Source organism: Parachlamydiales bacterium (assembly GCA_041671045.1).
Taxonomy (GTDB): domain Bacteria; phylum Chlamydiota; class Chlamydiia; order Chlamydiales; family JABDDJ01; genus JABDDJ01.
In genome coordinates this window covers 1-57,671 of record JBAZCF010000013.1, presented here as the reverse complement: position 1 = coordinate 57,671, position 57,671 = coordinate 1, and the positions used below count along the sequence as shown (strand labels likewise).

The 57,671-nt window shown below is 42.6% G+C and carries 52 protein-coding genes, 1 tRNA gene and 2 riboswitches; of the genes, 26 read left to right on the top strand and 27 right to left on the bottom strand.

The annotated features are described in order from the left end of the window. Positions 1 to 138: 138 nt before the first annotated feature. Positions 139 to 369 (top strand): hypothetical protein, encoded by a 231-nt coding sequence (locus WC222_11930; protein MFA6917099.1) that lies wholly within the window; start codon positions 139 to 141, stop codon positions 367 to 369. A 110-nt stretch (positions 370 to 479) separates the two neighbouring features. Here the strand turns inward: WC222_11930 and WC222_11925 are convergent, their stop codons facing one another. The 5 genes from WC222_11925 to WC222_11905 all read right to left on the bottom strand — a co-directional run bounded on the left by WC222_11925 (position 480) and on the right by WC222_11905 (position 5,098). Next, positions 480 to 1,475 (bottom strand): hypothetical protein, encoded by a 996-nt coding sequence (locus WC222_11925; GenBank protein MFA6917098.1) that lies wholly within the window; start codon positions 1,473 to 1,475, stop codon positions 480 to 482. A gap of 903 nt (positions 1,476 to 2,378) precedes the next feature. Beyond that, entirely contained in the window at positions 2,379 to 3,479 is a 1,101-nt protein-coding gene (locus tag WC222_11920; GenBank protein MFA6917097.1) for a hypothetical protein, read from the bottom strand. Between the two features lie 387 nt (positions 3,480 to 3,866). Then, positions 3,867 to 3,940: transfer RNA gene (locus WC222_11915), tRNA-Ile, on the bottom strand. A gap of 36 nt (positions 3,941 to 3,976) precedes the next feature. Beyond that, positions 3,977 to 4,714, bottom strand: a complete 738-nt coding sequence (locus tag WC222_11910) for a thiamine phosphate synthase (GenBank protein MFA6917096.1) — start codon at positions 4,712 to 4,714, stop codon at positions 3,977 to 3,979. 62 nt (positions 4,715 to 4,776) lie between these two features. After that, a riboswitch (TPP riboswitch) is annotated at positions 4,777 to 4,880 on the bottom strand. Positions 4,881 to 4,930: 50 nt separating this feature from the next. After that, complete coding sequence (locus tag WC222_11905; protein MFA6917095.1) at positions 4,931 to 5,098, bottom strand: hypothetical protein; 168 nt, start codon at positions 5,096 to 5,098, stop codon at positions 4,931 to 4,933. Positions 5,099 to 5,240: 142 nt separating this feature from the next. Between WC222_11905 and WC222_11900 the strand changes: the two genes are divergently transcribed. The 6 genes from WC222_11900 to WC222_11875 all read left to right on the top strand — a co-directional run bounded on the left by WC222_11900 (position 5,241) and on the right by WC222_11875 (position 11,047). Then, on the top strand, positions 5,241 to 7,955 hold the full coding sequence (locus WC222_11900; GenBank protein MFA6917094.1) for a glucosidase: 2,715 nt from the start codon (positions 5,241 to 5,243) through the stop codon (positions 7,953 to 7,955). A gap of 59 nt (positions 7,956 to 8,014) precedes the next feature. Then, positions 8,015 to 8,692, top strand: a complete 678-nt coding sequence (locus tag WC222_11895) for a hypothetical protein (protein MFA6917093.1) — start codon at positions 8,015 to 8,017, stop codon at positions 8,690 to 8,692. Positions 8,693 to 8,867: 175 nt separating this feature from the next. Beyond that, positions 8,868 to 9,332, top strand: a complete 465-nt coding sequence (locus WC222_11890) for a GyrI-like domain-containing protein (protein ID MFA6917092.1) — start codon at positions 8,868 to 8,870, stop codon at positions 9,330 to 9,332. Between the two features lie 12 nt (positions 9,333 to 9,344). Continuing rightward, a complete protein-coding gene (locus WC222_11885) occupies positions 9,345 to 9,902 on the top strand; it encodes a dihydrofolate reductase family protein (GenBank protein ID MFA6917091.1) in 558 nt (185 codons plus the stop codon). Positions 9,903 to 10,082: 180 nt separating this feature from the next. Next, on the top strand, positions 10,083 to 10,304 hold the full coding sequence (locus WC222_11880) for a hypothetical protein (GenBank protein ID MFA6917090.1): 222 nt from the start codon (positions 10,083 to 10,085) through the stop codon (positions 10,302 to 10,304). Next, the gene (locus WC222_11875) at positions 10,301 to 11,047 is read left to right on the top strand and encodes a zeta toxin family protein (protein ID MFA6917089.1); all 747 of its coding nucleotides are present in this window, start codon (positions 10,301 to 10,303) and stop codon (positions 11,045 to 11,047) included. Before WC222_11880 ends, WC222_11875 begins: the two co-directional genes overlap by 4 nt. Here the strand turns inward: WC222_11875 and WC222_11870 are convergent. Then, a complete protein-coding gene (locus WC222_11870; GenBank protein ID MFA6917088.1) occupies positions 11,044 to 11,670 on the bottom strand; it encodes an exopolysaccharide biosynthesis protein in 627 nt (208 codons plus the stop codon). The genes WC222_11875 and WC222_11870 overlap by 4 nt on opposite strands. A 110-nt stretch (positions 11,671 to 11,780) precedes the next feature. On the opposite strand from WC222_11870, the gene WC222_11865 reads away from it, so the two are divergent. Then, complete coding sequence (locus tag WC222_11865; GenBank protein ID MFA6917087.1) at positions 11,781 to 12,842, top strand: cytochrome c peroxidase; 1,062 nt, start codon at positions 11,781 to 11,783, stop codon at positions 12,840 to 12,842. Positions 12,843 to 12,844: 2 nt separating this feature from the next. Here WC222_11865 and WC222_11860 read toward each other — a convergent pair whose 3' ends face one another. Further along, entirely contained in the window at positions 12,845 to 13,792 is a 948-nt protein-coding gene (locus WC222_11860) for an antibiotic biosynthesis monooxygenase (protein ID MFA6917086.1), read from the bottom strand. A gap of 18 nt (positions 13,793 to 13,810) precedes the next feature. Beyond that, entirely contained in the window at positions 13,811 to 14,317 is a 507-nt protein-coding gene (locus WC222_11855) for a nucleoside deaminase (protein ID MFA6917085.1), read from the bottom strand. Between the two features lie 207 nt (positions 14,318 to 14,524). On the opposite strand from WC222_11855, the gene WC222_11850 reads away from it, so the two are divergent. From WC222_11850 to WC222_11830, 5 genes are read left to right on the top strand one after another with little or no spacing between them, the layout of a single operon-like run. Further along, positions 14,525 to 15,529 (top strand): alpha/beta hydrolase, encoded by a 1,005-nt coding sequence (locus WC222_11850; GenBank protein MFA6917084.1) that lies wholly within the window; start codon positions 14,525 to 14,527, stop codon positions 15,527 to 15,529. A 5-nt stretch (positions 15,530 to 15,534) separates the two neighbouring features. Further along, entirely contained in the window at positions 15,535 to 16,614 is a 1,080-nt protein-coding gene (locus WC222_11845; GenBank protein ID MFA6917083.1) for an SMP-30/gluconolactonase/LRE family protein, read from the top strand. 1 nt (position 16,615) lies between these two features. Next, positions 16,616 to 17,791, top strand: a complete 1,176-nt coding sequence (locus tag WC222_11840; GenBank protein MFA6917082.1) for an MFS transporter — start codon at positions 16,616 to 16,618, stop codon at positions 17,789 to 17,791. After that, complete coding sequence (locus WC222_11835) at positions 17,788 to 18,555, top strand: glucose 1-dehydrogenase (GenBank protein MFA6917081.1); 768 nt, start codon at positions 17,788 to 17,790, stop codon at positions 18,553 to 18,555. The genes WC222_11840 and WC222_11835 overlap by 4 nt, the downstream gene beginning before the upstream one ends. Positions 18,556 to 18,557: 2 nt before the next feature. Further along, on the top strand, positions 18,558 to 20,105 hold the full coding sequence (locus tag WC222_11830) for a GMC family oxidoreductase (protein MFA6917080.1): 1,548 nt from the start codon (positions 18,558 to 18,560) through the stop codon (positions 20,103 to 20,105). Between the two features lie 169 nt (positions 20,106 to 20,274). On the opposite strand, the gene WC222_11825 is transcribed toward WC222_11830, so the two are convergent. Together WC222_11825 and WC222_11820 are read right to left on the bottom strand one after the other, a co-directional pair. Then, complete coding sequence (locus WC222_11825; GenBank protein MFA6917079.1) at positions 20,275 to 21,672, bottom strand: DUF1254 domain-containing protein; 1,398 nt, start codon at positions 21,670 to 21,672, stop codon at positions 20,275 to 20,277. 628 nt (positions 21,673 to 22,300) lie between these two features. Next, the gene (locus tag WC222_11820) at positions 22,301 to 22,432 is read right to left on the bottom strand and encodes a hypothetical protein (protein ID MFA6917078.1); all 132 of its coding nucleotides are present in this window, start codon (positions 22,430 to 22,432) and stop codon (positions 22,301 to 22,303) included. A 442-nt stretch (positions 22,433 to 22,874) separates the two neighbouring features. On the opposite strand from WC222_11820, the gene WC222_11815 reads away from it, so the two are divergent. Both WC222_11815 and WC222_11810 read left to right on the top strand, forming a co-directional pair. After that, positions 22,875 to 24,320 carry an ATP-binding protein gene (locus WC222_11815; GenBank protein ID MFA6917077.1) on the top strand — a complete coding sequence of 482 codons (1,446 nt, stop codon included), beginning with the start codon at positions 22,875 to 22,877 and terminating at the stop codon, positions 24,318 to 24,320. Further along, entirely contained in the window at positions 24,307 to 24,708 is a 402-nt protein-coding gene (locus WC222_11810; GenBank protein MFA6917076.1) for a response regulator, read from the top strand. Before WC222_11815 ends, WC222_11810 begins: the two co-directional genes overlap by 14 nt. Here WC222_11810 and WC222_11805 read toward each other — a convergent pair. From WC222_11805 to proB, 5 genes are all read right to left on the bottom strand, one after another. Further along, positions 24,705 to 26,636, bottom strand: coding sequence for an aconitate hydratase (locus tag WC222_11805; GenBank protein MFA6917075.1), 1,932 nt, complete (start codon positions 26,634 to 26,636; stop codon positions 24,705 to 24,707). The genes WC222_11810 and WC222_11805 overlap by 4 nt on opposite strands. A gap of 61 nt (positions 26,637 to 26,697) precedes the next feature. Beyond that, on the bottom strand, positions 26,698 to 27,681 hold the full coding sequence (locus tag WC222_11800) for a DMT family transporter (protein ID MFA6917074.1): 984 nt from the start codon (positions 27,679 to 27,681) through the stop codon (positions 26,698 to 26,700). 97 nt (positions 27,682 to 27,778) lie between these two features. Continuing rightward, positions 27,779 to 28,561 (bottom strand): pyrroline-5-carboxylate reductase, encoded by a 783-nt coding sequence (proC, locus tag WC222_11795; protein ID MFA6917073.1) that lies wholly within the window; start codon positions 28,559 to 28,561, stop codon positions 27,779 to 27,781. Position 28,562: 1 nt separating this feature from the next. Beyond that, a complete protein-coding gene (locus WC222_11790; protein MFA6917072.1) occupies positions 28,563 to 29,834 on the bottom strand; it encodes a glutamate-5-semialdehyde dehydrogenase in 1,272 nt (423 codons plus the stop codon). Then, a complete protein-coding gene (gene proB / locus WC222_11785) occupies positions 29,834 to 30,955 on the bottom strand; it encodes a glutamate 5-kinase (protein ID MFA6917071.1) in 1,122 nt (373 codons plus the stop codon). The genes WC222_11790 and proB overlap by 1 nt, the downstream gene beginning before the upstream one ends. 230 nt (positions 30,956 to 31,185) lie before the next feature. On the opposite strand from proB, the gene WC222_11780 reads away from it, so the two are divergent. Then, a complete protein-coding gene (locus WC222_11780) occupies positions 31,186 to 31,890 on the top strand; it encodes a hypothetical protein (GenBank protein ID MFA6917070.1) in 705 nt (234 codons plus the stop codon). Between the two features lie 15 nt (positions 31,891 to 31,905). Here WC222_11780 and WC222_11775 read toward each other — a convergent pair whose 3' ends face one another. From WC222_11775 to WC222_11745, 7 genes are all read right to left on the bottom strand, one after another. Beyond that, on the bottom strand, positions 31,906 to 32,433 hold the full coding sequence (locus tag WC222_11775; GenBank protein MFA6917069.1) for a hypothetical protein: 528 nt from the start codon (positions 32,431 to 32,433) through the stop codon (positions 31,906 to 31,908). 86 nt (positions 32,434 to 32,519) lie between these two features. Further along, positions 32,520 to 33,734 (bottom strand): hypothetical protein, encoded by a 1,215-nt coding sequence (locus WC222_11770; protein ID MFA6917068.1) that lies wholly within the window; start codon positions 33,732 to 33,734, stop codon positions 32,520 to 32,522. Positions 33,735 to 33,993: 259 nt separating this feature from the next. After that, positions 33,994 to 34,149: a DUF3309 family protein gene (locus WC222_11765; protein MFA6917067.1), complete on the bottom strand. Its 156-nt coding sequence runs from the start codon at positions 34,147 to 34,149 to the stop codon at positions 33,994 to 33,996. Positions 34,150 to 34,176: 27 nt separating this feature from the next. Continuing rightward, the gene (locus WC222_11760; GenBank protein MFA6917066.1) at positions 34,177 to 34,332 is read right to left on the bottom strand and encodes a DUF3309 family protein; all 156 of its coding nucleotides are present in this window, start codon (positions 34,330 to 34,332) and stop codon (positions 34,177 to 34,179) included. Positions 34,333 to 34,410: 78 nt separating this feature from the next. Continuing rightward, positions 34,411 to 34,647 (bottom strand): hypothetical protein, encoded by a 237-nt coding sequence (locus WC222_11755; GenBank protein ID MFA6917065.1) that lies wholly within the window; start codon positions 34,645 to 34,647, stop codon positions 34,411 to 34,413. A gap of 10 nt (positions 34,648 to 34,657) precedes the next feature. After that, a complete protein-coding gene (locus WC222_11750) occupies positions 34,658 to 36,898 on the bottom strand; it encodes a hypothetical protein (GenBank protein MFA6917064.1) in 2,241 nt (746 codons plus the stop codon). Between the two features lie 15 nt (positions 36,899 to 36,913). After that, the gene (locus WC222_11745; protein MFA6917063.1) at positions 36,914 to 37,345 is read right to left on the bottom strand and encodes a type III secretion system chaperone; all 432 of its coding nucleotides are present in this window, start codon (positions 37,343 to 37,345) and stop codon (positions 36,914 to 36,916) included. A gap of 156 nt (positions 37,346 to 37,501) precedes the next feature. Between WC222_11745 and WC222_11740 the strand changes: the two genes are divergently transcribed. Further along, the gene (locus WC222_11740; GenBank protein ID MFA6917062.1) at positions 37,502 to 39,409 is read left to right on the top strand and encodes an acyl-CoA dehydrogenase family protein; all 1,908 of its coding nucleotides are present in this window, start codon (positions 37,502 to 37,504) and stop codon (positions 39,407 to 39,409) included. A 70-nt stretch (positions 39,410 to 39,479) separates the two neighbouring features. On the opposite strand, the gene WC222_11735 is transcribed toward WC222_11740, so the two are convergent. The 3 genes from WC222_11735 to WC222_11725 are packed head-to-tail and all read right to left on the bottom strand — an operon-like array spanning position 39,480 to position 44,679. Continuing rightward, positions 39,480 to 41,642 carry a 3-hydroxyacyl-CoA dehydrogenase NAD-binding domain-containing protein gene (locus tag WC222_11735; protein ID MFA6917061.1) on the bottom strand — a complete coding sequence of 721 codons (2,163 nt, stop codon included), beginning with the start codon at positions 41,640 to 41,642 and terminating at the stop codon, positions 39,480 to 39,482. Then, complete coding sequence (locus WC222_11730; protein MFA6917060.1) at positions 41,642 to 42,922, bottom strand: thiolase family protein; 1,281 nt, start codon at positions 42,920 to 42,922, stop codon at positions 41,642 to 41,644. The genes WC222_11735 and WC222_11730 overlap by 1 nt, the downstream gene beginning before the upstream one ends. Continuing rightward, positions 42,919 to 44,679 (bottom strand): long-chain fatty acid--CoA ligase, encoded by a 1,761-nt coding sequence (locus tag WC222_11725; protein ID MFA6917059.1) that lies wholly within the window; start codon positions 44,677 to 44,679, stop codon positions 42,919 to 42,921. Before WC222_11725 ends, WC222_11730 begins: the two co-directional genes overlap by 4 nt. 108 nt (positions 44,680 to 44,787) lie before the next feature. On the opposite strand from WC222_11725, the gene WC222_11720 reads away from it, so the two are divergent. The 4 genes from WC222_11720 (at position 44,788) to WC222_11705 (ending at position 50,449) form a co-directional block, all read left to right on the top strand. Further along, positions 44,788 to 45,453, top strand: a complete 666-nt coding sequence (locus WC222_11720) for a hemolysin III family protein (GenBank protein MFA6917058.1) — start codon at positions 44,788 to 44,790, stop codon at positions 45,451 to 45,453. Then, positions 45,417 to 46,724 (top strand): MBL fold metallo-hydrolase, encoded by a 1,308-nt coding sequence (locus tag WC222_11715; protein MFA6917057.1) that lies wholly within the window; start codon positions 45,417 to 45,419, stop codon positions 46,722 to 46,724. The genes WC222_11720 and WC222_11715 overlap by 37 nt, the downstream gene beginning before the upstream one ends. 67 nt (positions 46,725 to 46,791) lie before the next feature. Beyond that, a riboswitch (cobalamin riboswitch) is annotated at positions 46,792 to 46,983 on the top strand. A 158-nt stretch (positions 46,984 to 47,141) separates the two neighbouring features. Continuing rightward, the gene (locus WC222_11710) at positions 47,142 to 48,122 is read left to right on the top strand and encodes a ribonucleotide-diphosphate reductase subunit beta (GenBank protein MFA6917056.1); all 981 of its coding nucleotides are present in this window, start codon (positions 47,142 to 47,144) and stop codon (positions 48,120 to 48,122) included. Positions 48,123 to 48,124: 2 nt separating this feature from the next. Continuing rightward, positions 48,125 to 50,449 carry a ribonucleoside-diphosphate reductase subunit alpha gene (locus tag WC222_11705; protein ID MFA6917055.1) on the top strand — a complete coding sequence of 775 codons (2,325 nt, stop codon included), beginning with the start codon at positions 48,125 to 48,127 and terminating at the stop codon, positions 50,447 to 50,449. A 351-nt stretch (positions 50,450 to 50,800) separates the two neighbouring features. Here the strand turns inward: WC222_11705 and WC222_11700 are convergent, their stop codons facing one another. Continuing rightward, complete coding sequence (locus tag WC222_11700) at positions 50,801 to 52,168, bottom strand: FAD/NAD(P)-binding protein (protein MFA6917054.1); 1,368 nt, start codon at positions 52,166 to 52,168, stop codon at positions 50,801 to 50,803. Between the two features lie 91 nt (positions 52,169 to 52,259). On the opposite strand from WC222_11700, the gene bioB reads away from it, so the two are divergent. From bioB to WC222_11675, 5 genes are read left to right on the top strand one after another with little or no spacing between them, the layout of a single operon-like run. Then, positions 52,260 to 53,246 (top strand): biotin synthase BioB, encoded by a 987-nt coding sequence (gene bioB, locus WC222_11695; GenBank protein MFA6917053.1) that lies wholly within the window; start codon positions 52,260 to 52,262, stop codon positions 53,244 to 53,246. Beyond that, a complete protein-coding gene (locus WC222_11690; GenBank protein ID MFA6917052.1) occupies positions 53,231 to 54,346 on the top strand; it encodes a pyridoxal phosphate-dependent aminotransferase family protein in 1,116 nt (371 codons plus the stop codon). The genes bioB and WC222_11690 overlap by 16 nt, the downstream gene beginning before the upstream one ends. Then, on the top strand, positions 54,343 to 54,951 hold the full coding sequence (gene bioD / locus WC222_11685; GenBank protein MFA6917051.1) for a dethiobiotin synthase: 609 nt from the start codon (positions 54,343 to 54,345) through the stop codon (positions 54,949 to 54,951). Before WC222_11690 ends, bioD begins: the two co-directional genes overlap by 4 nt. Next, complete coding sequence (gene bioA, locus WC222_11680; protein ID MFA6917050.1) at positions 54,933 to 56,225, top strand: adenosylmethionine--8-amino-7-oxononanoate transaminase; 1,293 nt, start codon at positions 54,933 to 54,935, stop codon at positions 56,223 to 56,225. The genes bioD and bioA overlap by 19 nt, the downstream gene beginning before the upstream one ends. Further along, positions 56,219 to 56,851, top strand: a complete 633-nt coding sequence (locus WC222_11675; protein MFA6917049.1) for a hypothetical protein — start codon at positions 56,219 to 56,221, stop codon at positions 56,849 to 56,851. Before bioA ends, WC222_11675 begins: the two co-directional genes overlap by 7 nt. A 36-nt stretch (positions 56,852 to 56,887) precedes the next feature. On the opposite strand, the gene WC222_11670 is transcribed toward WC222_11675, so the two are convergent. After that, the gene (locus WC222_11670) at positions 56,888 to 57,544 is read right to left on the bottom strand and encodes a DUF2490 domain-containing protein (GenBank protein MFA6917048.1); all 657 of its coding nucleotides are present in this window, start codon (positions 57,542 to 57,544) and stop codon (positions 56,888 to 56,890) included. Positions 57,545 to 57,671 lie beyond the last annotated feature (127 nt).

Here is a 57,671-nt window from a genome sequence, read left to right as displayed (position 1 = left end):
GTCAGGCCTATTGCGCAACAAGGCCGTTTAAACTCATCATTAATGAAAAAACTCGATAACACTGAGTTAGAATTATTTAAATACAATACAAATCACACACTTACATATTTGACTGGAAAAAGACAATAAAGGAGAAAAATGTTTGAGTTACTTCCACCACTAGGAAAAGAGCTATCTTTTGTTCTTTTTCTCATTGCTGCTTTTGCCTTTTCTTGGCTCGCAAGAGCTACAATCTTTAATGAGCTTGACTACTATGAAATAAAGTATACACCAAGAACAAAAAAAAGGACTCTATGGCTAATATATTTCAATCTAATTGCTGTCAGCTTTTGGCTACTTGTGTTGCAGCGTTTACTTTCACGTGTGTAACAATTGCATCGCCTCCACTAATGGCTGCTCAGAATGGTGGTCTCCATCTAAGTGCCTCGAAACTTATACTCTAGTTATTATTTTTGGTGAATGCGGGTATATTTAATATATTAGAAATCTTTGATAGTGAACAAGTACTGAAATACAAATCGAGGAAATCTATATTTCCATTCCCAGTTGGACTTCTCCAATCCAGGTAATATATCACTTTCATTTTGACTAAACCCTTCTAAAAATAAAATAAGAGGATCTTTTTTCTTATATAATTTCCAAAAGGAAATAAGTTCATTTCTATAAAGCATTCGAAGGGTTTGCGCTTCTTTTGAATTTGAATTACCTACAAAAGCAACAGGAAAACACTCACATTCAGAAGGTAGATCTGAGCAAATTCTGTCACAAACTTCAGGCTTAACTATATGAACCATAAAAGGATTTTGAATGTAATATTCGAAAATCTGTGAAGATTTTTTACCATAGCCAAGTAAGATTCCGAGAAGTACTTGGTTATCTTTTATGAGAGCATTTAGGGGTCTATTTTCTTCTAATTCTGTGACAAGCCATTTATATGAAAATTGTTTTCCGATCACTGATTTAAAAATGCGCTTATGCTTTCCAATACATTTTTTTAAAGCTCTTTTATTAATAATAAATATAGAAATAGAACCGGATTTATTTAGTGAAGATGATAAAATAAAATTTGAATGTCTAAACTTATGCTCATATTTTTTAAATATTTCCCAATCTTTTAATAATTGTAACTCTTCATAAGTTATATCAGATGATAAGGGTCGAATAGCTGATAAACTGCACGATTTATTGTTAAAAAATAATGGATGAGCAGCATGCTTACACATAAGCTGGTAATCAGCAAACTCTCTCATTCGATGAATATCTTCTATCGGAATTTGACTTATTAAGTGGCTGAGATTCTCTCCATAGAGAGACGATATTAAACACAAACTCAAGAAAATAAAATTTAATATTTGCATGATGAATATTGGAGATGGAAGAAAAAGCGGGGCAACTTGGACTTGAACCAAGGACCAGCGGGTTATGAGTCCGTGCGTAATCCACTCATTACAATCATTAGCAACAGCTAACAGCATCTAATATAGCAGTCAGATGGATTTCATTCTATCGCTTTCGCTGGCCATCAGTTGCCTTTTTTGCGGTCGAGTGGTCCGTCCGTGGTCCTTTATGTAAATATATTTGAAAGACAAACGCTGGTGGTATACAGTTGGCCCAATTAATAAGAAAATACTATCAAAGTTGTGCTTGGAAATGCTTTCAAGCTTATCAGCAATAAAAAACTTGATGAGTCTGAGTTTGAATTGTCAAACGACACTATTCAAATCACGCCTAATTATTTGAAAGGAGAAAGGAATAATAAAAATGATTTATACAATCTTGATAGAATGGGGTAAGGAGCTTTCTTTATTTCTTTTCATTGCAGCAGCCTTTCTTTTTTCTTTTCTAGCTAGAATCACCATATTTAGAGAACTAGATTACTATGAAATAAAGTACACACCAAAAACAAAACAAAGGACGCTATGGCTAATATTTTTTAATCTACTCACTGTCTCACTCTGGCTACATATCTTACAACGGCTGTTTTCGCGACTGTAACTATATACCCACCTACTCTTATGGCTGCTCCAGGCGGAGGTCTTAATCTCAATGACTATGCTGGACCCCAAAAATTGGACAGAATTTTAAGGTGAACTTTGCGCGTTTTTGACCTACAATATTAACAGTTGGAGGTCTTTATGGAAAAAAAACTTAAGAAGCGTGATGCAGGCCTGACTCCAAGATTTCTTTGCGGAATCGATGAGTTTTTTTTGGCTATCGAAAAGCTATGTTTTGTATAGCTGATGAAAGCCCTTCATATCCTTTGTTGCAGTCAAAATGAATGTAATTAGACATTAAAATATGTCAACAAGTCACGCTGCCCCCTTATAGAAAGACTTTGTTAGTTTAATTAATGTTGTTATTATTTAAGGATGAAATATTTAAGGTTGCATCGATACAAAGGGCGAGGACGCAAAAAAATCCAGATATCTGAGTACATATGACTCTTCATCATCAATGTATGCTTCCAGATCTGGTTTTATGTTATTCTCATAAGGAACTAATTTAAATCCGTGGTATTTAAAAATAACTTTTGTCAAATTTTCAGATATAGCTGAAGTACCCCTAGCAAAAAGACCTGACACAGCTAAAATTTTGTGCAATTTTGCTATTAATGTAATTAGTTCCTTATTATCTTGGCTCTTTTCCCATTTTAAGGCTTGCAAAAAGAGAGATTTGGCATAACCTAAAATGACAGCATTTTCATTTGTAGATGCTTGTAGAATTCCAATTTTTCCATTAATAATGGAAACTATGCAAAGAGGTAGCCAGTTATCATTAATTTTTTGAGCATGTAACTTTAAATGTATTTTTTGATCGATTTTCTCGTTAAAAATTTGCGCAAGACGATCTAAACAAGTACTCATAGTATAATATGTAACAATAGTTTCTTCAATTCTAATAGCTCCAGCTTCAAATTCAGAATCATTGGCGTAATTGAGACAAAGTTCAATTTTATAATTTGGTTTGTTTACAAACAAAAGACTATTACCACTTTTAATTTCACTACACCTAAGTTCATTTGCAAAATTATTTAATATTTTATTTGCATAAAATGTGTACCTCTGAAGTAGTGGAGTACTATTTCTAAAATAACTAAATTTTGGAATGAGACCAAAACTTTCGGCATCAAATGTTCCCTGTTTTTTTGCTAAAGCTTGCCGTTCGGATGCTAAAAACTTTAATGTCTCTATAAATAAATCTGTATCGTCTATTTCTTTGCTTTTTATTAAATCAACTGCAGAATAGATTGTGCGCAAAGATTCCTCTGCATATAAAAGGATGTCCCCATAAGCACGATTGTAAGATAATTCTTCACCATTTGGAGGTAGAAAAGATTCAATTTCACTATTCATTATTTTATTTGAATAAAGATCTAAATCTCCCTCAAAAATAACATTATTAAAATTACTGCTAATCATAATTAAATCATTTATCTTAGATAGATTTTTAATAGTAATTATTCTATCTATTTTCTTCAAGAGTTGACTTCTTCTGTTTCAAAAGTTTTAATAACAATCGCTATTGAACCAAATTTATTTAATGATGATGATAAAATAAAATTTGGATTTCGAAACTTACCCTCGTATTTTTTAAATACTTCCAATCATTTAATAAAAGTGAATCTTCATAAGTTATGCCGGATGAATAAGCTGGTACTGCAGATAAACTGCAGGATTTATTATTAAAAAATAAGGGATGCGCAGCCTGATTCATGATGAATTGTCGATCAGCAAATTCTCTCATTCGTAAACATCTTCAATCGGGATTTGGCTTAGTAAATGGCTGAGATTCTCGTCGAAAATTGACGTGACGAAAAGCAGATTCAAAAAAAGGAAATATAATGGTCGCATGATGATGGAAAAAAGTGGGGCAACTTGGACTTGAACCAAGGACCAGCGGGTTATGAGTCCGCTGCTCTAACCAACTGAGCTATTGCCCCTCGTGGCAGGTGATTACTCTAGATAATATCATTTGATTATCTACGACGCAAGGGAAATTCGTGGGGCGGTTCCTTTCTAAGTAAGGGGGTGTCTAGAAGGGTGCGGATGGATTGTGCTTCAGCACAGGGATTGGAACCTCGCCAAAGTGAACCGACCATTGCGATGCCATCCCCAGGACGAAGATAGGAGAGGAGCGACGGAATGGTTTCATGGGTCAGCCCTCCAATAAGTACAAGGGGGTGTCGCGAAATTTGGCACACTTTCTTGAAATCCATCCCTAGACAATTCTCTACTCCCGGCTTGGTTTGTTCTGAAGGGAAAACCTGCACCCCAATGTAGTTGACAGGTTGTTTATTGGCGAGGATGACCTGCTCTAAGTTATTGACGGTAAGGCCAATGATCGCCTTCTTCCCTAACAGTTTTCTCGCTTCAGCTACAGGGAAGTCATTTTGCCCTAAATGTACCCCTGCCTTGACGGCATGTGCAACCTCGACATAGTTGTTTACAATAAGGCGCGCCCTCCCATGTAAAAGGGCTTTAAGGCGGTAAGCTGTCTTTAAGCAGGCCTGCAAGTTTTTGGTGGTATCGCGCATCTGCACGTATCTGGCACCTCCCTGTACCGATGCAACAGCACGCACGACAAAATCTTCTTCATCCTGTGCATCCTCGCGATGGGTCACTAAATGCAAATCTATTTTGCTTTGATGCAGTGAAGCTCGCAAAAGGGGGGTGGTATGCAGTGTTGAGCATAATGCTCTTGAAATGGGGATCATCAGGGGGTCCTCTCCTTATTGTTGGGAAAAAACCACCAGGCGAAATGGAAAAATAAAATAACATCATAATATCGTCACTCTTCCTACGCTGGCATAATCCAGATCAGGTTTAAGGGTATTTCTCAGCTTACATCCTGAATGGAGATAAGCACCCCTGGTGGTCATTGATGGTTGGAGAATACGAAAGGGGAGGAAATTATTGCCAGGACTTTGTGTTTAAAACTTTCTTGAGTTGAAGATCAGCATTACCCCTGCAATGAAAATTGCAATGGCTGTAACTAATACTGCAATGGAGGAGTGCCTCGCTGCTTGTGCAGGAACTGTTGCATACATATAAAGATAACTTAATCCGATCACCGCCAATACTATGCCGATGAGTCTCATATTCTTAAGTAACATGGGGTCTCAATAGTTTGATACCTCTGAATTTAATGCTTTCTATCGGAAATTTGCAACTGCTTTGGTGAGTTGTAAATTTTTATTTATACTTATTGTATTGTCTTTTTTTTAGTTTTTAGGAGCCGTAATGAGCGCAAATTCTTCGACCAATGTTGAGAAATCCCGGTTGATTGAAGCGAAAAATGAATCTCTACTTTGGAAGCTCTGGGGGCCCTATTTGAGTGAAAGGCAATGGGGCACTGTCCGAGAGGATTATAGTGAAGATGGCAACGCATGGGCGTACTTTTCGCATGACCAAGCCCGTTCCAGAGCATACCGTTGGGGTGAAGACGGTATTGCGGGTATCTCGGACGATAAACAGAATTTATGTTTTGCTCTAGCGCTTTGGAATGGTCAGGATTCTATTCTAAAGGAACGTCATTTTGGACTGACAAACCAGGAAGGCAACCACGGTGAAGATGTTAAGGAATACTATTACTACTTAGACAGCACTCCCACGCATTCTTACATGAAGTACCTCTATAAATATCCTCAGAATGCCTATCCCTATTCTCAATTGGTCACTGAAAACAGTAAACGGAGTCGAACTGAAAAGGAATTTGAACTAATCGATACGGGTATTTTCAACGAGAACAAATATTTCGATGTCTATATCGAATATGCTAAAGAGGGTCCTGAAGATATCTTAGTTAAGATAAACGCTTTTAATAGAGGAAAGGAGCCTGCTTCTCTACATCTTCTACCGACTTTATGGTTTAGAAATACGTGGACTTACGGCAAGGACGTGACGAAGCCTACTCTTAAAAGGTTCGAAGGGAAGGGATCCACTGTCATAGCTTCTATGGAGAAATTGGGGGACTATTTTCTGTATTGCGAGGGGGACGCTCCTCTTCTTTTTACTGAAAATGAAACAAATAATGAAAGGCTTTTTGGTACAGCTAACAACTCATCCTTTGTAAAGGATGGAATCAACGACTACGTCATTCATGGTAATAAAGGGGCTGTCAATGCGGAGGAAATAGGATCAAAAGTTTCTCCACACTATCTGCTCTCCATTCAAGGCGGCGGCTCAGCTTCCGTTAAGCTGCGTTTAAGGAAAGGAGAGGGGCAGATTGATGCACTGCTTGGTGCGGACTTTGATAGGATCTTTGAAGTTAGATTGAAAGAGGCGGATGAGTTCTACAATGCAATGTCTATAGGAATGGATAGCGATAAAAAGCGTGTCCTACGCCAAGCTATGGCAGGGATGCTTTGGAGCAAACAATACTATCTGTTTGAGGTGGACAAATGGTTGAGAGAAAGGCAAGCAGACCCTTTTAGCTTGCCCAGCAAGGAATCACGCAATAAAGAGTGGTTTCATATGATCAATGACCACATTATCTCCATGCCGGACAAATGGGAATACCCTTGGTATGCTGCCTGGGACCTTGCTTTCCATTCCATCGCGCTTTCTCAAGTGGATATCGACTTTGCTAAAGAGCAACTGAGCTTGATGCTGAAGGAAATATATTTGCACCCGAATGGCCAAATCCCTGCCTACGAGTGGAATTTTAGTGATGTGAACCCTCCCGTCCATGCATGGGCAACGCTTTTCCTGATGCGCTCCGAAATGGGAATGACGGGCAAAGTGGATTATGATTTCCTCAAACGGGCCTTTAACAAGCTCATGTTGAATTTCAACTGGTGGGTTAATCGGAAGGACCGCTTTGGAAAAAATGTATTCGAAGGTGGCTTTCTGGGCTTGGATAATATAGGCGTCTTCGACCGCAGTTCATCTTTGCCCACAGGTGGTAATTTGGAGCAAGCGGATGGTACTGCGTGGATGGCTTTATTTAGTCAGAATATGCTTGAGCTAAGTATCGAATTGACAGCAGTGGATCCTGCCTATGAAGACCTTGCTATCAAATACGAAGAACACTTTCTGTGGATTGCATCGGCACTAAACCGTATGGGCCAGGAGGGAATGTGGGATGAAGAAGATGGATTTTACTATGATCTGTTGCGACAACCGGACGGTACAAGCACACGCCTCAAGGTTCGCTCTATCGTAGGGCTGCTCCCTTTATGTGCGACGACAGTGATTGAGAAATGGCAAATCGAAAGGGTATCCCGCCTTAAAACGAAGTTCCGTAAGCGTCTTCTGCAAATGCCTGAGTTGCTGAAAACGGTTCAGCATTCATCAAGCGATCGTACAGGCTATGCTGATCGGTCCATCATTGCTTTGGTCAATGAAGAACGCTTAAAACGTATTTTAGCGACCTTGCTGGATGAAAAAGAGTTTCTAAGCGAGTATGGGATTCGGGCCCTCTCGAAATATCACCAAGAACATCCCTATGTTTTTAATACAGAAGGAACAGAATATCGTGTTGAATATCTGCCTGGAGAATCTGATTCGGGGATGTTCGGGGGGAATTCTAATTGGAGAGGCCCCTTATGGATTCCTATCAACGTCCTAATCATCCGGGCGCTGATGCAGTTTTACTTATATTATGGGGATACCTTGAAAGTGGAGTGCCCCACAGGTTCAGGTAAGATGATGAACCTATTTGAAGTAGGACACGAACTAGTAAATCGTTTAATTAAGATCTTCTTACGTGATGAGGAGGGTAAACGAGCTGTGTTTGGTTCTACTGAGACTTTTCAGAAGGACGAATTTTGGAGGGACAACTTGCTTTTCTATGAGTATTTCAATGGGGATACGGGTGCAGGTCTTGGTGCCAGCCATCAGACGGGTTGGACGGGCTTAATAGGTAAGTTAATTGTTTACATGGGAAATCTTGACCCGATTCAGTTTCTTGAAAGGGGAAAAAATGAGGCATTTAAAGTAAATATATCTAAATAATATAAAAAATCAATAAACTAACAATCTACAGTTTTTTATTAATATAATTATAAGTATTTATGTCGATAAGCTCGTTAAATTTAAATTTTACTAATAAGCATTTAGAATTAATAGTTATTAATTCTAAAGAGCTAAGAATTCCTATTTGTGAAGTATCTAAAAAGTTATTTGTGCCTAAGGAAGAATTAAAAGAAATTTGGGAAGGGGTAAAAGAAGAATTTGCCTTTATGAGAAATACCTCTAAATCTACTTGGACTAAAGATGAGAATAGGGTTTTGCTTAAATTGGATTGCGAAAAAATGATAAGCAATGAAATTTTGTCAATGTTTCCTGGAAGATGCTGTTCGGATATAAGAAAACATAAGAAAAATTTAATTAAGCGCAGAACACAGTACTTAGCTCAACTTTTAGAGTTAGGTACTGAAGCGAAGAGACTAGAGAAAGAAAAAGTGAGGTCACTGAATAAAAAGCGTAAATTGGTATCTCAAAAAGATTCTGAATTAGAAAACATTTCGAATAACTCGCAATCTGTAATGATTCCCCCCCTTGTAGTGATTCCTCCCTCTGTATTGAGCAAGATGCCTTTTCGTCCTATCCTTCCTAAACCTATCTCTCAGGATTTTATCAATGTGACCCCGCGTACTTTCAGGGTTAGCAATCCTTCCTCGGATGCTGAAATAGAGAGGAAGGGTGAGGATGCGGTTTTATTGCTAAGTTCTTTAAAAAAAACTGTATAGCTCTTTAGTAGTCATCATCTTTGGCTATTAACGTAGATATAATTTTACACGAGGAAACATTCAATTAATTGTTGATGTTTACATTGATTTAACTATTTACATTTGTTTGATTCTCTGTAAAATATGAAATAATGCGATTGTTCTCCTCATTAATTCAAGTTCCAAGAGATTTTATATGACAGATTCTTCCATCGTGAAAGTACAGAAAAAATATATTATGGGAATCGAATGCCGGACTTCTAATATGCCGGGTGCCGCTTCTAAGGATATACCTCAGCTTTGGGGAAGGTTCTATACTGAAAATATCATGAGCCAAATCCCTAAGATCTCCGACGATGTATACGCTCTTTATTGTGAATATGAAGGGGATTATACTGCCCCCTACACATGCATGATCGGCTGCATGGTTTCTTCCATGGATAACATACCCGCAGGTTTGGTCGCTAAAGTGATTCCAGCCTCAGACTATGCTAAATATGAAGCAAAGGGGGAATTTCCCCAGAGTGTGTTAAACACATGGGTAAGCATTTGGAATGGCAGTTTAAAACGCACTTACGTTGTTGATTTTGAGGTGTACGATAGTAGGTTTGCTACTGAAAGTAATAAGCCGGTGGATATTTATGTAGGTATAAAAGGATAGGGGGTTATTGTTATGGATAAAAAGAATTTAAAACCTAAAATCTCAGTGTTCTTAGCTACGAGTTTAGATGGTTACATTGCAACGGAAGAAGGCAATTTAGATTGGCTGGATGTTGTCTACATGAATGATGAGGACTTTGGTTTCAGAAATTTCCTGCTCAATATTGATGTGATCGTCATGGGTAGAAAAACCTATGAAGTTGTAAATGGCTTTTCGAATTGGCCCTACAAAGGGAAAAGGGTCATTGTATTGAGCAAGACCTTGAAGGCTGTAAGGAAAGATGCTGAACTTTATGACGGCGATATTCTTGAACTGGTAGAGATACTTGGAAAAGAAGGCGCAAAGCATGTTTGGGTAGACGGGGGAGAGACTATTGCTGAATTCCTGCGCTTATCTCTTATTGAGAGAATGACAGTTTCTACTATTCCGGTGATATTAGGTAAGGGGATACCACTTTTCCATAAGATGGAAACAGGTTGTAATTGCCGTTTACTTTCTACACATGCATACGAGAGTGGATTGGTTCAAAATTGCTATCAGTTGTTGAAAACGGAAATCTACGTTCAATAAGGTCCTCTAAATGTGTGAATGAGCGAAGCGAAGAGCGCATGGAAGGTATTCCCTAGAATCGAGCTAAAAGAGGCGGCAGAGATTGTTACTGACATGTGGCTTAAGACTCAAAAATAGGCTTGAATTTCTCTTACAAATGTATTATCTAAGGTAAGTCATAACTAGGTACGGCTTATGGATATGAATGAAGAGATGATATGTTTTTTGGAGGAGAGCATCCCTGAAATAGCAGATGCAGCGGTGACAAGGGCGTATTGGCATGCATTAGCATCCGGTGGCAGCGTCCTAGAAAGACGAGACGGTAATCTGGTTGAGATTTTCCCTGACGGCCGCCGTCAGGTGGTAAGAAAGTTACAACCTACTATGGATGTGACAATAGGGCAGAAGGTGGAGATTTTATGACGAATAGCCATCTGCGTTTGCGTATGTTTGCCGGGCCGCACGGATCCGGTAAAAGCACGATCACTTCCGTCATCCCTACAAAACTGCTGGGCATCTATGTCAATCCTGACGAGATTGAGAAGAAAGTCCATAAGCAGCAATTTCTAGATTTAAAGCATTATGGCATTTGTTCCACTTCACAGGACTTATTAGAATTTTTCTCCCAATCTTCGCTTTTAGAAAGAGAAGGACTTCTTGCTCAAGCGCGCTATCTTTTTCTTAAAGACAATAAACTTTACTATCACGGAGTAGAGGTGAACGCCTTTTATGCTTCTGTGACAGCAGATTATATTCGTCACAAGTTGATCGAAGCGGAGCGTACTTTCACTATAGAGACAGTGATGGCATCCCCTGAGAAGATCAAAGTTCTCAAGAAGGCTCAAGAAAGCGGATACAAAACGTATTTATACTATATTGCTACAGAAGACCCAGAAATTAATATTTCCAGAGTACGCTATCGTGAAAAGATGGGCGGCCTCTTTGTTCCTGTAGATAAGATTGTAGAGAGATACGCTCTATCTTTAGACTTGCTTTACGATGCTGTTAAATATGTTCACCGTGCATATATCTTTGATAACTCAGGACACCAACACATCTGTTTGGCTAAAGTTAGAGAAGGTAAGGAAATGGAGATGATGGTGGACAAAGTCCCTGCGTGGTTTAAAAAAGCGTTGTGGGATAAGATCCCGCACCATCATTCTTAGGAAAGTATCCTTTCCAGATGGCCTTTGCTGTACCAGAATATCCCAAAAAATAGACCGATCCCTAAAAATGATAGCATATAAGCGATGAAGATGAATATTCCGTCTTCTTCTAATAGTCCTAAGCCAAAAAAAAGAATGGGTATTGCCACGACCATATTGGTGAAGGGGAGGGGAATGGGAATCGCAAGCAGTAAGGAAAGGATTAATATTACTATCCCGTGCATGCGATGCAGTAAGGGATTGCGCGCAAGGAATGTAAAGCGTGGCTTTAGGATTTTCTTGCAGTAGATTACAGCGTGGATAGTTTTTTCTACTGCGGTTTCCAAATTTTTACTTTTGACCGTTTTGTTTAGCATCCATTTAGGCCACCAGGGATGCTTTCCGAAGGCAAGGCGCAATCCGATGAAGGCAAGAAGTGCGCCAAAAAAGAGTGAGAAGCCGGGAATTTGGATGGGCAAGCAGAAGGGGAAGCTGATCAAGATGAGCAAAGCTGCATAGCCTTTACCGGAAAGTATGGCAAACATTTGCTGCAAACGAATTTCTTTCGTTTCTTTCGTCAAGGTAAGAAGCGTTTGCAAGGATTGCAGGAAAGTAGGGTGTGGAGTTTTGACTTTTTCATTCATTCTTGTCTTTTTATCAAGAGCGGATGGAAATGTATACAACAAATTTGAAAAATTATAAGGGTTTTGCCAATATGCCGATTTAATTCATTGCGTCTTATTTGGAGAAAACCATGCTCAGGGCTTTTGTCTTCTTTCTGACAATTAGCAGTACTTTTCTTATAGCTGCAGAAGACCCTCTAAAAAGCCATCCTCCTGCAGTTAAAGCTAAATTAGAGGTCGATTTCAAAGTGCCGCTAGGACTGGAACCCATTCCTTGGCCTGAGGACAATCCTTATTCTAAAGAGAAGGCTGAACTGGGCTTGCTTTTGTATTTTGATAAAAGGCTGTCTGCAGATAACACAGTATCCTGCTCGACCTGTCACAATATCCCTTGTGCATATAGCGATTGCAAAGTAATTGCGATAGGAATTGATGAAAGGAAAGGGACGCGCCATTCACCGACGATTATCAATGCAGGCTATTCAAAGCTATTATTTTGGGATGGTCGTGCGAATAGTTTGGAAGAACAGTGCAAAGGACCTATAGCCAATCCTAATGAGATGGCAGATTCGAAAGATGCCCATGTGGCCCATGATCAATGTGAGAACCGCATTAGTAAGATCGAAGGGTATAAGCCCTTATTTAAGAAGGCATTTGGCGATGACAAGATCACAATTGATCGTATTGCCCAAGCTATTGCGACCTTTGAGCGGACGGTAGTTTCCGGGAATTCCCCCTATGACCGCTACAAGGCGGGCGATAAGACAGCGATGACGGAAGAACAGATCAAGGGATATCAAGTTTTCAAGACAGTAAGATGTGAAGCGTGCCATGCAGGGTTTAATTTCACTGACGATTCTTTTCAAAACATAGGCATAGGTATGGATAAGCCTAATCCGGATTTGGGAAGGTATTCTATTACTCATAAGAATAGTATGTGGGGATCTTTTAAAGTGCCAACCTTGCGGGAATCTGCGCATAGCGGACCATATATGCATGATGGCTGCCTGCAAACGATTGAAGATGTGATTGATTATTATGATAAAGGCGGCATTCCCAATAAAAATCTGCATCCTTTGATGAAACCTCTGCATCTGAGTGCGGAAGATAAGAAGGCGTTAATTAGCTTTATTAAGGCTTTGGATGGAGAAGGTTGGCAGCATTTTGATGAGCCTAATGAGTACCCACAGTAAACTTAGACAAAGCTCCAGAAGATGTATATTTCTATTAGATAGAGCAAAAACACTAATAGGGTACCGCTGATGTTGATAGCTAGACGGTTATTTTTTTTGGGTAAAAGCCACCACCCTAGTGAGTATATTGCAATGGGCATCATAGGCCAGGTGATCAGGGCTACGCTAATAGAGTTCCCAATGAATGTGCCTAGGGAGACATTTAAGCTATGCAGATGGGGATTAAGGTATCTGAACTCCATCATGACGATCGGAAAGAGCACTAGCAGGACGAGCATCGTTTGTTTCCAGGCGGGGGGAATTTCGCCTTCCTCTTTGGCGATGGATGCAAACCAGCCTGCATAGGGTGAGATAACCCTGTGACTTTCAATGTTTGCTATTAGAGATTTGGATTCTTTTAGGACGCTTTGTCTTTCGTCTGAAGAAAGCCAGCCATCAAGATTCTCCGGCGTATCAAATTGTAGAAAAGTAATCCAATTATCGCTTTGTCCTTTAATAGGTGACTGGACGTACACGCCGCGGAAGCCGGGGAAGTTTGCTTCAGCTTGATGGATCTTCGCGAGCCATTGGCGGAAGTCTGCTTCTTTTTCAGGGGCGACTTTAGTGACAAATACTTCTGTCACACCATTGTGCAGAGTTGCTTCGCCTGAGGGCGTCTCTATGATGGTATTATCTACAAGATAGCCTTTCAACTCTTGTAGAAGTTCATGATGGATGTCTGAATTTTTCCAGTTATTGGCGTTTGCTTCGTTGAGAAAGCGTTGTACTAGGACCCAGAAATTTTGTCCTGAACCTACAGGAGAGAGGATTTCCAGGCTGATGAAGCCCGGAAATCCTGCAATAGCGCTGTTTATTTTCCCTTGCCATTCCACAAAAGCAGACTTTGCTTCCGGTTTTATAATCACACGTAGCGATAGGATGTTTGATCTGTCTTTAGTACTGTATGGCATCGGGTCCAACTTAGGCTATTAGTAACATGCGCGGTCTGGCATTTCGGAAAATTCTTTCCAAACTTCTACAGCTTGAGGACGTAATACTTCGATAAATTTAATTTTGCGGTCTTTGGGGTCTTTGCGGATTTCATCCAGAATGCCTACGTCAGCGAAGTCACCGTATTTTAGGGAGTCTGCAATGGTTGCGCCGTAGTAGATCTTATTGATGTGGGCCCAGTAAGCTGCAGCAAGGCACATAGGACAGCACTCAGCACTGGTATAGAGGTCGCAGCCTTCTAGGTGGGGTGTACCTAGTTTTTTTCCTGCTTCTCTCAGAGCTTGGATTTCAGCATGCCAAGTAGGATCATTGTTTTTAACGACTTGATTATAGCCTTCGGCAATGATTTTGCCGTCTTTTACAATGACAGCGCCAAAAACGCCGCCGGTTTTCTTAACTAATGAAGCTTCACGGCTAAGCTCGATCGCTCTTTTCATGAATTTTTCATGGTCTTGCTGATTGTTGTTTCCATTATTGTTGGGCATATGAGAACTCCAGTAATTTGTTAGGGATCTAACTTCAATCCATAATAGGAAAATATTTAATTGCCTATGAAAATTCTTATATATTTAGGAGTATGAAATCACTTTATCTTAGAGAAGAGAGAAGAGATTAGAACCTGATCCTGTATTGTAAATAAATAAATTTAAACATATCTCTCATAAGAAATATTATTTTCAAAGGGGGAGGCCATGAAAAGTAAATACGAGCAAAAAACACAGAAGTTTATTGAAGAAGTCGAAGCTAAAGGTGGCAAACCTATCTATACACTATCCCCGTTGGAAGCACGAAAGGTTTTGGAAGATCTGCAAGCAAAAGGTGAGAAACTGCCGGTCAAGATTGAGGATAAAGAGTGGACAGTGGGGAAAACCAAAGTTTCCGTTCGAATTATCAGGCCGGAAAATTCTACGGATGTGTTACCCGTCATACTTTACTATCATGGCGGGGGATGGATCTTAGGGAGTAAGAATACCCATGATCGTTTGGTAAGGGAAATAGCCGTAGGTACGAAGGCAGCTGTTGTGTTTGTTAATTATACTCCTTCGCCTGAGGCTAAATATCCTGTTCCATTGGAAGAGGGATATGCTGCATTAATTTATGTTGCTGAACATGCCCGAGAATTAAATGTCGATGCTGCTCGGATTGCAATCATTGGCGATAGCGCCGGTGGGAATATGGCAGCTGCGGTAACACTTTTGGCGAAAGAAAGAAAGGGGCCTAAAATTGTGCAGCAAATCCTTTTCTATCCGGTGACGGATTCTGATTTAAATACAGAGAGCTATAAAGAGTTTGCCGAAGGTCCTTGGCTGACGAAAGCTGCTATGGAGTGGTTTTGGAATGCTTATGCGCCTGATGCAAGCTCACGCAACGATCATTTAGTTTCTCCTTTGCGATCAACGATCGAGCAGCTGAAAGGACTGCCAAAAGCATTGGTCATTACGGATGAGAATGATGTTTTGCGTTCCGAAGGAGAGGCCTATGCACATAAGTTGATGGAAGCAGGTGTTGAGGTTGAGGCTGTGCGCTATTTAGGGACGATACATGACTTTGTGATGTTAAGTCCTTTAGCAAATACTCCGGCGACAAGAAGTGCTATAGCCTTGGCGATAGCAACTTTAAACAAAGCTTTCAAAAAAGAAACAGAGACGCTTGGCATTAGAGAGAAATTAAGTACTGAAGAATTTGCGAGACGCTAAAACAGATGATGCCATTTTTATACCGGTTATTTTTTCTAGGGTTGCTTTTCGGAGGTAGTTGTGAGGCTTCCTTCGAGAACGCACCCCCTTATCCCGTGGCAGAAGCGCCGCAGTTGCCGTTAGAGGTATATGATATTGCCTTTGCGGATATCTTGGGAGTAAAACCCCAGTTAGTACATTTGGCAAAGGGATTTGGATTTACTGAAGGTCCTGTATACCTATCTAAGCGTAATAGCGAAGGGGGATATCTATTATTCACAGATCAATTGAACGACAATATTCTGATTCTACGTTGGAATGGTTTGCAGCCCTACAATCAGATTACACCTTTGTCTTGGGATGCTCCTGTTATATTCAGGCATCCGACCAATATTGCTGATGGACAGACTGCTGATTTGGAAGGGCGGCTGTTGACAGCGGAAACAACAGGCAGAAGAATTTCTGTGACAGACCATGATGGAGTTGTCAAAACATTGGCAGGCTTTTATCAGGGTAAACCGTTGAATTCGCCTAATGATGTTGTTGTTAAGTCAGATGGATCGGTGTGGTTTACAGACCCTTCATATGGATGTTTACAGTTTCCACAGGAGTGCTATTTACCTAATAATGTCTACAGATGGGATCCGGGGACTAAGGAATTGTCAGCTGTCATTGAAGATTTAAAGATGCCGAATGGAATAGCATTCTCGCCTGACGAAAAGATTCTGTATGTCATTGATAGTGCGGCTATCCAGGCACCTAGTACGTACTATGAGAATCTACCGCATGCGATTTATGCTTTTGAAGTCTTGGAGGGCGGGAAGACAGTAGGTAACAGAAAATTATTCGCTACAGTGTCGCCCGGTTTTCCAGATGGAATGCGTTTAGATAGCCACGGTAATATCTATGTGGGGGCATTAGACGGTGTGCAGGTCTATAATCCTGAAGGAAAGCTGATAGGGAAGATCCGTATGCCTAAAGAAACGGCGAATTTAACATTTGGCGGCAAGGACAACAATATTTTGTTTATCTGTTCTTCCGATTCCGTATGGGCTATTAAGCTGAATACTGTGGGAGCTAAGCCTGTTCCCCAAGTAGGCGGTTAGGATGGCCAAGAGCGAAGTTGCTTCGATATACACTGCAGGTTTGCTGCAGGGAGTGGCGATGGTTGCTTTTCCGGCCACAGCCACTATTTTTACTAGTGCGAGCGGGTACGGCATGACTAGTACGGAATATGGCAGCATCTTCCTTCCGGATATTATCATAGCCATTTTATCAGCAGTCATGGGTGGACGCTTGGCACATTCATGCAGCCTGAAAAGCATCTATTTATGGGGCTTGCTGGCTAATATGTTGTCCATGGGCATTTTCTTGTTGAGTGCATTGATGCTTCCGCATCAGGAGTGGGCTTTTGGGTTACTTTTTGTGGCGACAGGACTTTTAGGATTGGGATTTGGTTTGACAGTACCGGTATTAAATACCTTTATGGCGATCTATTCTCCAAAAAAAGTGGACTCGGCCCTATTGATTTTGAATGCGTTATTAGGATTAGGGACTGCCTTGGCGCCGGTGTTCATTGCTGTTTTCGACGGATTAGGATTTTGGTGGGGATTACCGCTTATTTTAATGTCGGCCCTGGGGTTATTATTGGCGCTTTCGTCATTGCTACCGTTTGAGTCAGGTAAACCGCCGGAAGAGCAAACAGAAAAGTTGAATGTTATTCCTTCGGCCTTCTGGTTGTTTGCTGCAGGGGTGTTTCTATATGGGATATTGGAGACAATGAGTGGAAATTGGGCCACAGTTTACTTAACAAAAAGTATGCAGGCAGATGTGACGGAAGCTTCCTTGGCATTAACAAGTTTTTGGGGTGCGGTTACGTTAGGAAGGGTTATTTTCGCATTCAGCAACAGGTTTGTTGCTGAAGGGACCATTTATAAAGCCCTGCCTTTAGTGATTGCATTTGCTTATTTGTGTGTTTATTGGCAGGAAGTGCCCTCTCCTTGGAGTGGAATATGGATTTTTGGTTTAGCAGGTTTCGGCTGTTCTGCATTGCTGCCTTTAAGTATTAGCTTTGCCTCTAATGCACTGCCGACAATACGCAAATCCGTGGCGGGAGGGCTTATTGCAGCCTACCTAACCGGTTATGGCGTTTCTGCATTTGGCGTGGGACCGCTTGAGAAATTAGGAATTGATATACAAATGATATTTGGGCTTTGCGCTTTGATTGCCATAGCCTTTGGCATATTAGCCTATTTTATTACTTACCAAAGGAAGCAGGTATGAGCTTAGAAGGAAAAGTGGCGATTGTGACAGGCGGAAATAGCGGCATAGGGGCGACGATTGTTTTAGCGTTGGCCAAACAAGGAGTACGGGTAGTTATTGACTTCATTTGCAATCCGGACTCTACAAGCCAACTGGAAAGAGAAATAGCAGCTTTAGGTGGGAAATCCATTGGAGTTGAGGCTGATGTCAGTAAGGTAGATGATTTACAAAAGCTTGTCGATGCGGCTGTAAAGGCGTTTGGGCGTTTGGATATTATGGTGAACAATGCAGGGATTGAGACAAGGACATCCATTATAGATACAACCGAATCCCAATATGAGAAAGTGCTGTCAGTCAATCTTAAAAGCGCCTTTTTTGGTACACAGGTTGCGGCCAAGCAGATGATCAAGCAAGGGGGCGGAGGAAGGATTATCAATATCACCTCGGTGCACGAAGATTGGCCTATGCCCGGCAACATCGCTTATTGCCTGTCTAAAGGTGGAATGCGGATGCTGACACGTACAGCGGGACTGGAACTGGCCAAGCATGGCATTCTAGTAGCAGGGGTAGGTCCCGGGGCTGTAGCGACGCCCATTAACATTGTGACGATGAAAGATCCGGTGTTGATGAAAGAATTAGATGCTGCAATACCTCTGGGGAGGATGGCCAAGCCGGAGGAGATAGCCAGTGTTGTCGTGTTCTTATCCGGTGAGGGAGCCTCCTATATGACATCGACGACAGTCTTTGTCGATGGCGGAATGATGCAGCAAAGCCCGGGGTTATAATTATGGATTACGATGTCATTATTATCGGAAGCGGGGCAGGCGGTGGGACCTTAGCAAGGCATTTGGCGCCTTCCGGCAAACGCATACTCATATTAGAGCGTGGGGATTGGTTGAAGAGAGAAGCCAAAAATTGGGATGCCAGTGCTGTCTTTGTAGACAATCGTTATATCTCGCCTGACAAATGGTACGATTCCAAAGGGAAAGCCTTCCAGCCGCAAGTCCATTATTTTGTGGGCGGTGCGACGAAGATGTATGGGGCTGCGTTGTATCGATTGAGGAAAGAGGATTTTGGTGAGCTCAAACATTACGATGGGATATCGCCTGCGTGGCCGATCACTTATGATGAGTTGGAACCTTACTATACGCAAGCAGAGAAAATGTATTTTGTACACGGCGAGAGAGGAATAGATAATACAGAGCCGCCTTGCAGTGAGCCGTACCCTTTTCCGCCCGTATCGCATGAACCGCGCATTCAGCAGCTCTATGATAACCTCTCGAATGCAGGATATCATCCGTTTCCGGCTCCGTGCGCGATCATGTTGAATGAAAATAACAGGGCGTTCAGCAAGTGTATTCGTTGTCAAACTTGCGATGGATTTCCGTGTTTAGTCCATGCTAAAGCAGATGCTGAAACAGTCGGTGTACGTCCTGCGATGGAACATTCTAATGTGACATTAATGCGGAATGCCGAAGTTTTGAAGTTAAATACATCGGCAGATGGCATCAAAGTAACCGAAGTAGAGGTGCTGATCGAAGGTAAGAAAGAGATATTCAAAGCGGGCATCATCGTAGTAGCATGTGGAGCTTCTAATTCGGCCAAGCTGTTGCTTATGTCTGCTAATGATAAACATCCGCAAGGGCTAGCGAATGGATCGGATCAGGTAGGGCGTAATTATATGTTCCATAATAGCCAGGCTGTGCTGGCTTTATCGATGGAACCCAATGACACCTTCTTTCAGAAGACGTTAGCAATCAATGATTTCTATTTTGGAATGGAAGGCTTCAACTACCCGATGGGTAATATTCAGATGATTGGGAAATCTTTGGGGCCGATGTTCCGCGGGGAGAAGCCGATTGAAACAGGGTTGGTACCGATGTCCATGTTGAATAATATTGCTAGGCATTCTGTCGATTTTTGGCTGACAACGGAAGATTTACCACGTGCTGACAATAGGATCACTGTTAATAAAGAAGGTGAGATCACTTTAAACTATACCTTTAATAATACTGTTCCTAAAGAGAAATTGTACGAGAAACTCAAGTCTATGCTAGGGCAGATAGGGATGCATCCCAATGTATTGATACCACGCCAGTTTTATTTCCACAGCACAATTCCTATTGCCGGAGTGGCGCATCAGGTAGGTACCTGCCGTTTTGGTACCGATCCTAAAACATCGGTGTTGGACACAAACTGCAAAGCGCATGAGTTAGATAACCTCTATGTCATAGATGCGAGCTTTTTTCCAAGTATTGGTGCAGTTAATCCATCCTTAACAATAATTGCGAATACATTACGGGTAGGCGACCATTTACTCAAACGTTTAGGCTAGGTTAGCAATAGGCCTTTTCCTTTTCTGCCCTATACCAAAATCGTCGGCTGAATATTTTGTATGGTCAGGCCATGTGTATCCAAAAGTTGTCTTGACCGATGGCTGCTTAAGGAATACTTTCTACAGAAGTATGTGTAGAAAGCATTCCTCAAGCAAGGACAAATAACCCTTAATAGAGTTTTTTAATAGCTGGCGGGTTCCATTTACCATCTAATACAGCTTCTTTTGGATCATATAGACGCATAATTAGATTAAATCCACCTTTAGGTGCTGGGAGCCAATTAGACTCTTTATCCTTTCCGGGCGATGTATTTTGGATGTATATGTCCAAAGACCCATCAGGATTAATTTTCAAATGGCTTCTATCCCCAATCGCATAGCGGTCTAGTGGATTAGGTACAAAGAATTGTTTATCATTATACATTGTGATAGACCAGAAACCATTGACAGGTGGTATTTGGTCCTTAGTAAAATGTAGAATATAACGGTTTGAACCATCTAAAGGGTTTCCTTCTGCATCGGTTGCAAGTGTAGGATACACAGCGTCTTTGGAGAGGTTAGCGCCGAGGCCTTTATTGGCTACAGCTGCTCTTATAAGGTAATGCGTTCCATAGTCACCCACATATTCCGTCATAATATTCCAGCCGTTGACTTTCTTTGCGTTAGGCATATTTTGAAATTCATTAGCAATCGTTGTCTTGGCTTCTGTGATAGACTTATCGAGATTCTCTAACTGTTCCGGGGTGAGTTTTTTCACATCAAACACTTCGCCGGGGACGATACCGATAGAGGCTAATTTTCTCACAAAACTTGAGTCTGCAGGTAGTGGAGGGTTGTTTTTCAAGAGAGCAGTTAGATTAGTGAAAAATGTAATTCCATCCATTTGTTCCACTTGTTTTACAGGTGGTGTATTTACATCGATGTAGGGTTCAACCGGAAGATTTTTAGGTGGAACATAATGAGATCCGTACGAGCTTAATGGAATTAACTTAAACTGATCCTGTAACTTATTCACTGCGGCATAATCAGAAGGACCGTTTGTTTCAATGCGGCCAATCATCCAAGCTGTATTTGTGGGGGATTGGATTTTCTTTACATCTTTAGGTAGGTTGCCTCTCCAGTCTGGTCCGACGATGGCGTATGTTCCTTTATCGCTACCGGTCGTACGTGTTCCAATGGATGTAAATACGTTTGTCCATGCATCTAAGATGGGATAAAGGTAATACCTATCTTTCATTTCCGGTACTACAAATATTATCGGTTCCTTACTTAGATCAAGCCATGCTGATGAATAAAGTGTATCGGCATTAGGACTTACTACGTCTGTGGAGGTAGGGGAAGGGAATTTACGTATATAGTCGAATTGATTTACCGGAGCTTTTGTTTCAGTCACATTAGGCGCTGCTGTCATGACTTCTTTGGTCACATCCATAATAACTAAGGGATAACCGTAGATATACGCTTCTTTGATGACATCTTTTTCTTTGTCTTCGGAGCTTTGTGTGTTGCAAGCTGTAAACACTAAAGCTAGCAAAGACCATTTTGAGATCACAGATAGGATTTTCATGGATTTCCTCATAGGTTTAAAGAAAAATACATATATATTTTTTTGATTTATTAAACACAAATGAAAGTCAGTAGGCTTACCACCTGATAAATTTTAAGTCTCTTGCACACACGGCTATCATAAATCAATCATGTATGTCCCCTAAAGGGGTAATGGAGTGAATGAAATTAAAAGTTCTTAAAGTGTAAGATGTAATTAATTAGAAATCAGAGCTTTACGAATAAATAGGCGTTGTCAGATGGTAAGGTCAGTAAGTTCAAATGGAGTCCAGCTAGTAATGGGTTAATGTTTATTAAGGTTTAGTTTGATTACATCATATTATTGTTGTTTACAATGTTTTTTAAATAATAAATAAGTTCTTTTGGCAGTATTGGAGGAATGATTGTTTTACAATCAATTTATTTGTGGCACCGGAAATTTATTGACCTGTTTAGTTAAACGAGATATCTCTGTTTTAGGGTGTGCTAAATGCTTGAGATCAAGGGAACTAAATGGTTTTTGAAAAAACTAAATCTAAATTTTACTATCATTCCTATCTCATCTTTTCAACAGTGGTATTAATCTTAGGATTATCAGTACTCGTGGGATGGCTGACAGGATATTCTAGATTAGTGTCTATCGTTCCTAGTTATCCTAAGATGGTATTTAATACAGCATTATTGATGACTTTATCGGCAATAGGGTGCTTTACCTTACTTTTCCACCAGTTCATCCCCACTAGAATTTTATCTATATTTTGTATTGTATTTACAGCTGTCATCTTATTTCAAACATTTTTTAAGATGGATCTAGGAATAGATTCATTTTTTTTCTATTCATCCGAGATGAATGTCAATACTTACCCTGGTCGGCCGGCGAGCAATACCAGTATATGTATTATTCTTGTGAATATTTGCTTAGCGCTTTTCACACTAAGGAAAAGTCCGCTCTGGGTTTATTGGATGATAGGTATTTTTGTTGCAATCATTTTTGGAACCTCCTTAGTTGCTTTTTTTGGCTATTTAAGTGGTTTTGAAAGTGCATACTCATCTATAGATACGTCTAGGATGGCTGTCGAGACAAGCATAGCCTTGCTTCTGCTATCGTTAAATATCTTCATTATCGTTTCTGGAAGAGTCTATAAAAAATACTATGGCCAATATATTTATTGGGCATCCGGAATGTCGGGCTTGGCAGTATTAGGATGTACAATAGCTCTAGCGATGGCATCGCAAATCAGTCAAAAGGCTAGTTTAGAAAATTATTATAAGAATAGTGTTTATAGCATCTCGCAAACATTGGATATTGCTTTATTGTATAACTATGATGCGATTACGCGGTTGTCCAAACGTTACGTACTTTTGCCTGACAATCCAATTTATTGGAAAAGTGACATTGAGCAATATTTAGAGGATTTTCCCTCCCTACAAGGTATTGTGCATGTGGATGATAATTTTGAAATTCGTCAGGGCGGCTTCCGTGATGAGGTTAAAGGGGTGGCGTGGGTTAAGCAATATAAAAAGGAATTTAGCAGCAGCAATAAAAAGTTAGAAGTATTGATTGATAAAGAGAAGAGGGCTCTACTGGTATTTAGGAATAAAATTCCCGGAAAAGGCTATTCGCTCGATTTTTATTATGCAAGTGACTTTTTCAAGATAAATCCCATTTTATATCATCTCAGGGAGTTTGATATTCAGATATTGATCAATAACAGAGAGGTTTTTGCTTCTACCCCAACTGCAAAAGAAATATTAGCTACAGATAGGTGGTATTTCTTTGAAAACCTTTTTGTAGTCAATTTAAGAGGAAATAAAGAAGGTATAGAGTTTCTTGAAAGTAAAATACCCCTCCTTATTTTACTTACGGGATTAATTTTTGGATTTATTACGACCCTATTATATTATTACATGCAAAGATCAAAAGTTTTGAGAAAGCGGGCTGAGGAAGCAAATGTTGCTAAATCGGCCTTTTTAGCTAATATGAGCCATGAAATCCGCACGCCTTTACATGGGATTATCGGGACTTCCTCCTTGCTTGAATTAACTAATTTAGATACTAAGCAGACACGTTATCTAAAGATACTGTCGACTTCATCACAATATCTATTGCAACTGATCAATAACTTGCTTGATATCACTAAAATTGAGTCCAACAGTATGGAGATTCGTTATGAGAAGGTGGATTTAGACGAATATTGCAGGGAAATCGTTGAAATGGTTCAAAGCAAAGCGATAGAAAAAGGACTAATTATTAAGGATGAGATAGAGTCCACCAAAGGAGATAAATATCTTATTCCACATCATCCGGTGCGACAGATTCTAATAAATATGTTGGGGAACGCGATAAAATATACGGATAGTGGGGAGATCCTATTGAAAGTCCAGATAGAAGATGGAGATCAAGAGGATCCTCGTTTAGTAATCGATGTGAAAGATACGGGAATTGGTATACCAAAAGAAAAACAACATTTATTATTTGATAAATTTATGCAGGTAGATTCCAATGAAGCTTTGAAAAGAGGCGGCACAGGGCTAGGCCTTTATTTGTGTAAAATCATGATTGATAAAATGAATGGATCGATCGATTTTGAAAGTGCTGTCGGTCAAGGAACAAAATTTCATATCACTCTCCCCATAAGAAAACAGGAGCCAGTCAATGTTGCAGTTTAAAACGAATTTTAATGGAGCTAAAGTTTTGGTGGTGGAGGATTTTGATATTAACCGCGAAATCATTTCCGAGATGCTGACAATGGTGGGGATTATTCCCGATTCAGCAGAGAATGGTTTGGAAGCAGTTGAGAAAGCCAAAGCTGTAAAATATGACCTTATTTTGATGGATATCCGTATGCCTTATATGGATGGGTATGATGCCACCAAGGAAATAAGGAAGTTAGGCGACCCACAACCCATTGTTATTGCTCTCACAGCGAGTATTCAAGAGAAGGACAAAAAGAAATCTGTAGAAGTGGGCATGGATGATTATTTGAGCAAACCTTTGGAATTCCAGGTACTAGAAAAGACACTTAAAAACTACCTAGCTCGTTTTATCACGACTTAATTCTTTCTGTGCAGATTGATCACGCTTCCTGCCAGAACCATTTCCACTTGACGGGGAGTGAGAGCATGGGTAGTTTTAAAAGTATAATTCTGTGTTTTATTGCTCACAATAATTTCAGAACTTTCGATGAGTTGTTCTCGTGCACTCTCGATAATGAGAATATCCTGGGGGGCAATTCTATCGTAATCGATGTTTTCAATAAAACTTAAGGCTAGAATACCAAAATTGGCAAGGTTCTGCCAGTGGATGCGCGCAAAGGTTTTGGCGATGACTGCACGTACACCTAAGTACTTAGGGGCCATGACAGCGTGTTCACGGCTGGAGCCTTGTCCATAATTTGATCCTGCAATGATAAAATGTCCTTGCTTCTGGTACTTCAGTGCACGTGTATAGTAGCTTTCATCCACTTGTGCAAACGTGAACTTGCTGATCTCGGGAATGTTGCTGCGGAAGGGGAGGACTTTGGCCCCTGCCGGTAAGATCTCATCGGTAGAGATATTATCGCCCACTTTAATGAGGACGGGGCCCTCGATGTGATCTTGTAGAGGGACAAAATCGGGTAATGGTTTAATGTTGGGGCCTTTTTCCAGATGGATCTCACGATTGTTCTTAGTGGGGGGCAGAATCATATAAGGGTTGAGATGCCCTTTTTCAGGTTCTTTGACGTGAGGGTAGGGGATGCCTAAGTCGCGCGGATCGCAGATAGCTCCCTTCAGGGCTGAAGCAGCAGCTGTTTCAGGACTGCAAAGGAAGACGGCATCTTCTTTAGTTCCTGAGCGCCCGGGAAAATTACGAGGGACAGTACGCAGGCTGTTACGCTCTGTGGCTGGGGCTTGTCCCATGCCTATGCAACCATTACAGCCGGCTTGATGTATCCTCCCGCCAGCATAGACGAGTTTCTCCAAATAACCTAGGCGGATTAGGTCATCCAGGATTTTGCGTGAAGTGGGATTGATATCGAAAGATACCCTTTCGTGTACTTGCTTGCCGTTGACAATTTCTGCTGCGATGGCAAAGTCTCTGAAGCCGGGGTTGGCTGATGAGCCGATCATGGATTGGTAGATTTCCTTTCCGGCGACAGATCTGACGGTCACAACTTTGTCTGGGCTGCTCGGGAGCGCGATAAGAGGTTCCAATTCTGAAAGGTTGATCTCATCATTCAGATCATAGGTAGCATCGGGATCTGCAATGAGCTCTTTCCAGTCTTTCTCACGTCCTTGCTCGGTAAGAAATTGCTTTACGGCTTGATCTGAAGGGAAAACAGTGGTTGTAGCCCCCAGTTCAGCACCCATATTAGCAATGACGTGCCTGTCCATGGCGGTGAGGTATTGCAGTCCTGGGCCGTAATATTCGATGATTTTTCCTACGCCGCCTTTGACGGAATAACGGCGCAGCATTTCCAGGATAATATCTTTAGCGCTGACCCATTCGGGCAGTTTTCCCGTGAGTTTAACACCCATGATTTTTGGCATGCGCAGAAAGAAAGGTTCCCCGATCATAGCAAGGGCCACTTCCAGACCTCCTGCACCAATGGCGAGCATTCCCATTGAGCCTGCTGCGGGAGTGTGGCTGTCGGAGCCTAGCAGAGTTTTACCCGGAATGCCGAAGCGTTCCATATGTACCGGATGGCTGACACCATTTCCTGCGCGGCTGTACCAGATGCCAAAGCGTTGGCATGCAGTCTGTAAGAAAATATGGTCGTCGGCATTTTTGAAATCGGTTTGTAGGAGATTGTGATCGACGTATTGTGCAGAGAGTTCCGTTTTAACAGTGTCGATACCCATTGCTTCTAGTTCCAACATCACCATTGTACCGGTTGCATCTTGAGTGAGTGTTTGATCGATGCGGAGTCCGATTTCAGCGCCGGTTTGCAGGCTGCCGGAGAGGAGGTGAGATTCGATTAACTTTTGCGTGACGTTTTTGCCCATTGGAACACCCCGTTAAAAAATTTAGGTATATTCCAAAGGGTGTGAATTGTAAATGAAATGTTTAGTCAGGAAGGTCGTTGGCTTTGACCTTAACGGCTGCGGGTAGAGCGTGTGAATGCTGAGGCATGAAAGTATTCATACAGTAGAGGACGGCAAGGAGCATAAGGAGAATACCGGAGAACTCTAGGAGGGTAGGGAGTCTTTGGTCCAGAGCGAAGACAAAAGTAAGGCCGAAGAGAGTTTCGAAAATGGTCAGTTGTCCGCTTAGGGAAAGAGGGAGGTGGGTGCAACCGGAGTTCCAGAGGAAAGTCCCTAGCCAAGAGCAGATGCAGCCGAGAATGCCGATGCCTACGAGGAAAGTTGTAAGTTCATCAGAGGGGATCATATATCTTTGGAGTTGGGAGGTATCGAGGACAAAAAAGCCCATGATTGCAGTGCCGATGACGACCCAGAAGAGTGTCGCGACACCTAGCATAGAAGCCCATTCAAAATAGGTTAACGTGGGGCATGTTTTAAGGAATTGAGTGTTTGCCACTACGAACCAAGACCAGGCTATTAAGGCGATGGATGCAAAGAGGATGCCGAGAATATAGTTATTTACGGAAAGAGTATCAGAGTGTGTGAATAGACTTTGGGCGTTTACAAGAATTAAACCTGCAAAGATAAGTATGCAGGGAAGGATGAGTTTTTTATAGTCGCATTCATTTTGCTGCCAGTTGCCATATAAAGCGATAGTGATGGGGGCAATACCGGCGATTAGGGTGGTAATAGCAGCATCGGCGAGCTGCACGCCTAGGACAATGCAAGTATAATAGATGATATTAACGATGAGGGCGAATTTTAAAGCTTTGAACCACATTAGTTTAGGTAAATTAATTAGCTTTTTAAAGCAAAAGCAAAAGAAAAAGAGTGAAGTAAGACCATTTACAAAATGGCGTCCTAGGGCGATTTCTATAGGCGAGAAGGCATGCAAATACGTGGGAATTACAAAGATCAACCCCCATACAAAGCAGGCGCTTAGGGCAAGGATTACCCCTTTTAACATATAAGTACTCGTTTGAATTTAATGAGGAGTTTTTAGTTTATTATAAAATCTTTTGTGAATTAATTACGAATAAAAATAAATTGATGTGGAATTGTAATTATTCGTTTTCTAATTCTTTAGTACGTTCGTATGTTGCAAGAAATGTGTTCATAATACCCGCCCTAACACCCAATTCTTCCATTTTTCGCATTCCTGCGATGGTCAATCCCCCTGGGGAGGCAATTTTCCACCGGAGTTCTGCAGGGTGTTCATCCCCCTTTTCTAGGAGCTCTATACTTCCTTTGATCATTTGCAGAACAATATGCAAAGAATCTTTAGCATTAAATCCCATCGCTATTCCTGATTCAGTCATGGCTTCTATCAAAGTGAGGACAAAGGCTGGTCCGCAGCCTCCTAAGGAAGTGAATGCATTAAATTTAGGCTCTGGAAACCAATAGACTTTTCCTAGAGAAGAACATAAATCCGTATAAACCTCTTTTTGCTCCGAAGATAAGTTTTCCGCTGCCAGTCCAATGAGTCCTTCCCCGTAGATAATAGCCAAGTTAGGCATCATTCTAACAACCGTATTGTTTGGGAAAAGTGATTGTAATTTTTTCAGTGTAACCCCTGACAAAATGCTAAGGATGGTTTGATCCTTCTTGGTCTGGGAAGGGATTGTCTGTACAAAGGCGTCCAAATTTTGCGGTTTAATTGCTAAAAGGAGGATGTCAGAAGTTTTGAAGGCCTCATCTAAATTGTGACAAACTTTTCCACAACCTTGTTTTACAAGCTGCTCGACCTTCTGCATGTTGCGGTCATATAAGTAGACGTCATGCAAAGGAGCAAATCGCTGTGCAATTCCGCTGCCCATATTTCCACAACCAATGATCGTAATACGCATGTTATTGCCTAGAGGTATAGTTTCCTTTAATAATCCACTTATACGTGGTTAATTCTTTTAATCCCATCGGTCCGCGTGCATGCAGCTTTTGTGTGCTGATGGCGACCTCTGCTCCCAGCCCTAATTGTCCGCCATCGGTAAATCGTGTAGAGGCATTAATGTAAACGGCAGCGGAATTGATGACTTTGATGAAATGGGATGCATTATGAGGGTTTTCTGTCAGGATACCATCGCTGTGTCCGGAGCTATGAGTATGGATATGATCAATCGCTTCTTCCAAATTTTTTACAACTTTGATTCCTAAAACTAAGCTCAGCCACTCAGTATCCCAATCTTCAGGTCCTGCTTTGATGCATCCTTTTTTGGTATGGCCTCGGGCTATGATTTTCCAACTTAAGTCGTCTAGGCGAAAGCTTACACCTTGTTGACCTAAAGCTTTTATCACCTGGGGAATAAACTTTGCCGCTATACTTTCATGTACCAGCAGTGTATCCAGCGCATTACATACTGTGGGGCGCTGTACTTTTGCATTTGAAATCACCGGGAGGGAGCTGTCTAGATGTGCCGATTCATCGACAAAAAGATGGCAAATCCCGATTCCTCCTGTGATAACAGGGATAGAGCTGTTGTCGCGGCAAAATTGATGCAGGGCTGCTCCTCCCCGTGGAATGATCAGATCTATGTAGCCGTGCAGGCGTAGCATTTTCTTCACTTGCTCACGGTCAATTCCAGGAATCATTTGGACTGCAGTTTTGGGGAGTTTAGCTTTTGTCAAGGCTTCTTGAATGATTTTTACCAGTACTGTATTTGTTAGTAATGTCTCTGAACCTCCGCGCAGCAGGGCACAGTTGCCTGATTTGATGGCTAGGGCAGCAATATCGATAGTGACATTAGGTCTCGACTCATAGATGACTCCTAGTACACCGATAGGTGTCCTGCATTTTAGGATTTGCAGGCTGCCAATGGTATTTCTGTCGAAGCATTCCCCTACCGGATCAGGCAGCTCTATAATATGATTTAAATCGTGGATGATTCCTTCTAAACGGTTGCCTTGTAGGGATAGACGGTCGATCATACTCTCATCTAAACCCTTCGCCTTTGCAGAGTGGATATCGCTTAAATTAGCTTCCAGAATTGCTTTGGAATGCTTTTTCAACAAACTGCCTAATGCTTTGATTGCATCATTCTTCTGTTTGGTGCTAGCGCTTGCTAAAGGCAAACTCGCTTTCTTTGCTGTTTCTGCCACGGCATTCAGTGTGGTTTTTTTGCTCATTAGGCAGTCTCCATAGATTTTAAGCGTGTCATATTAGTGCGGTGGACCACTTCATGGCCATAAGAATATCCTAAAATCTCTTCGATAGCAGCAGATTGTTTGCCGACGAGACGGGTTATTTCAGCGCTGTCATAGTTGCTAACGCCTGCTGCGATGGGTTTTCCTTGCGGATCCACAATCTGTATCACTGCCCCGCGGTCGAAGTCTTTTGAGGTATGGGTGATTCCGGAGGGGAGCAAGCTTGCTCCGCCATGCATAATTTTGGTGGCTGCGCCCTGGTCAACATGGATGCTGCCTTGTTTTTTCTCGGAAAGGAGCCACCGCTTCCTGCTTTCCTGTGGGGTAATAGAAGTCTGGAATAGGGATCCGATTTTCACTCCGTCCATAATCTCCAAAAGGACATTGGGGTGGGCTGCAGATGCGATGATTGTGGGTGTGCCGCTGTGGGCTGCCGTTTGTGCGGCCTCAATTTTAGTATACATACCGCCTGTTCCTAAAGATGTGGATGATCCTTTGGCAAGGGCGAAGATAGATTCATCGATAGTATCGATATGCGGGATCAATTTAGCATTAGGGTTTAGACGTGGATCAGCGGTAAACAATCCCCCTTGGTCAGTTAGGAGGATTAATAAGTCAGCGCCGATGACGTTTGCGACTAAAGCAGCTAGATTATCATTATCGCCTACCCTGATTTCTTTGGTCGCGACAGAGTCGTTCTCATTAATGATAGGAATGATCTTGTGTTGTAGCAAACAAGTGAGAGTATCCCTAGCGTTAAGGTAGCGTTTACGATGGGACAGGTCATCACGTGTGAGTAGAAGTTGTCCCACATGAATTTCAAAGATGGAAAATAGATCAGACCATATTTGCATCAGGTGTGCTTGGCCTACGGAGGCAAACATCTGTTTGGAAGGAAGAGAGCGTTCTACAGTAGGATGTTGCAGCACTTCCCGTCCTGCAGCAATAGCGCCTGAGGAAACAAGGATAATTTCTACGCCCTTGGTGTGGAGTGTAGCAAGCTGTCTTGTAAGCTCCAGCATAAACTTGCGGGAGAGTTTTTTTGAACCTTGGGTCAGGGTACTTGTGCCTGCTTTGACCACAATTTTTTTTGTAGTTTTCATTTTTCCTTTAGAATGTGAGTAGATGAAGTGAGTGCAAAACGAAGTAATTACCCCAAGGGGGGACAAAGCGGAAGAGAAAGTTGAAAAGTGTAAAGATGCAACATAATTTATCTTATTTAGATAAAGGCTATCTTCTAAAAACAGGACATTTAAAGCAATAATAATTTTATATATGTATAATCGGTTAAATGATATTATGATGACTATAATATATTTTTTTGTGAGTTTGTATGACTAATACATCAAATAATATCGGTGATTCTGTTCTTAAGCTTTATATAAGTACAATACGTTATGCACTTAGTAAACTAAGTTGGCATAATGAAATCACGTCCTATCCGCGTTTTAATCTGATTTTTAAGACATACTTATTAGAGGACGCTGATGGGAAAAAAACGATGTATACGGGCACTATTTTTGACCCCTATGTTGTAAAACTGACTGAAAGTTTAGTCAAAAGAGTCATCACACCCTGCGTTGTGGTTGCCGGCACTTTTACCATCCTTCCCTTAGGTTTAGTTTTAAAGGCAGGACATGCCTCTGTTAATTATATAGGAAGACAGCTGTTAACTCTAGATACGGTCCGGAAATTAGTAAGTTTGTGGAATGATAAAGATTTATATGGAGATTTTTTCACGAGTGCACCGGCAAAATGTTATGATTTCGCTACCCACTCATTTACCTGGCATTTAAGCCCCGATAATAAAACAGACCGCAGAACTGATGTTCAAATGCGTGAAGCGGATGGAGCTTTAAAATACTCACAAAAAGCGGAATATACGCTTTTTCCTTTCGAGTTGTTTGAAGCTATGACCAGATGGGTAGGAGGCGGAACCTTTACAGTGTTAACCACCGCGGCTTCCCCCCTTGGGCTTATGAGCAAAGTCGTGCATAATCTGTTTATCAGAAGACCTCTAGTAGGGCGGATAGATTAAGAAGCACCCTTGCAATTAGCTACCGCTGCAACAGCTTGGGACTTTAGTCTGTTGTAGTTGTCCATTGTTTTGTTGTTGTATCTTGATGGCTTGCACGGCCGCGTAGGAAATCCATACAACAGCTAAGAGATATAGTGTTAGCGGGGTAGTTCCTATGATCACTTGTCCAAATGCTTTTAGAGAGATAAAGGCAGTACCATCAATCAGTGCAGCCAAGGATGGAAGGGCTTTTCCAAGGGCATATCCGCCAGCGCAGGATACGACAGCAAAGTGGAAATCGCATTTCCTTTCAATAGTTATTCGATAAGAAATACTCCATAATATCCCTATAATGCAGTTTGTCATGGATGAGTAGGGTAGAAGGACAACGAAACCCAGCATTTGTATGCTTCTAAAAACATGCTTGGAGGCAATGTCAATCGTCTTTATCAGCTCGTGTTGGTCAAGCCATTTTCCAATAGGGTGTACAACGTATTCATCAAATTTTTGATTTGCATTTTGTACGGTTGTTTCGACTGAAATACGGAAGTTGTTTAAGGACATGGCTAAACCGTGTGTGAGATATTAGGAATAGCGAGTCTATCAAGGGTGATTTTTAAGGTAAATTATTTTGTTTACGAACTTGCAAGTTATTCTTCTGACTTGTCCTTATGGATAAAAGCTAAATCGGGGCGTGTCTGCTCCATATACCAACCAAGCGAGTTATGATACTGTTCCTTAGGGGTGTTAAGACGCGTTTCAATTTCTGCTTTTGAGTAATACCTGCAAAGGGTGAGCTGTAGTTGGTATTGATTCTGCGGAGGTGCCTCTTTCCAAAAGTTGTGCAGCCACTCGAAAAGGTTAGGGCAACGTTTGCTTTTTTCAATGATTTTTCGTACGTAGAATGGTTCTACGGGGGGATACATCTCATTAAATATTCCTCCCAGCAGAGAGTTATCGCTCTCTAGACCTTTTGGCAGTTCCCTATCTATGCGGGTATATCGGACGAAAGAGTTTGCTGCTATAATTCTGGCGTGCAGGCCATTCAACAAATCCACATTGCTCAAACGCGTTTTAAGGGAAAGGTTTCTATTATTGATTCCTGTATAAAGACTCTCGATGATTTCGCTGACGAGTATGCTCTTTGCATTGCAGGCATCAAAAAACGACTCTTGATACCAATTCAAAAGATATGTTGTGAGCTGGTTCAGCTTATTGACATCCACTTTGTGCTTGGAAAGCTGGAGGACAAATTCTTCCTTTTTCTCTTTAGATAGGCTCTCCCATACCCATTGTATATGTTCAAAAGAGTTAGTGTACTCAACCAAAAGATTAACTAAAGATTCACAGGACAGGTTTGCAATCCAACCTTGGAAGAGGTTTTTAGGAAGAGGGGAAGTTGCGCAGTAGTCGGGATAAAGGTCATAATCATCGTATTCGGTATGAACTTCATTTTGCTGGAAGGAGGCAATGCAAACGCGTTGCATTTCGGACAGGTGCGTTTTCGCCTCTATAATCACCGGTAACTCCTGCTCTTCGCAGAGCATTAGCCATTGGTCTTCTGTAAAATCTGAACAACGTTTGACAAGTTCCAAACGCACTTCTGTGGAAAGAATAGGGTAATTTTGACGGGGTGAAGCCAACTGCTTTACTTGCCAAGCGGCCAAATATCCGATTTCTACAGCTTGTATCGTTTTTGGATTAGGAGTTTTAAATTTGATAAATAGGCATTTAATGAAGAGAGCGATTTGTTGATGACAATAGGAAAATGAGACTGTCGCTAGTCTTTTATATTTTAGAATGGATTGTTTTGCAGAATCAAAAAATGTGCAAGGAAAGCATGTATTAAATGTAATAGAATTCATATGAAACAGTAACTTTATTAAAAGTATGTCTTATCTTATAGAATGAATAAATAAATGTAAAATTAATTGTAAATTGATTCTAAAAATAAGTATGAAGGAAAGAAAAAGAAAGCCCCTAAGATAGGCGCTAACTTAGCCATGGAGAAGGTATAGCGGGCGTACTGTTGACAGTTCTTTAAAATTCAACTAAGGGGCCGCCCTCTATGAAATTATCGCGCTTGAACAAGGTTCAAGCGCGATTTAGGGCGCAAATTGCGTTTTAAAGCCTTCCTAAAAGTGCTAAAACTAAGAGGATAATTAATATAGTTCCTAACAAACCGCTAGGACCATATCCCCATCCTGCACTATAAGGCCATGCAGGCAATGCGCCAATAAGGAATAGAATTAATATAACAATAAGAATTGTACTAAGCATAATATACTCCTGGGTGCTGTAGAGATCTTATATTCTGCCAATTAACATCAAAATCAATATAATAATGAGTATCGTTCCTAGCAGGCCGCTAGGTCCATATCCCCATTTATTGCTGTGCGACCAGCGAGGTAATGCGCCAATAAGTAGTAGAATTAAGATTACAATTAAAATTGTAGAAAGCATAAAAACACCTTAGAGTTAGTAATAAATGCTAAGTTGTTTTTATGCCTTAAAAAAGTCAAGTCATTTATTTAAAAAAGACTAATCCTCCCAATGATATTTTGTTGAATGACCTATCTTAAGCTTTAAGGCTTCAGTAAAATCCGGCTCTGTAATTTTCACTACAGGTCTTCCTTGAAATTGTCCTTCCTTTACCATAAAATCATCCAATCTTACACCCTTAGAAAACTGAGTTTCTAATCCCAAATGATTGAATTTTTTTTTGCCACCTTCATCTGCATAGACCGTTCTGCCTGATTCATTGTCTACTAATTTCATATGTCCATCCTTATTTATTAAACATGCCGATAAGTCGGTTCACGCGTCCTTTTTCTACAACGTCTTGTGCCTTAGGTTGGTTCGCAGCTTCTCTTTGTTTTGCTGCCTGCTCATACTCTAATTTTCGCTGCCATAGAGGTTTAATAGCAATCTCTGACTCAAAGCGTGGAGCGTTCGATAGAGCTTTATTAACATCTCGTTGAGGCTTAACGACCTTTTCTTCTTTCGTTTCTGTATAAGATTGGGGAAGCTGCATTTTAGCAGGATTTTTCACTTTACCTTCATTCATATCAGTGGGCGTTAATTGTCCAAGGGCTCTATCGCGTCCTTCGTTTAATAAACTTAGACGAACTCCCATCTCTCTTAAAGAAATATCAGGATAGAATTTAATTACATCCTTCATGAAGAGAATACGCTCGGTTGTAGCTTCAGAGGTATCGCCTAATCCATACTTATCAGCTATAGTAGCTAATGCGGCGGGATTGGCATTATTAATGATAGCCTTTCCTTCGGGAGAAATCTTATCCTTTGCAATGACGAGTTCTGTAAGATTGTTTAAAAAGCCTTCATTGCGTGTAGGGAGTGCAAGCCCGTTATCAATTTTAACAATACCACTTTTACCATCATCTTTAGGGACAACCAGGAAGTTTCCTACGTTACCGTCATTTTCCCCCAGGAAAAAGCAGAGAAGGCTGCTTTCTTCAAAGCTTTTCTGATCGACAGTTTCTCTGATGAACCTATTTGCATCTGCTCTGGTGTGCTCTTCACCGGGGCTTCTTTGAGCTTTGTTTTCTAAGGATTGTTGTTCCCATTTGTCCAAAGTATCCACAAGGGTAGTACCGCCTTGGATCATATGCTGCAGAGTGACCACCTTCTCATTATCTTTAGGGCCGGCTTCATGGAGGATCTTTTCTTGCAATGAAGGTTCAAGCCGATCAGTAATATCACCAAAACTCTCGTGGGAAATGATGGCCATGACTGTAGGTGGGGTAATATGGCCTAAATTCAAAACTTTAGCCATTTCGTAGGAGGCGACTTCCCTTTCATTTTCCTGATAAAGAGGGATGGCATCACGCACACGCGAGGTTGTTGTTACGGCGGCATAGCCTTTTCTATTGTTCATCTCCAGCGCGCTTTCCCCTTTGGGTTTAACGATGACGCCATTGCCGAAGTAAGCACCGCCTTGTCCGCCGGACGCTGGACGGATGGATACGGTTGATGTGGAGATATTACGATATAGCTCGGCGCAGATTTTATCTACAGGGTGCTGCTGCTGTTGTTGGACAAAGCTTCTTAACTCTTCTTTCCTATCCGACAGGGCTTGACGACGTGTTTTGATGGTGGGAATAAGCTGCCCTTTTTCGGTGAGTTCCTTATGTTCCTTAAGGGTAGTACCATTTTCTAGAACCCATTTATCCTGCAAATCTATATTTCCTTCAGGATTATTGATACGCTCATTTCTTTTGGCGACGATTTGAGATTTTTTTTCTTCAGCAGCTCCCGCATTCATAGCTAGGTGCTGTTGGGGAGGTAGTTCTGCCAGCCCTTTTTGCATGTGTGCGGTGAGGTAGGAGGGAAGCCCGGAACCTTTAGGCTGTTTTGGAGCAGCACTTGCTTTAGGCTGGGCTTTCTCTTGGGTTTTTTCCTGGGGTTCTTCTTTAACAATCATTGAGCCGGACGCCATATCCATGTCTTCATCATCGTTAGCTAACATTGTGCCGCTGTTCAGATTCATATCCTCATCGTCGTTGTCGTTAACTATCATGGAACCGCTATTCAAATTCATATCATCGTCTTCATCGTCCTTAACAATCATTGAGCCTGAATTCAGATTCATATCATCGTCATCCTCAGGATCATCCTTAACTATCATTGAGCCAGAATCCAAGTTCATTTCACCCTCATCATCGTCGTCATGGGCAATGAATGTTCCGCTTGCAAATTCCATGTCACCCTCATCATCACTATCATCGTGCGCAATGAAAGTTCCGCTCGCAAACTCCATTTCTTCATCATTTTCAGGAGGGGGCTGCGCAGGGGAATCAGCAGGAAACTTGGTTTCTTCGGCGATATGATTTGAAGGGACGGTATTAGCTTCGTGGGATTCGGGCATAGATTGTCTTGAAGGGATATGGGCAGGAGCAGCTTCGAATTTAACATTCGACAGGAGGTCTGTTCCTTTTGTTACAGAAGGCGCTTCAGCAGCTTGCTGATGTTGGATTGGCGATGGTTGTCCGTTGCTGACTTGCATAAACAAACCTAAACTTTAAAAATGTTTGATTGCAGAATTTTGGGTTTCCTCTTGAATGCGTTGGCAAGTTTCGAGCCAGAGATGTGCAGCAGTATGAAAATCGCTGAGGGATTGTGTAAACGTTTGAAAATCAAGTGTTTCCGATTGCTTTTCTAAACAGAGAATAAGAGAGTTAGAGCTGTTTTCCCACATTAAGGTACACCCTTTAGTTTTATTCCAATAAAGGTTGCCGGATAGTGCTTCCTTGAAGATTTCCAGATGGGGAGGGCCGCGGTAGACAATACTCATCAGGAGGCAGGAATTTGATTGAGATGAGGCTTCGAGAAGGATGGAAATATCCTGGATTTCTAGCACACACCGTCCGTCATCGTCGAAAGCAGGTGGACTGCCGCCGGAGATATTAGCAATTTTATTTAGTATATTTTCAATATTATTATGTACAGTCATAGTTACTCCAATGTCTGTATAATTTAAATTTAAATTAAAATGGAATATAAAATCAAACTAACTTTTATAAGTGTTATAATATAAAGAAAGGAATTGACGCTAATGATCCGTAGGATAATGATGTAAATTAATAATTTGACATATTCTGGGGGACTAATGGCTACTCAAGACGTGAAAGATGATGTAAAAACTCGCGAAGCGGCCTCACTTTTTGATGATGCTGCCGGTAGCAACAAAGAAAAACAACAAGCGTTAGATATTACGGAGTCTGCCCGTGAAAAAGAGTATAAGCACCCTAGCTTTGCAGGACAGCTCTTCATGGGAACATTTGATCCTTCCCTCCTCTATCCTTTCCCTATCCAGTCCGAAGAAGATAAAAAAATTGGCGATGCTGTCATTGAAAAGTTCATGGACTTCCTCACTAAAAATTTAGATCCTGAAGAAGTAGACGCCACGCGCACAATTCCACAAAATGTAATCGACGAGATGGGACGCCAAGGAATCTTCGCCCTCAAAATCCCCAAAGAATACGGGGGCTTAGGGCTATCACAAACTAACTATAATCGCCTAGTCATGCGCGTAGCATCCTATTGCGGTGGAACTGCCGTCCTGATATCCGCCCACCAGTCTATCGGTGTTCCACAACCGCTAAAGCTGTATGGAACAGAAGAGCAAAAAAAGAAATTCCTTCCTAGATTTAGACAAGGACAGATCTCAGCCTTCGCTTTAACAGAACCGGATGTGGGTTCCGACCCTGCAAGAATGTCTGTCGAAGCTATTCCTTCCGAAGATGGATCTCACTATATCCTTAATGGTGACAAATTATGGTGCACAAACGGCACTATTGCCAGCATCATCGTCGTTATGGCACGCACACCCTCGATCATGGTTAAAGGGAAGGAAAGAAAACAGATCTCCGCCTTCGTCCTTGAAATGGACTCCCCCGGAATTGAAGTTGTGCACCGTTGTGAATTCATGGGCCTTGGCGGTATATATAACGGCTTGATACGTTTTACTAACGTGAAAATCCCTAAAGAAAACCTTATCTGGGATGAGGGCAGGGGCCTTGCACTAGCATTAGGCACCATCAACGTAGGAAGGCTTACCCTTCCTGCAGCCTGCACAGGCGGTGCTAAACTATGCCTATCCATAGCGCGACGCTGGGGCAAGGACCGTGTGCAGTGGGGAATGCCTATTGGTCTGCATGAAGCCGGCAGGGAAAAAATAGCCTACATTGCAGCTACAACCTTTGCCATGGAAGCAATGACCTGGCTCACTAGCTTCTGGGCTGACCAAGGTAATGTCGATATCCGCATCGAGGCCGCGATGGCTAAGCTATTCACTTCAGAATCTATGTGGAAAATTGCCGATATGACAATGCAGCTCCGTGGCGGACGCGGCTATGAAAAAGGGCGCTCGCTCAAAGCACGCGGTGAAGTTCCTTATCCGGTGGAACGTGTCATGCGCGATTGCCGCATCAATATGATCTTAGAAGGCTCTACAGAGATAATGAAGCTCTTCCTGGCTCGCGAGGCTATGGACCCGCATTTCAAAATTGCAGGGCCTTTAATGACAAAGAAAAGCTCTTTTAACGAGAAAGTTAACGGGTTCTTTAAAGCTATGCGTTTCTATGGTGCTTGGTATCCTAAACAAAAGTTCGGCGGGCTTTTCACAAAAAGATACTCTGACCTAGGGCCTTTGGCGACACACTTCCGCTACGTTGAAAGCACTTCGCATAAGATGACAGCAAAGCTTTTTGAAGCAATGGCAAAATACCAACAGAAGCTTGAGCTGAAACAAATGCTTCTGGGAAGGCTGATGGAAATTGGAACAGAGCTATTTGCCATCTCTGCCACCTGTGCGTATGCTGCTTCCCTCAAAGATCCGTCTGCAATAGAACTAGCTGACTATTTTGCAATCATTGCTGAACGTAGAATAGAAGACCGCTTCCGAGCCCTCCATGATAACGATGACAAAATCACCGACGAAATAGCAGAGAAAGTCTTAGACAAGAAATATCGCTGGCTCGAAAAAGGCATCGAATGGATGGGCCCCGACGAATAGGCAGCGTTTCACCCTGCACCCACCAAAGTCCTTTGGTGGGTGCAGGGCAAAGCCATGCCCCTGCTGCTGGCTAGGATGGGAGTGGGGGGTAGAAGAGGGTGTTGGATTCGGCTTTTTTGACAAGGAGGTTGCTAGGTTTAAAGCGGGATCCTTGCTGGGTTTCGAGGCGACGGAGTGTTGCGACGATATTTTGGGGTGTTACTTTGTCAGCATAACGGAGGAGGCCGCCGCGGAAGGGAGGGAAGCCTATGCCCATGATGAGGCCAAGGTCGAGGAAGTCCGGCCGGGAGATAATCCCTTCTTCCAGACAGCGTGAGGCTTCATTGACCATGCCGTAGATAAATCTAGGGATGATATCCTCGTTATAGTTGTTAGGCTGTTTCCTGCCGACCTGTTTGATGAGATCGTTGATTTCAGGATTTTGTGTTTTTTTGCTTCCTTGGTAGATATAGAAGCCTTTGCCGTTCTTTTTACCGTAGAGCTGTTTCTCCGTCATCAGTTGAAGGATCTTAGCAGGGCGCATTCTTTCGCCGTAGGCTTTTTCGAAGGTTTTGCCCACTTTATAGCTCACGTCGTTGCCCACTTCATCGGCCAGTTCGAAAGGGTCCATTGGCATGCCGTAGTTGAGGACTTGGTTTTTGAGCTCGTCCCAGGAATAGCCTTCTTCCAGCATCAGCATTACTTCGTTGGCGCCTTGCATGAAGATACGGTTGACGAGGAAACCGTGGCAGTCGCCGACGACGAGGGGTGTTTTACCTAGTTTACGGCAGAGGCTGACGGTGGAAGCAATGGCTTGAGGGGACGAGTGTTTTCCGGCAACCACTTCGACAAGCGGCATTTTGTTGACAGGATTGAAGAAGTGCATGCCGACGAAACGTTCAGGATGTTGCATGCCTTCGCTCATTTCCTCGATAGTGAGGGATGAGGTGTTAGAGGCGATGATGGCATCCGGTTTGACATTGGCTTCCACTTCTTGGAAGATTTTCTTTTTAAGCTCCAAGTTTTCCGTAGCAGCTTCGATGATGATTTCGGCGTGATCAAAGCCTGAGTAGTCGATAGAACCGCTGATAAGTTGGAAGCGGCGGTCCAGGTCGTAGCAGGTAATTTTTTTAGCTTTGACTCCTTTATTGAAGTAGCCTCTGGCGAATCCTATCCCTTTACCGACTAGGTCCCAGGAGACATCTTTCAACCGCACGAAGATATTATGGTCAGCCAGCAGCCAAGCGATGCCTGCGCCCATTGTACCGGCACCTATGACAGCGGAGGAAGTGATCTCTTTCCCTTTTATGTTTTCCGGTGCGCCGGTTTCCTTTTTTGCTGCTTCTTGGGTGAAGAAAAGGGAGATGAGGTCGGGGGCGTTGGCAAATCCTTCTGGGATTTTGGCGATAAAAGTATCGGCTTCTTTTTTCAGACCTTCGTTGAGAGGAAGAGTATAGGTGTTCTTTATCACATCCAAAGCTATGAGGGGTGCGGGGTAGTGTCCATGTGTTTTTTCTAAAACAGCTTTTTTCGATTGGTAGAATACAAAAGAACGCCCCAAGGGGTTGTTTTGCATTAGCTTATTGACGAAACTTAGCTGTTGGCGACGGTCGAGGACTTTTTTCTTTCCTTCGGAAGTAAGGATTTGTTTGATAAATTCATCGGCTTTAGGCTGCAGGAATTGCCAAGCGAAGATGGCGTCGGCCAAATGTGCTTTATAGGCTTTTACGGCTGGAACCATCTTACCTGTAAGGATCATATTTAGGCCTTCAGTCAGACCGACGAGCCTTGGAAGGCGTTGCGTACCTCCCCAGCCGGGAAAGATCCCCAGATTAACTTCGGGCAGAGCCAAGAGCGTTTTGGGGTGGTCGGATACAATACGGTAGGTACAGCTGAGGACAAATTCCAATCCTCCGCCTAAGCAGGCGCCGTGGATGACCGCAATGGTGGGGAAGGGCAGGCTGCTGAGTTTATTAAAGACGCGGTGTCCGGTATTGATAATTTTCTCTGCGATGGACGGATCGTCAAAGGCGGGTTCGAAGCTATGCAGGTCAGCGCCCGCGATAAAGACGTCGTCTTTGCCGCTGACAATTTTCAAAGCTTTGATGGAGCTATCTTTAGCGATGGTATCTATCAGCTCATCCAGTTCAGCAAGGATAGCTAAATTGAATTTATTAACCTTTTCATTAGGAAGGTTAAATGTGAGCAGTGCTATACCGTCAGCGTTATTTTGAAGTTGAAATGCAGATGTCATTATTCTACCTCCAGCAAGCATGCTTGGCCTTGGCCGCCGCCGATACATAGAGTGGCGAGACCATAGCGCTTGTTCCGTTTTTTGAGTTCGAGCAGTAATGTAAGTATCAATCGTGTTCCGGAAGCACCGAGAGGGTGGCCGAGGGCAATGGCGCCGCCGTTGACATTGAGTTTATCTAAGTCGATGGTACCGAGGGCTTTATCTCTATTGAGGTTTTTGCGGGCGAATTCGTCCGAAGCGAAGGCTTTGACGACGGCGAGAACTTGTCCTGCGAAGGCTTCATTGATCTCGATAAGGTCGATTTGATCTAGAGTGAAGCCGGTTTTAGCTAGGAGGAGGCTTGTCGCGTAGACAGGGCCGATACCCATGCGGCTGGGGTCAACACCTGCAGCAGCATGGTCAAGGATGTAACCTAGTGGTTTAAGGTTAAGTTCTTTGGCTTTTTCTTCCGACATCAGAATGACTGCTGCTGCACCGTCGGTGATGGGGCTGGAGTTACCTGCTGTGACAGTGCCTGTAAGGGGGTCGAAGACAGGTTTAAGCTTAAGCAGCGATTCTAGGGTTTGGTTATCGCGTGGACCTTCATCGATAGTCTGGATTTTTTTGTAGTCTGGTGGCAGAGGGATAGGGATGATCTCTTCGGTAAACCGCCCATCTTTCGTTGCTTTGGAAGCCCTGAGGTGGCTTTCCATAGCAAATTTATCCTGCTCTAACCGCGTGATCTGGAATTCGCGGGTGAGGATCTCGGCAGTTTGTCCCATAGATAGTCCGCATAAAGGGTCGGAGATGTCAGGGATAACAGGTTTAAATAGGGAGGGTCTAAAGGCTAGCAGGCTTTTAAGCTTACCTTGCCACCCCTTGGCTTTGCTCAAATTTTGCAGGAAGTCGCGCATGCGTGGCGAGAAGAGGATAGGAAAGTTGCTCATCGATTCTACGCCGCCGGCGAGGATGATTTCTGCCTGTTCCAAAAGAATTTTATCGGCTCCCGTAGTGACAGCTTCCATTCCGGATGCGCAGTTACGGTTGACGGTGTAGGCAGGGATTTTTTGTGAGAGGCCGGCTTTGACAGCAATGACGCGTGCGATATTTGTCGCATGGACAGGCTGGAGGACGTTTCCTATGATAACTTCGTCTATCAAGTTGGGATCTATAGGCGTTCTGCTATAGACTTCTTTTACGGCATATGCGCCCAGATCGTCTGCTAGCATATCCCTTAGCACTCCGCCGCCTTTGCAAAAAGGGGTGCGTACGCCGCTGACTATTGCAATCCGTTTTCTCATTTTTTTTCCTCTTGATAGATCGAGTCGATTAAGGATTTGTAGTTTTTCTCTATAGTTTCTCGAATGATTTTCATGGAAGGGGTGAGTTCGCCATTTTCAATGCTTAAAGGATGCATGATGAATCTGTAGGCGTGGATTTGCTCCCAGTGGTTTAGCGTTTGGTTCATTTTGTTCAGAAGCTGTTCCATCTCAGATTTGATGTAGCTGCTATTTAGAAAATCCTCGTCGGAAAGGTTGCTCATATTTTTATTGTTTTTGAGGCCATGCAGATATTCAAAGTTGGGAACAAGTAGGGCAGAGACGAATTTCCTTCTCTCAGCGATGATAATTGCCGTTTCAATAAAAGGTGCTTTAGTTAAGGCATGCTCAATGGGGACAGGGGCGATCATTTCACCGTTGGAGGTTTTGATCAGCTCTTTCAAGCGTCCGATGATGAAGGCATAGCCTTCTTCGTCGATCGTTCCTTTATCCCCTGTATGCAGCCAGCCTTCGGCGTCGATGGCTTGCGCTGTAGCCTCAGGATTTTTTAAATATTCTTTCATGACGAGCGGTCCGCGGATGAGTATCTCGCCGATAGGGCTGATCATGATTTCCATTCCCTCGACGAGGGTGCCGATACTGCCTAACTTCGTCTTTCCAATTGGATTTACGCAGACAGGACACGCTTCGGTCAAACCCCAACCTTCATTAATCGCAATCCCGATATCGCCTAAAAAGTGGTTCAGGTGCGGGTCTAATGCGGCCCCACCGCTTATGACAAGGCGGAGTTTTCCACCTAATGCTTCCCTAAGATGCGAATAGACGAGCTTATCGGCCAATCCGTGGAAAAGATGTTTCCAGGTAGTCTCTGTTTCTTGATTGGCAAGGTCAAATGCCCACTCGCCGATGGTGCGTTTGAGGTAGCCGGCGGCTTCCACATTGGCAACCATTTTACTGTAAACTTTTTCCAGGAGGCGGGGAACAACGACCATCACAGTAGGGTGTACTTCCCGACAGGCGACGCCCAGATTTTTCAGGTCATTATAATAATAAATGCTGATGCCCCACATGACCATAATGAAACTGACGCTGCGGGCAAGAATATGGGCTAAGGGAAGGATGGAAAGATAAATGTCATTTTTGGAATCCCACTGCAGCGAGTCATTATAGAATAAGGAAATAAGGCTTTGATGGGTGTGGACTGCGCCTTTAGGGGTACCGGTGCTTCCGCTGGTGAAAATTACAGCAGCGACAGTATCGGGAGTGTGGCTTTGAAGGAGACTTTTAAAAAGGTCAGGTTCCACATCATATAATTCGCGACCACGAGCAAGAAGAGCCTGATAAGTTATGGTCTTTTCACCCTGCGGTTCGTCATCGAGGGCAATAGTGAGATTAAAGTGGTCTTTGCAGTGGTCATGCCGCAGCCAGGCATCGCTTCCTTCGACAAAGATGGTTTTGATTTCTGCCAGTTCTACTTCGTAGCGGAAGTTTTCTTCTGAAACATTCAAGAAAAGGCCGACCGATACAGCTCCTATAGACATGATGGCAAGGTCTATCATAGTCCATCGGGCACTGGAAGGAGCAATTAACCCTACGAAAGTGCCCTTTTCTATGCCTAGCGATTTTAATCCTAGAGCTATATACTTAATTTCCTCTAGCATTTGCTCTGTAGAGTAGGCATGCCAAGATTCATGCTCATAACTTACAAGAGCTTTGGGATTGGAGTAATTTTCTTCAATGAAAGTTAAAAGTTCACCGATTGTGTATTGTGGTTTCACGGTAAAATCCTCAGGCTAGGCTTTATTTGATTATAAACAAAAAAATTTATTTTTTACAGAAATACAATGAAAAGCCTATTTTGAGTTTAACGAGTTAGGGAGAAGGATATGGAAATAGAAGATACAATGGACTCATCGCTTGCCATGCCAGCATCTATTAATATTGAAGAAGTAGCCAATACTCTTACTCACGGTTTAGGATTACTTTTAAGTATATTAGGTCTAGGGTGGCTGCTCTCCGCCGCGTTAATATCTGAAGACATCTGCAAGATTTGCAGTGCGACAGTTTTCGGGAGTACTTTGATTATCCTTTATGCTGCGTCAACTTTCTATCATGGAATGCAAGATCCTAAAACTAAACAAACTCTGAAAATCGTGGATCATTGCGCCATCTATGCATTAATAGCCGGGACCTACACTCCGTTCGCGCTGGTTACCCTAAGCGAAACCTGGGGTTGGACACTCTTTTCTATTGTTTGGTCTCTTGCTTTTGTCGGGATACTCTTTAAAATATTTTTTATAGACAAATGGCCTATCCTTTCGACATTGTTCTATTTAGGGATGGGCTGGATGATAGTGATTGCATCCGAGGCTTTTATTGAAGCGATGCCTATGGAAGGATTATATCTGATCGTAGCAGGGGGATTATCCTATTCCTTTGGGGCTATTATTTATGTACTTGAGAAACCTGTATTCCATCATGCCATTTGGCATATGTTTGTCATAGGAGGCAGTATGTGTCATTATTTTGCTATACTTCACTACGTTGTATGATTTACCGCATTATTGTTCCGGGCATTGCCCTAAATACTTATGTGATTGTGGATCCTACGACCCGGCGTGCAGCCGTCATTGATCCTTCGCGCGCTATCCAGCCCATCCTTAAAATAGCTGCAAAGGCAGATGCGCAGATCGTTGCTATTTTAGAAACACATATCCATGCAGATTTTATTTCAGGATCTGAAGATCTGTCCGCAGCCTTAGAGAATAAAGCTGCAGTCTACCGTTCAAGTGAAGGCAGTGCTGTAGGCAATGTTAAAGACCGCCAGAATATTGAGTTAGGTTCGTATACGTTACAAGCATGGCATACTCCGGGGCATACACCCGAGCATCTGATGTGGATCCTTCTTAAAGAAGGCAACCCGACGCATGCTTTTACGGGTGACTTCCTTTTTGTCGGCAGTGTGGGGCGTCCAGATCTTTTAGGCGAGCAGGCAATAGCAGATTTAGCTTCCCAACTATATCACAGTATTTTCGAGGTACTTCCTCAGCTGGATGAAAATATACAAGTTTGGCCTGCCCATGGCGCAGGCTCATTGTGCGGGAAGGGCATTAGCACTGAGGCCTCCACAACTATAAAAAATGAACGTATCCATAATCCCTATCTGCAGCCATTGCCCAAAGATGAATGGGTACGATTTGTATTAAAAGATATGCCTAAAGCACCGGCATATTTTTCTAGAATGAAAAGGATCAATGCAGCCCAGAGCTTAGCAGAAGTGGCCGAAGCACATAATAATGCGGTGATCGTCGATTTGCGTTCAAAGGAAGAGTTCGCTGAAAAGCATATTCCGGGATCCATCAACATCGGTTTTGGGCCTTCCTTCATACAATGGGCTCCTGTCTTATTGCCCTTTGATAGACCCTTAATGTTAATTGCAAATGATAAACCTACTATTAACGAAGCGAGCGAGGCTTTGCATCTGGTAGGTATGGATGCGCCCATTTATGGTAAATTATGGAAGGAAGAGCACGAAGGGCCGTTTGATAGCCTGACAGTCCTGGGGCCAGCTGTAGTGAGGCATTTCCCTAAAGGGGCAGTATTGTTGGATGTCCGTAGTAATAATGAGGTGAAGGAAACTCCCGTTGCAGGGGCTTTGCATATCCCTCTGAATGAGTTACCGTCGCGTGTGGAAGAAGTGCCGCAAGATAAGCCCATCATCGTGATGTGCCATTCAGGCCATCGCGCTTCTATAGGGGCTTCTTTTCTACAGAACCGAGATTTCAGACAAGTTTCTGCAATCTTTGGAGTCATGACAAACTAGATAAAAAAATAGTTTGTGCCATATTTACTAAATCGTGTAGATATTTAAACGGAAATCACAACATGTTGTGGTTGCTAGAAGGTAAAGTGCCTGTAACTAAGGTTATGGGAGAATAGGGAAACGGGTGTGAATCCCGTGCGGTGACGCCGCTGTAACGAGTGACGACAGTCAAAATCTTATGCCACTGCTTAAAAGCGGGAAGGCTAGACTGAAGGATGATCTCGGAGTCAGAAGACCTGCTTTATCTTACTCATCACATCTAAACATTGTTTAGGTGAACTGTCTCGTTAAAGGCAGGATGGGAAGAATACTCTCCAATGCGCGAATATTTTTTCCCTACTCGAATTTAAACGAATTTTTACGCAAGTTTTGTAACTTGCGGCGTTTATGATTTCATTTTTTTTAGGGATTTTTCCTATGACAGCACAAACACGCCTCGAACCAATTTTAGAAGAAAACAAAGATCGATTCGTCCTCTTTCCCATTACACACCATGCATTATGGGAAATGTATAAAAAAGCTGAGGCTAGCTTTTGGACAGCGGAAGAGATAGACCTTTCACCCGATCTTGCGGATTGGGACAGGAAGTTAAATGAAGATGAAAAATATTTTATCAAGCACGTTTTAGCATTCTTTGCAGCAAGTGACGGTATCGTCAATGAGAATTTAGCCGCTAACTTTATGAATGAGGTGCAGTATCCGGAAGCGCGCTGTTTTTACGGTTTCCAGATCATGATAGAAAATATCCATTCTGAAGCATACTCCCTCCTAATAGATACCTATATCAAAGATCCGGTAGAGAAAGACTATCTCTTCCGTGCCATCGATACCGTTACGTGCGTACAGAAAAAAGCCGAGTGGGCATTGCGTTGGATTGAGAAGGGAACCTTTGCTGAAAGGTTGATAGCTTTTGCTGCAGTGGAGGGGATCTTTTTTTCAGGCAGCTTCTGTTCCATCTTCTGGCTTAAAAAACGTGGACTCATGCCGGGGCTTAGCTTTGCTAATGAACTGATCTCAAGGGATGAGGGTTTGCACTGCGATTTTGCCTGCATGGTATATTCTCAACTAGAAAATAAGCTTTCTCCGGAGACCATCAGACAGATCATCCGCAGCGCTGTTGAGCTGGAGTATGAATTTGTGCGCGATGCTCTACCGGTGCGTTTGATAGGGATGAATGCCGACTTGATGTGCGAATATATCTCATTTGTAGCAGATAGGCTCCTTATCGCATTAGGAGTAGATAAAATGTTCGATGCTGTCAACCCCTTTGACTTTATGGAACTTATCTCTATGACCGGAAAAACAAACTTCTTTGAACGCAGGGTCTCTGACTATCAAAAATCCGGAGTTGTTTCTGCTAATGAACATGGCACCTTTACTCTGGATGAGGAGTTTTAACTATGTTTATCTTAAAAAGAGACGGAAGACGGCAAGAAGTTAAATTCGATAAGGTTACTTCCCGCATCCAGCGTTTATGCTATGGCTTAGACCAAGTGCACGTAGACCCTATCTTAGTTGCCAAAAAAGTGATCGAAGGCATCTATGATGGCGTCACGACATCGGAATTAGACAACCTAGCAGCCGAGGTGGCTGCTACATTAGCTTCCAAACATCCCGACTATGCCTTGTTGGCAGCAAGAATAGCCATATCCAACCTGCATAAAAATACCAATAAATCATTTTCACAAACGATAGAAGCCTTGTATTACTACAGAGATGGTAAATCAGATAAAAGCGCCCCTCTGATAGCAGCCGATGTCTATGCTATTATTCAAGAAAACTCTGAAATACTTGATGCAGCCATCATCTACGACCGGGATTTTGCCTTTAACTATTTTGGATTTAAAACGCTCGAAAGGTCATATCTTCTAAAAATGCATGGAAAAACTGTAGAACGTCCCCAGCATCTTCTGATGAGGGTAGCTATAGGCATCCATAAACAAGATATACCGGCAGCTATAGAGACATATAATTTGATGAGCGAACGTTATTTTGTGCATGCCACACCTACCTTGTTTAATGCAGGCACACCCAACCCGCAGATGTCGTCTTGCCTATTGCTCCAAATCAAGGAAGATAGCATTGAAGGGATCTTTGACACGTTAAAAGCGTGCGCAAAAATTTCGCAATCTGCCGGGGGCATAGGGTTAAGTATCCATAATGTTAGGGCCACAGGCTCCTATATCTGCGGAACAGGGGGAAGTTCCAATGGAATCATTCCCATGTTAAGGGTTTATAACGATACTGCCCGGTATATAGATCAGGGAGGCGGCAAGCGCAAAGGATCCTTTGCTGTCTACCTCGAGCCTTGGCATGCCGATATTGTGTCTTTTCTGGACCTGCGTAAAAATACCGGCAAAGAGGAACTGCGTACGCGCGACCTATTTACCGCCTTGTGGATTCCGGACCTGTTCATGCAACGTATCGAAGAAAATGGACAGTGGTCGCTTTTTTGTCCGAATGAAGCTCCAGGCTTAGATGACTGCTGGGGTGAAGCCTTTGAAGCATTGTACACACGGTATGAGCAAGAAGGAAAAGCCCGAAGGACAATGAAAGCACAGGAACTTTGGACAAAGATTTTAGAAGCGCAGATCGAAACCGGAACTCCTTATATGGTTTACAAGGATGCCTGCAACAATAAATCCAATCAGCAGAATTTAGGGACCATCAAATCCAGCAACTTATGTACTGAAATTGTTGAATATACCTCCCCGGACGAGATCGCTGTATGCAATTTGGCATCGATAGCACTTCCAAGATATATTGTTAATGGTGTATTTGATCATCATAAGCTCTTTGAAGTCACTAAAACTATCACCCGCAATTTGAATAAGATTATCGTAGGGAATCATTACCCCGTTGCTGAGGCGCGTCAGTCAAATCTTCTCCATCGTCCTATCGGTATAGGAGTGCAAGGGCTTGCCGACGTGTTTATGTTGCTGCGGATGCCATTTGAATCTGAAGATGCTGCACAGCTTAATAAGGATATCTTTGAGACAATCTATTTTGGGGCGATGACAGCCTCCATGGAGCTTGCTCGTGAAGAAGGTGCTTATGAAACTTATGCGGGCTCTCCTGTATCAGAAGGAATCTTCCAGTATGATATGTGGGGTGTCAGTCCCGGTCCACGTTGGGATTGGGAAGCTCTTAAAGCACAGGTCGCAGAGCATGGAATACGAAATTCTCTCCTACTAGCATTGATGCCTACAGCATCCACATCGCAGATATTGGGAAATACCGAATGCATAGAGCCGCTGACCTCCAATCTATACACACGCAGAGTTCTGTCAGGTGAGTTTATTGTCATCAACAAGTATCTGCTGGCAGACCTTGTGAAGATGAACTTGTGGAATGAAGACATCAAACAAGCGATTTTGCTGGCTAATGGATCTATACAACATATTGAAGAAATCCCCTTTGAGATGAAGCAGTTATATAAGACAGTGTGGGAAATAAAGCAGAAGGCCATCATCGACATGGCGGCAGATAGAAGCCCCTACATCTGCCAGTCGCAGTCTTTGAACCTATTTATTGAGAACCCTACATTCAGTAAACTCACTTCCATGCACTTTTACGCATGGAAAAAAGGATTGAAGACGGGGATGTACTACTTAAGAACGAAAGCAGCTTCGGAACCGATAAAATTTACGGTGAACGAGGCATCGCGCAAAAAATTCAAAGAGGTGTGTACGTTAGATGCAGAGTGCTTGAGTTGCAGTAGTTAGAGCAGAGAAGCTACGCCCGGTAAGAAGTTGCCTGCAAAGGCGTTTGTGTGGCGGTTTTTTTTTGAACGCAAAGACCCAAAGAACGCAAAGAAGCTCCGCCCCACATTAGGCTGTCACTGGCATCATTGTTTTTGTACCGATCTCACATCGCTGCGGTCCCCCGCGGGACCGCAGCGCCCGACGTTGACATGCTCGCTGACGCGATCACGTCAAACATTTACACGACACCGAATTAAGTCCGGATTTTTTGCAGGATAAACCCAAATGGCAACAGCTGAATTTGGTCATGCTAAATCCCATCAAGTTAACAAACGTGTTTCCGAATTAAAACAAACCACTCTGAAGATACTTTTAGAAGCACGAAGCAATTGTACTCGCCTGCTGACGTAGATCAGGGACTGCTGTAGTCTCAAAAAGGCTTCCGAACAACAATGACCCAATGCCGAAAATTGTATGGCTGTTATTCCCAGCTAAATACTGTCCTTTGTCCAACTTCAGGCCCATTTCCATTTCGTCAGCCTGAATGTAGTGCGTATTTAACAAGTGTGTGATCAATGGGTTCATACGCGACACAATGTCATAGCTGGGACCTGTGCAATTCAGTACGCAGTCAGTTTCAAAAGATTTACCGGAAGAGTAACTAATATTGTATCTCTGATCATCCAGTAATTCGACATTTTGCACATTACCTGCCATAACTTGGAGCTGTCCGCTGCTGATCATATTTTGGATCATCTGACTGTTTTCAGGAGCCATGCGATGTCTATGCTTATTCCACAAAGAGAATAGATGCCGCATAAACTGTTGTTTAGCTTTTTTTGAGGAACTTTGCCAAAGCACGGAAGTATAAGGACGGAGGGTATCTATCAACTGTATCCAGTCTACACCGCAAGCTAGGAGGTTACGTATTTCATCTAAGAGGACGATCCCATCTTTAGGGGTACTGTCTATTAAGAAGTCTTTTAGCGGCACCGGAGGGTGTATGGGGTGCGCTAGCGGGAAGTGACCGTGTTTGGATATAACAGTGATTTTACCTGGATATTTTGCTGCATATAAGCTCGCGAGTGCGTCGACAGCCGTTAAGCCGGATCCTATGATAGCTACAGAATCACAATCGAAGGTGTTAGTATAAAAGGCTTTATTCCAAATGCTATGGAAATATCTTTTTGATTCAATTAGCTGAGCTGTTTCAAAGGAAAATCTTTTGGTAGGGGAGACGCCGGTAGAGATTACGATGTAATCAGTAATGTATTGGGAGCCATCCATTGCCTGCAAAACCCACGATTCGCTAGGCGTTGTTGTGGCGCCTATGATTTCTTGAGGGTGCACCTCAACTTCTATACCCTTCGTTTGAGCTTGCGCAAGGGTCTTTTTTAGGAGGTCAGCTAAGTATAGGCCATAGAGATGGCGGGGAAGGAAGCCATAAGGAGAGATGCTCAGGTGCTTATAATAGGGGCTTTGCTCCCTCCAATATCCTTCGTTGTGCAGTAGCCATACAAAGAAATCATCAGAACGGTCTGCGAATGCCCCCATTTGCCCCGCTCTTACGTTAAGCAGATGATGAGGTGACTGAGTGCCGTACCCAGCCCCTAAACCAGGTTGTCCAGACCTTTCAAACAGTAATATTTGCAGTGGTTTGTTCGTAGCAGCTACCAAATGCACTAGAACTGAAAGTCCTGAAAAACCTGCGCCGATAATTGCAATGCGTTGTTTTGTCATAAGTCCAAAATAACTGATATGGCGATTGAACTCAACCTGTACAAAAAAGGACAATGTACAAATAATCAATGCCTTTAAAGAGGGGAAAAGAATGAAGGAAGAGATACGGCATAATTGGACAAAGGATGAAATACGGACTATTCACGATTCTCCTCTGATGGAACTCATATTAAAAGCGGGAACAGTCAAGAGCCAATACCATGATACAAATGAAGTTCAGCTTTGTCATTTGATTTCAGTCAAAACGGGCGGATGTCCGGAAGATTGCAAATACTGCCCCCAATCAGCAAGCAGCCAGACTTTTGTCAAAGCCGAACCTCTTGTGGAACTTAAAAGGGTGATGGATGATGCCCAAAGCGCACTCGAATATGGCGTGACCCGTATCTGTATGGGAGCCGCTTGGCGTTCTGTCCGCGATAGTCCCCAATTTGACCGTGTATTGGAAATGGTCAAAGAGGTTTCCTCTTTAGGAGTGGAAGTGTGCACTTGCTTAGGGATGTTGAATGAAGGCCAGGCAAAGCGGTTAGCTGAAGCAGGACTTTATGCTTACAACCATAATGTCGACACTTCTCCTGAATATTATAGTCAGATCATTACCACGCGGACATTCCAAGATAGATTAGATACTTTGGATACGGTAGAAAAAGCTGGTATTAGCGTCTGCTGCGGCGGGATTATTGGAATGGGGGAGTCGATAGAGGATAGGGTGAGCATGTTGCATGTTTTGGCGACAAGGGAAAAACATCCCGAATCAGTGCCGATTAATATGCTGATCTCTGTCAGCGGCACTCCGCTTCAAAGCAGGCCTCCGGTTCCTATCTGGGATGTCGTAAGAATGATCGCCACGACACGTATCATTATGCCGCAAACAATGGTTAGACTATCAGCAGGACGGGAAGGTCGTTCCGAAGCAGAACAAGCTTTATGTTTTCTGGCCGGTGCGAATTCGATCTTTATTGGAGATAAGTTACTGACGACACCTAATCCAGACCTAAATTTTGATATGCAGATGATGGAAACTCTGAATCTTACAGCGCGTCCTGCATACAAGGAAGTTTCTGCATGCTCTTGCAGTTAAATAATTTACTGCGAAAAAGGTTGGAAGCAAGGATGCTGGAAGGCACCTTGCGTTCCCTTAAATATACTTCAGGACTAGTCGACTTCACCTCTAACGATTACTTGGGATTAGCACTGGATACTGATGGTAGGTCGCCCGAAAAGTTAAGCCGTGGATCTACAGGATCACGATTATTGACCGGGCATTCTGAACCTATAGAATCCTTAGAAAACAAAATCGCAAAATATCATCACGCTGAAGCAGCCTTGATTTTCAATACAGGTTACGCGGCTAATCAAGGGTTAATGGATTCTCTTTTAAAGGAGGATGTCTCTGTGATTTATGACCTACATTGCCACGCCTCAGTCCAAGATGGACTGCGATTTACCAAGGGCAAAAGCTATCCCTTTTTTCACAATGATACCAAACATCTAAAAAAACGTTTAGAAGATGTGCGTAAAAAGCGCCATCCAATTTTTGTTGTCGTAGAGTCAGTCTATTCCATGGATGGGTCCTTAGCCCCACTAAAAGAGATGAGCGCTCTTTGTGATGAATATGGAGCGGGTCTGATTGTGGATGAGGCCCACGCTATCGGAGTCTATGGAAAAAAAGGCGAAGGGCGCGTCGTTGCAGAAGGTATAGAGGATAAAGTTTTCGCACGTGTGCTTGCATATGGCAAAGCTTTTGGAGTATTTGGCGGAGCCGTCCTTGGGAGTCAGCTTCTGAAGCAATACCTTATCAATTTCGCACGTCCCTTTTGCTATTCGACAGCTCTTCCACCATACGCCATAAAAGCTATTGATATTAGCTACAGTAAGATCCATGAGGCGGATACTCAGAGAAATAAACTTTTTGCGCTGATAAGCTATTTTGAAAGCTTAAGTAGGCAATATAGTTTAGTGAAGGATTTCCATTTCTCTCCAATACAATCTATGGTGATTCCCGGAAACTCCCGCGTAAAAGCAGCGGCTATGGCTTTGGCAACGGAGGGATATGATGTACGCCCTATCCTTAGTCCTACAGTCAAAAAAGGGCAGGAAATTTTACGCTTAATTTTGCATTCTTTCAATACCCCTTCGCAAGTAGAGTCTCTCTTGCATTTACTTAAGGGTCATTTATGAGAGTTGCTGTCGCAGGAATAGGTACTGATGTCGGCAAAACCGTAGTTTCGGCTATTCTGGCCGAAAAGCTACAAGCTGACTATTGGAAGCCTATTCAGTCCGGTCAATTAGATCAATCAGACACATTGATGGTTAAGTCTCTTTCCCGTGATGCTTTAGTATGTCATCCGGAAGCTTATCGATTCGAACAACCGGTCTCACCACATCTAGCGGCTCGTTTAGAACAAAGAGAGATACTTCCAGAGTCCATCATTCCCCCTGAAACAATACGTCCATTGATTATCGAACTTGCAGGAGGGGTGCTATCCCCCTTGAATGATACACTGACCCAACTAGACTGCTATGCATCCTGGAATTGCCGGTGGATTATCGTCTCGAAGCATTATCTAGGCAGCATTAACCATACTCTCATGACATATGAATGCCTCCGGCAAATACAGGTTGACATTGCCGGTATCATTTTCAATGGGAAAGTGAATGAGGCTAGCGAGGAATTCATTTTGAACTATACGCGCTTAGCTTGCTTAGGAAGGCTTAGCGAAGAACCTATACTAAATTTTAATATTATCCAAAGGTACGCTAAGCAATGGCAATTCCAACTTTAGATTCCCAGCTAACACAGCGTGATAGAGCCATCATTTGGCATCCCTTTACCCAATACGAAACTGACCCATTGCCCATAGCGATAGTGAAAGCGCAAGGAGCCTACCTTTATTCTGACATGGGTACACGTTATATCGATGCTGTCTCTTCCTGGTGGACAAATCTGCACGGACACTCCCATCCCTACATCGCAGAAAAAATCTATGAACAAGCGCAAAACCTGCAGCATGTGATGTTTGCTGACTATACGCACGAACCTGCGATATTGTTGGCGGAACGTTTAAAAGCTATTTTACCCCCAGGCCTCAACCGCTTCTTCTACTCAGACAACGGTTCCACGGCAGTGGAGGCTGCACTAAAAATTATTTTCCAGTTTTGGCATAACAAAGGTGCCGCTCCCGAAAAAGACGTCCTTATCTGCTTTAAGGGCGGCTATCATGGAGATACCTTTGGGGCAATGTCCGCCGCAGGAAAAACCAGCTTTAACCGCCCCTTCTGGCCTTTCATGTTCGATGTGGAATGGATCGATCCCCCTTTTGCTGGAAAAGAAGAGGAATCGTATGCACAATTGAATGCCTTGATTGAGCATAAGAGCGTTGCCGGATTCATCTTTGAGCCCATCATCCAAGGGTTTAATGGTATGAAAAGCCATTCAGCTAAGGGCTTGGATGTACTCATGGAGATTTGCGAGAAAAACAATATTCTGACTATAGCAGACGAAGTAATGACCGGTTTCGGTAGAACAGGCCCCCTCTTCGCATGCGAATATTTGAAACATACTCCGGATATTATTTGCTTAGCCAAAGGCCTTACTGGTGGTGCCTTACCGTTAGCACTGACTGTTTGCAAAGACTTTATCTTTGAAGGTTTCCAATCCCAAGACAGAGCTGCTGCTTTTCTTCATGGACATACCTATACCGCCAACCCCTTAGGATGTGCAGCAGCCTTAGCGAGTCTGGACTTGCTTTTGACCAATGACTGTTCAGCCCAGCGTGCTAGAATAGAAGCATCACACCTTCAGTTTAAGGAACAGTACCAACACTTATGGGAGCGGTGCGAAGTCCAAGGCACTATCTTAAGTCTGGAATATAAAACGCGAGAGGGCGATAGTGGCTACTTCAGCTCGTTAAAACAGCGGATTGTCCCGCATTTTTTTGCTAAACACGTCGTTTTGCGCCCTTTTGGCAACTACGTTCACGTCCTTCCTCCCTATTGTGTGAGTGAAGAAGACTTATATCATATCTATCAAACCCTATTGGAAAGTTTATCATGTTGAAAGAAGCTCATTTCGAAGAAATATTAACTGATATAGTTTCCAATGGCGATACACACGCCAAATGGTTGAATACTTTATCGTATATGGAAAACTGCGGCGCACGGAAAATTGCCCTTTGCGAGCACCCTACTAAAGTAAAAGAAGAGATGTTGAAACACGCAGCTGAAGAGTTTAGGCATGCACATTATCTTAAAAGCCAAATCAGCCGTGTATCTGAACAAAAATTTGAGACCTATGCATTAGATTCCATGTTAGGCGGGTATGCAAGCTTACACTATCTAAACACGCTCGATGTTGCAGTATGCCGTTATTTACAACAGAGAAGCGGGTTAACCTCTATCCAAGCTAAAGAAGCCGCCTACCTGCTTGTAACGTATGCCATTGAATTAAGGGCATCTATGCTTTATCCCACTTACCATAAAGTCTTGAAAGCTGCTAAGTCGCCCGTGACCGTGATGTCTATCTTATTGGAGGAAAAAGAACACCTGGAAGAGATGGAACGTGAACTTGCCTTGATCCCGGATTCTAAGGAAATGATGGTAGTAGCGTGTTCTTATGAGGAAAAACTCTGCCAAATTTGGCTAGCAAATTTGAAGGATCTGTCTGCCTTACCTACTATAACATAGCTATTCAGAATCACTTCACTGCGAGCTTCAGGTAAGTCAGAAGTCAAAATTGGAGCCAATGATAAAGCTTTGGCTCCACCCGCTCGTAGCTTGTGAGCTTTTCAGCATAAGGTATAAGGCTATATCAAGTTCTGAGGATACCTCAAATTCGAACTGTATAGGGATATATCTATTTTCCACGAATTGATCTTGGGTGTAATCGTAGAATATCTCGTCAGACATAGAAATGGTTTTGAAAGTTGTTTTGCTTGAAGGTTCAATAGCCACACGCAGCCTATGCCTAGAGCGAAAATTAATTGCATTGTTATCCTGGAACTTACGGAGTTCAAGCCTATTCCTTAATGTCAACAGGGTTTTCTCACCTAAGGGCAAAGAGGGATTCGCCTCAAATTCTAAGCGTGTATTATAACGGTATTTCACCTGATCAAACTTTTTCTCAGTAATATACGTTAACCCTGCACGAAAATTTAAATACTTAAATGCTTGGTATGCAAGCTTCTCAGAATATTCAAAATAACGAAGACGTGTAATAGGCTCTGTAAAACGTAATTCAATATGAGCTTCTAGCTTCCACTTATCTTTTTCCCATTGACCAATGTTAAATTGTGGCCAAAATTCGATGAGATGGTCGTTAGCTTTAATGTAAAGCGGAAGAACTAATAGGAGTAGAATGATATGAAATATTTTTTGCATATTTTCTAACGTGAAAATTATGCTTATAGCTAATACTCAATTAATTGGTAAGTATCCTTTTCTGAGATTAATTTCAAGGTTTACCCCCCCCCCATTACATATGCATAACTGCGAAGCAGTCTTTTGC

Coding starts and splice junctions, on each gene's coding strand:
- WC222_11930 (MFA6917099.1), top strand. CDS start 139: ATGTTTGAGTTACTTCCACCACTAGGAAAAGAGCTATCTTTTGTTCTT.
- WC222_11925 (MFA6917098.1), bottom strand. CDS start 1,475: ATGCTGTTAGCTGTTGCTAATGATTGTAATGAGTGGATTACGCACGGA.
- WC222_11910 (MFA6917096.1), bottom strand. CDS start 4,714: ATGATCCCCATTTCAAGAGCATTATGCTCAACACTGCATACCACCCCC.
- WC222_11905 (MFA6917095.1), bottom strand. CDS start 5,098: ATGAGACTCATCGGCATAGTATTGGCGGTGATCGGATTAAGTTATCTT.
- WC222_11900 (MFA6917094.1), top strand. CDS start 5,241: ATGAGCGCAAATTCTTCGACCAATGTTGAGAAATCCCGGTTGATTGAA.
- WC222_11895 (MFA6917093.1), top strand. CDS start 8,015: ATGTCGATAAGCTCGTTAAATTTAAATTTTACTAATAAGCATTTAGAA.
- WC222_11890 (MFA6917092.1), top strand. CDS start 8,868: ATGACAGATTCTTCCATCGTGAAAGTACAGAAAAAATATATTATGGGA.
- WC222_11885 (MFA6917091.1), top strand. CDS start 9,345: ATGGATAAAAAGAATTTAAAACCTAAAATCTCAGTGTTCTTAGCTACG.
- WC222_11880 (MFA6917090.1), top strand. CDS start 10,083: ATGAATGAAGAGATGATATGTTTTTTGGAGGAGAGCATCCCTGAAATA.
- WC222_11875 (MFA6917089.1), top strand. CDS start 10,301: ATGACGAATAGCCATCTGCGTTTGCGTATGTTTGCCGGGCCGCACGGA.
- WC222_11870 (MFA6917088.1), bottom strand. CDS start 11,670: ATGAATGAAAAAGTCAAAACTCCACACCCTACTTTCCTGCAATCCTTG.
- WC222_11865 (MFA6917087.1), top strand. CDS start 11,781: ATGCTCAGGGCTTTTGTCTTCTTTCTGACAATTAGCAGTACTTTTCTT.
- WC222_11860 (MFA6917086.1), bottom strand. CDS start 13,792: ATGCCATACAGTACTAAAGACAGATCAAACATCCTATCGCTACGTGTG.
- WC222_11855 (MFA6917085.1), bottom strand. CDS start 14,317: ATGCCCAACAATAATGGAAACAACAATCAGCAAGACCATGAAAAATTC.
- WC222_11850 (MFA6917084.1), top strand. CDS start 14,525: ATGAAAAGTAAATACGAGCAAAAAACACAGAAGTTTATTGAAGAAGTC.
- WC222_11845 (MFA6917083.1), top strand. CDS start 15,535: ATGATGCCATTTTTATACCGGTTATTTTTTCTAGGGTTGCTTTTCGGA.
- WC222_11840 (MFA6917082.1), top strand. CDS start 16,616: ATGGCCAAGAGCGAAGTTGCTTCGATATACACTGCAGGTTTGCTGCAG.
- WC222_11835 (MFA6917081.1), top strand. CDS start 17,788: ATGAGCTTAGAAGGAAAAGTGGCGATTGTGACAGGCGGAAATAGCGGC.
- WC222_11830 (MFA6917080.1), top strand. CDS start 18,558: ATGGATTACGATGTCATTATTATCGGAAGCGGGGCAGGCGGTGGGACC.
- WC222_11825 (MFA6917079.1), bottom strand. CDS start 21,672: ATGAAAATCCTATCTGTGATCTCAAAATGGTCTTTGCTAGCTTTAGTG.
- WC222_11820 (MFA6917078.1), bottom strand. CDS start 22,432: ATGACAGCTGTAAATACAATACAAAATATAGATAAAATTCTAGTGGGG.
- WC222_11815 (MFA6917077.1), top strand. CDS start 22,875: ATGGCATCGCAAATCAGTCAAAAGGCTAGTTTAGAAAATTATTATAAG.
- WC222_11810 (MFA6917076.1), top strand. CDS start 24,307: ATGTTGCAGTTTAAAACGAATTTTAATGGAGCTAAAGTTTTGGTGGTG.
- WC222_11805 (MFA6917075.1), bottom strand. CDS start 26,636: ATGGGCAAAAACGTCACGCAAAAGTTAATCGAATCTCACCTCCTCTCC.
- WC222_11800 (MFA6917074.1), bottom strand. CDS start 27,681: ATGTTAAAAGGGGTAATCCTTGCCCTAAGCGCCTGCTTTGTATGGGGG.
- proC (MFA6917073.1), bottom strand. CDS start 28,561: ATGCGTATTACGATCATTGGTTGTGGAAATATGGGCAGCGGAATTGCA.
- WC222_11790 (MFA6917072.1), bottom strand. CDS start 29,834: ATGAGCAAAAAAACCACACTGAATGCCGTGGCAGAAACAGCAAAGAAA.
- proB (MFA6917071.1), bottom strand. CDS start 30,955: ATGAAAACTACAAAAAAAATTGTGGTCAAAGCAGGCACAAGTACCCTG.
- WC222_11780 (MFA6917070.1), top strand. CDS start 31,186: ATGACTAATACATCAAATAATATCGGTGATTCTGTTCTTAAGCTTTAT.
- WC222_11775 (MFA6917069.1), bottom strand. CDS start 32,433: ATGTCCTTAAACAACTTCCGTATTTCAGTCGAAACAACCGTACAAAAT.
- WC222_11770 (MFA6917068.1), bottom strand. CDS start 33,734: ATGAATTCTATTACATTTAATACATGCTTTCCTTGCACATTTTTTGAT.
- WC222_11765 (MFA6917067.1), bottom strand. CDS start 34,149: ATGCTTAGTACAATTCTTATTGTTATATTAATTCTATTCCTTATTGGC.
- WC222_11760 (MFA6917066.1), bottom strand. CDS start 34,332: ATGCTTTCTACAATTTTAATTGTAATCTTAATTCTACTACTTATTGGC.
- WC222_11755 (MFA6917065.1), bottom strand. CDS start 34,647: ATGAAATTAGTAGACAATGAATCAGGCAGAACGGTCTATGCAGATGAA.
- WC222_11750 (MFA6917064.1), bottom strand. CDS start 36,898: ATGCAAGTCAGCAACGGACAACCATCGCCAATCCAACATCAGCAAGCT.
- WC222_11745 (MFA6917063.1), bottom strand. CDS start 37,345: ATGACTGTACATAATAATATTGAAAATATACTAAATAAAATTGCTAAT.
- WC222_11740 (MFA6917062.1), top strand. CDS start 37,502: ATGGCTACTCAAGACGTGAAAGATGATGTAAAAACTCGCGAAGCGGCC.
- WC222_11735 (MFA6917061.1), bottom strand. CDS start 41,642: ATGACATCTGCATTTCAACTTCAAAATAACGCTGACGGTATAGCACTG.
- WC222_11730 (MFA6917060.1), bottom strand. CDS start 42,922: ATGAGAAAACGGATTGCAATAGTCAGCGGCGTACGCACCCCTTTTTGC.
- WC222_11720 (MFA6917058.1), top strand. CDS start 44,788: ATGGAAATAGAAGATACAATGGACTCATCGCTTGCCATGCCAGCATCT.
- WC222_11710 (MFA6917056.1), top strand. CDS start 47,142: ATGACAGCACAAACACGCCTCGAACCAATTTTAGAAGAAAACAAAGAT.
- WC222_11705 (MFA6917055.1), top strand. CDS start 48,125: ATGTTTATCTTAAAAAGAGACGGAAGACGGCAAGAAGTTAAATTCGAT.
- WC222_11700 (MFA6917054.1), bottom strand. CDS start 52,168: ATGACAAAACAACGCATTGCAATTATCGGCGCAGGTTTTTCAGGACTT.
- bioB (MFA6917053.1), top strand. CDS start 52,260: ATGAAGGAAGAGATACGGCATAATTGGACAAAGGATGAAATACGGACT.
- WC222_11690 (MFA6917052.1), top strand. CDS start 53,231: ATGCTCTTGCAGTTAAATAATTTACTGCGAAAAAGGTTGGAAGCAAGG.
- bioD (MFA6917051.1), top strand. CDS start 54,343: ATGAGAGTTGCTGTCGCAGGAATAGGTACTGATGTCGGCAAAACCGTA.
- bioA (MFA6917050.1), top strand. CDS start 54,933: ATGGCAATTCCAACTTTAGATTCCCAGCTAACACAGCGTGATAGAGCC.
- WC222_11675 (MFA6917049.1), top strand. CDS start 56,219: ATGTTGAAAGAAGCTCATTTCGAAGAAATATTAACTGATATAGTTTCC.
- WC222_11670 (MFA6917048.1), bottom strand. CDS start 57,544: ATGCAAAAAATATTTCATATCATTCTACTCCTATTAGTTCTTCCGCTT.